The following is a 48,165-nucleotide window of genomic DNA, read 5'->3' as shown; positions in this document are numbered from 1 at the left end:
GACGTTATCGCCATCGTGGGAAACGGTCAGGTTCTTGTTGGTCGGAGTGAAGTCAACGGTGCTGCCCGGAGCCACATTGCTGGCCCCTTTCGAATCACCATTGGTGCTGACGTTCCAGCCCTTGTTGGCGACATTGCTGACATCGGTCAATTGGTTGACGTTAACCGCATCCGTGCCATCGGTACCAGCTGCCACATTGGTGATTTTCTTGCCACCGGCATCCACCCCGTTTGTGGTGACACTCGGGCCACCGGCGATGGTCAGACCATCCCCGTTCACGGTGGTGTTGCCGTTGGTGAAGCCACCATTGTTGATCGTGGTATTGCCCGTGGTGACGCTGCCGTTATCGCCCAGATTGACGTCCTTGTTCAGCTTGACGTTCAGGGTATCGTTGCCATCCGCGACTACACCGATGTTCCCATCGGTCAGGTCATCAGCGTTTTTGGCATTACCTTTCACGTTGACAGTCTGGCCCAGATCACGATGAACATTCGTACCGGCATCACCGGCAAAGTTCAGCCCCTTGTTGGTCAGGTCACTGTTCTGATCATGCAACTGGTTAACGTTGACCGCATCGGTACCATCCGTGCCCGGTGCGACATTGGTGATCTTGTCGCCACCAGCATCCACACCATTGGTAGTAATGCTTGGGCCACCGTTGATGGTGACGCCATCGCCGTTCACCGTGGTGTTACCGTTGGTCAGTCCATCATTGTTGATGGTGGTGCTGCCGGTCGTAATGGAACCGTTATCACCCAGATCCAGATTATCGGCCAGTCCCAGTTTGACGTTATCGCCATCGTGGGAAACGGTCAGGTTCTTGTTGGTCGGAGTGAAGTCAACAGTGCTGCCCGGTGCCACGTTGCTGGCCCCTTTCGAATCACCATTGGTGCTGACGTTCCAGCCCTTGTTGGCGACATTGCTGACATCAGTCAACTGGTTGACGTTGACCGCATCTGTCCCCTTGGTACCAGCGGCCACATTGGTGATCTGCTTGTTACCGGCATCGATACCATTCTGGGTAATGCTTGGACCGTTGTTGATGGTAAGCCCACTATTGTTAACCGTGGTATTGCCTGTGGTTAAGCTACCGTTATCACCCAGATTAACATTCTTGTTCAGCTTGACGTTCAGGGTATCGTTACCATCCGCTACCACACCGATGTTCCCATCGGTCAGGTCACCAGCGTTTTTGGCATTGCCTTTCACGTTGACAGTCTGGCCCAGATCACGATGAACATTCGTGCCGGAGTCACCGGCAAAGTCGAGGCCCTTGTTGGTCAGATCCGTGCTCTGGTTGTTCAACTGGTTAACGTTGACCGCATCGGTACCATCCGTGCCCGGCGCGACATTGGTGATCTTGTCGCCACCAGCATCCACACCATTGGTAGTAATGCTTGGGCCACCGTTGATGGTCACGCCATCACCGTTCACCGTAGTGTTACCGTTGGTCAGGCCATCATTGTTGATGGTGGTATTACCGGTTTTAACCGTACCGTTATCACCCAGATCCAGGTTGTCTGCCAGGCCCAGTTTGACGTTATCGCCATCATGGGAAACGGTCAGGTTCTTGTTGGTCGGAGTGAAGTCAACGGTGCTGCCCGGTGCCACGTTGCTGGCCCCTTTCGAATCACCATTGGTGCTGACGTTCCAGCCCTTGTTGGCGACATTGCTGACATCGGTCAATTGGTTGACGTTAACCGCATCCGTGCCATCGGTACCAGCGGCCACATTGGTGATTTTCTTGCCACCGGCATCCACCCCGTTTGTGGTGACACTCGGGCCACCGGCGATGGTCAGACCATCCCCGTTCACGGTGGTGTTGCCGTTGGTGAAGCCACCATTGTTGATCGTGGTATTGCCCGTGGTGACGCTGCCGTTATCGCCCAGATTGACGTCCTTGTTCAGCTTGACGTTCAGGGTATCGTTGCCATCCGCGACTACACCGATGTTGCCATCAGTCAGGTCGTCGGCATTTTTGGCATTGCCTTTCACGTTGACAGTCTGGCCCAGATCACGATGAACATTCGTGCCGGAGTCACCGGCAAAGTCGAGGCCCTTGTTGGTCAGATCCGTGCTCTGGTTGTTCAACTGGTTAACGTTGACCGCATCGGTACCATCCGTGCCCGGCGCGACATTGGTGATCTTGTCGCCACCAGCATCCACACCATTGGTAGTAATGCTTGGGCCACCGTTGATGGTGACACCATCACCGTTCACCGTAGTGTTACCGTTGGTCAGTCCATCATTGTTGATGGTGGTATTACCGGTTTTAACCGTACCGTTATCACCCAGATCCAGGTTGTCTGCCAGTCCCAGTTTGACGTTATCGCCATCGTGGGAAACGGTCAGGTTCTTGTTGGTCGGAGTGAAGTCAACGGTGCTGCCCGGTGCTACATTACTGGCATTGGATGACTCGCCATTGGTGCTGACGTTCCAGCCACGGTTAGCGTTATTGGCTGTATCGGTAGCATTATCAACTGCCTTGTTGGTGGCATAGAGCTGAGAGCCATTGATGGCATCGGTGCTGCTATCTGAGACACGTCCGGCCGCGACATTGGTGATCTGACGCTCATTACCACTGGAGCCAACACTGACGACACTGCCTGGATTAGTGCCAGCATACTGATAGGTTGTACCACCGACGGTGCCTTCAGAAGTCGGGTTGGCAGCGGCGGTGGAAGAGCCACTACCCAGCGCTACCGAATTGTTCTCAGACGCGGTTGCACCATCACCCAGTGCCGTTGCGCTGGTACCTGTCGCAGACGTGCCGTTTCCTACGGCAGTCGCATGCTCACCAGACGCAGAGGAGGCTACACCGGCCGCGAGTGCATTATTGCCGGTCGCACCATCGTCGTTGTAGTTGGCCTGCTGGTTACCGTTGTCATTGACACTGTAATAGCGGGTCTTGTTCTGTTGAATGGAATTATCAACATAGTTTTTGTTGGTGATGTCATCCCCGTTGGTGATCGGACCGTTATAGGTCGTTTCACCACCGTTGTGGATTTCGAAGTTATCACCCAGTTTGGTGGTACCACCGACGTTCAGGTTATTGGTCGTCACACCGCCATTATTGATGGTGGTGTTGCCGGCAGTCACGGAGCCATTGCCCCCCAGATCAACATCCTTGTTCAGCTTGACGTTCAGGGTATCGTTGCCATCCGCGACTACACCGATGTTGCCATCAGTCAGATCGTCGGCATTTTTGGCATTACCTTTCACGTTGACAGTCTGGCCCAGATCACGATGAACATTCGTGCCGGAGTCACCGGCAAAGTCGAGGCCCTTGTTGGTCAGATCCGTGCTCTGGTTGTTCAACTGGTTAACGTTGACCGCATCGGTACCATCCGTGCCCGGCGCGACATTGGTGATCTTGTCGCCACCAGCATCCACACCATTGGTAGTAATGCTTGGGCCACCGTTGATGGTGACACCATCACCGTTCACCGTAGTGTTACCGTTGGTCAGGCCATCATTGTTGATGGTGGTATTACCGGTTTTAACCGTACCGTTATCACCCAGATCCAGGTTGTCTGCCAGTCCCAGTTTGACGTTGTCGCCATCATGGGAAACGGTCAGGTTCTTGTTGGTCGGAGTGAAGTCAACGGTGCTGCCCGGTGCTACGTTGCTGGCATTGGATGATTCGCCATTGGTACTGACATTCCAACCCTTGTTGGCGGTTGTATTCGCGGTATTGGCGATATTGGTGGCGTTATCCACACCCTGATTAGTGGCATAGAGCTGTGAGCCATTAATGGCATCGGTGCTGCTATCGGAGACACGTCCCGCCGCGACATTGGTGATCTGACGCTCATTACCACTGGAGCCGACACTGACGACGCTGTTTGGATTGGTACCCGCGTAGTGATAGGTCGTACCACCGATGGTGTCTTCGGAAGTCGGGTTGGCAGCGGCGGTGGAAGAGTTGCTGCCTAGCGCTACCGAATTGTTCTCGGACGCGGTTGCACCATCACCCAACGCCGTTGCGCTGGTACCTGTCGCAGACGTGCCATTCCCTACGGCAGTCGCATGCTCACCAGACGCAGAGGAACCTACACCGGCCGCGAGTGCATTATTGCCGGTCGCACCATCGTCGTTGTAGTTGGCCTGCTGGTTACCGTTGTCATTGACACTGTAATAGCGGGTCTTGTTCTGTTGAATGGAATTATCAACATAGTTTTTGTTGGTGACGTCATCCCCGTTGGTGATCGGACCGTTATAGGTCGTTTCACCGCCGTTGTGGATTTCGAAGTTATCACCCAGTTTGGTGGTACCACCGACGTTCAAGTTATTGGTCGTCACACCGCCATTATTGATGGTGGTGTTGCCGGCAGTCACGGAGCCATTGCCCCCCAGATCAACATCCTTGTTCAGCTTGACGTTCAGGGTATCGTTACCATCCGCGACTACACCGATGTTCCCATCGGTCAGGTCATCAGCGTTTTTGGCATTGCCTTTGACGTTGACGGTCTGGCCTAGATCACGATGTACGCTATTACCGGAGTCACCAGCGAAGGTAAGGCCTTTCTGTGTCAGGTCGTTCCCCTGCTGATACAACTGGCTACCGTTAACCGCATCGGTACTATTTTGGCTGATATCCCCTGGAGAAACGTTGGTAATCTTGTGATTACCGGCGTCTACACCATTAGTGGTGATACTGGGTCCATTTGTAATGGACACACCATCGCCGTTCACGGTGGTGTTACCGTTTTTCAGGCCATCATTGTTGATGGTGGTGCTGCCGGTCGTAATGGAACCGTTATCACCCAGATCCAGGTTGTCTGCCAGGCCCAGTTTGACGTTGTCGCCATCATGGGAAACGGTCAGGTTCTTGTTGGTCGGAGTGAAGTCAACAGTGCTGCCCGGTGCCACGTTGCTGGCCCCTTTCGAATCACCATTGGTACTGACGTTCCAGCCCTTATTAGCCGTTGTATTCGCGGTATTGGCGATATTGGTGGCGTTATCCACACCCTGATTAGTGGCATAGAGCTGCGAGCCATTAATGGCATCGGTGCTGCTATCGGAGACACGTCCAGCCGCGACATTGGTGATCTGACGCTCATTGCCCTTGGAGCCAACACTGACGACACTGCCTGGATTAGTGCCAGCATACTGGTAGGTTGTACCACCGACGGTGCCTTCGGAAGTCGGGTTGGCAGCAGCGGTGGATGAGTTGCTGCCTAGCGCTACCGAATCGTTGTTGGACGCGGTGGCACCATCACCCAGCGCTGTCGCGCTGGTACCTGTCGCAGACGTGCCATTCCCTACGGCAGTCGCATGCTCACCGGATGCCGAGGAAGCTACACCGGCGGCAAGCGCATTGTTGCCTGTCGCGCCATCGTCGTTGTAGTTATCCTGCTGGTTACCATTGTCATTGACACTGTAATAACGGGTCTTGTTCTGTTGAATGGAGTTATCAACATAGTTTTTGTTGGTGATGTCATCACCTTCATTAATCGGGCCCGTGTAGGTAGTCGCCCCATTCTGATTAATGGTGGTATTGCCAAGGTTAAGATCCGATGCCAGATCTACATTGACGTTGTTGCCGTCATGGGAAATGGTGAGGTTCTTATCCTTGTTGCTGAAATCAACATTGTCACCCGGCGCTACATTACTGGCACTCGAAGTGTCACCATTGGTACTGACGTTCCAGCCCTTATTAGCCGTTGTATTCGCGGTATTGGCGATATTGGTGGCGTTATCCACACCCTGATTAGTGGCATAGAGCTGCGAGCCATTAATGGCATCGGTGCTGCTATCGGAGACACGCCCGGCCGCGACATTGGTGATCTGACGCTCATTACCACTGGAGCCAACACTGACGACACTGCCTGGATTAGTGCCCGCATACTGATAGGTTGTACCACCGACGGTGCCTTCGGAAGTCGGGTTGGCAGCGGCGGTGGAAGAGCCACTACCCAGCGCTACCGAATTGTTGTCGGACGCGGTGGCACCATCACCCAACGCCGTTGCGCTGGTACCTGTCGCAGACGTGCCATTCCCTACGGCGGTCGCATGCTCACCAGACGCAGAGGAGGCTACACCGGCGGCAAGCGCATTGTTGCCTGTCGCGCCATCGTCGTTGTAGTTATCCTGCTGGTTACCATTGTCATTGACACTGTAATAACGGGTCTTGTTCTGTTGAATGGAGTTATCAACATAGTTTTTGTTGGTGATGTCATCACCTTCATTAATCGGGCCCGTGTAGGTAGTCGCCCCATTCTGATTAATGGTGGTATTGCCAAGGTTAAGATCCGATGCCAGATCTACATTGACGTTGTTGCCGTCATGGGAAATGGTGAGGTTCTTATCCTTGTTGCTGAAATCAACATTGTCACCCGGCGCTACATTACTGGCACTCGAAGTGTCACCATTGGTACTGACGTTCCAGCCCTTATTAGCCGTTGTATTCGCGGTATTGGCGATATTGGTAGCGTTATCCACACCCTGATTAGTGGCATAGAGCTGTGAGCCATTAATGGCATCGGTGCTGCTATCGGAGACACGTCCGGCCGCGACATTGGTAATCTGACGCTCGTTACCACTGGAGCCGACACTGACGACACTGCCTGGATTAGTGCCAGCATACTGATAGGTTGTACCACCGACGGTGCCTTCGGAAGTCGGATTGGCACCGGCGGTGGAAGAGCCACTACCTAATGCAACCGAATTGGCGTTGGATGCATTTGCATTGTTGCCTAATGCAAGTGCTGCTGTATCACTTGCTTTTGAACCCGAACCCAATGCTATTGCACTGCTGCCCCCTGCATTAGCACTGTTCCCTATTGCTGTGGCATTGGCATTGGATGCAGTAGCACCAGATCCTTCTGCTAATGTGTTTATTCCACTTGCATTAGCGGAGGTGCCAATGGCTTGGGCATTATTTGCTGAAGCATTAGCCCCATTACCAATGGCATTACTGCTCGTTCCAGTACTAGAGGAGCGATTACCTAATGCAGTCGCTGACTCCCCAGTTGCCGAAGCATAGTTGCCAATGGCTGTTGTCCAGTTATTTTTGCTCGTATTAGCCTTATAACCTTCAGCAATGCTGTAATCGGCGCCAGCGACTGCTTCTGCACCCAACGCCAATCCCCGTGTGCCTTCAGCCTTAGCACTGTTGCCAAAGGCGGATGAAGAATCGCCTTGTGATTGAGCCCCAAACCCAACCGCAGTGGATGATCCACCTATTGCTTTTGCCTGGTAACCACTAGCAAGTGCATATTCACCCGATGCATCCGTTTGAAAGCCACTAGCCAACGAATATAGACCAGTGGCATTGGTCTCTTCGCCCAGTGCGGTTCCATATTCAGCTGCACTGGCACGTGTACCTACGGCTGTTGCGTCGTTACCTGTAGTCGAAGCATTGTTTCCAAGAACTGTAGAATTGATCCCACCCGTACTTGCCCCACTTCCGATTGCAGAAGCGCCGAGGTAATTGGACTTCGCATTGTAACCGATGGCGGTAGCTTGATCCGCGTGAGTAGCACCGGTTTTTGAACCTGACGTGGAATCATCCTGGGTTTTGACCTCTGCCCCAGACCCAATAGCCGTGCTGCCATTACCATCCACGTAGGTGTTGTTACCTACAGCAGTGGCATTATCATTCTGAGCACTGGCGCCTGTACCCGCTGCAAGCGAATTAGTACCGGTAGCACCATCGTTGTTATAGTTACCTGTTTGGTTGCCGCCATCATTTACGCTGTAGTAATGCGTAAGACCAGCCTTAAGCTGCGAAACGTTTACTGCATCTGAATCGGCAGATCCAGCTGCCACTCCAGTTATTTGACGTTTGCCAACATCGACTCCACCATATTGGTCGCTGGAGCGTGTATCCAATATGCTTTGCCGTTGAGTTGCGGAGGAACCTCCCGGGATATAGCCATCCTGTCCACCTTTTCGATCGGCGTTTGATCCAACACCCAGCGCGACACCACCTACTTGTGAAACTTTGGCCCCGCCGCCCACGGCAACCCCTTTCTCTGCCGTTACGTTTGCACCGCTACCGATAGCGGCACTCCCTGTACCGGTAGCTGTTGAATTCGGGCCAATAGCAGCACCGTCGCTTGTGGAGTGAGCATTATGGCCAATGGCCGATCCTTCGCCTTCGGCAGATGCCCCTTGACCGAATGCAGAACCATTTTGGCCGGTAGCTTGTGCGTTGTTACCAAATGCGGTTGCCCCGTTTTGGTTCGCAAGTGCCCCTGTGCCGAAAGCGGAGCTGTTATTGGCCAGAGCCTGAGCATTCGCACCTACAGCAGTAGTGTTTTGCCCATTGGTATAAGACGTGTTACCGATGGCGATACCGTATAAGGAACCGGCAGAGGTATTTGCACCGGGACCCAAGGCAAGTGAGCGATCACCTTTTGCTGCTGTTGCAGTAGAATTTGGATTACCACCAATAGCAACGGCATTGAAGCCTGAGGCGCTTGAGTTATCACCTAGTGAGATTTGTGCGCCATTTCCGCTTGCATCGGAATTCACACCTATTGCGATTGGTGAGCCGGTAGTTGAGTGGTTGATAGCTTTGGAATTGGCACCGATGGCGATGGATTGTGAGCCGGCTCCAATGTCATTACCTGAATAAGCATTGAACCCCATTGCAATGGAGCCAAACGATGTGCCCCCCAACACATGAGAGCTATCACCAATAGCTATAGAGAAATTAGAATCTCCGCCGTTACTGGTGCTATCAACGAATGCATTATGGCCTAAAGCAATTGAGCCAGTGCCATTAGCCGTTGCGCCAGTACCAATCGCGGTAGCAGCTGGTTTGGAAGCATATGCGTTATCGCCTTCTGCGATACTACCATCACCAACGGCGCCATCTCCGTTGGAGTTACGGTTTTGCTGGCTCGAATCTCGCTTGACAGTACGTGAATTCAGCCTATTTGCGGTGACAGGGTTGGTAACATTATTAACATAAAGTGTATTTTCCAATCCGGAAGAGGCATTTTTTATGCCTATGTCACTATTCGCGGCCAGAGCCGATGGTGCTGCGACGGAGAGCAATACCGGAACGGAACCAAGGACGATAATTTTGGATGAAAGTGTACTTTTGCCGTTGCTTCTGGCTGTTTCAGATGCAACCACTAACCTTCCCAGAGTTTTATTCCAAATCTGGCGATAATTTCTATTCATTCTCGTTCCCTCTACCCCTTGGATTCCAAAAGTAAGCTCCCTTTGGGCTTTTGATTGATAGAACGTTTATCAAAAAAGTGTCCCGGCCAGTTTGTGACTGACATCCCCCCGTGGAGCTTGTTCATCATGTTGGCGACCGTTCGGCACTTCCATCGCCAGTGGCAAGCTTGAATCTGTCTTTAGTGCAAGACTTCTTTTTCCAATGTCGATTTGTATGATTTAAAACAAATCTATTAGAGCGGCATCTGCATTTTTATCGCGAAAACCATAAATCTTGATTTGTACGTTTTATTTAAAGGACTACCTCGTTTAGAAGGTATTGGTTTGGCGGATGAAACATGTACCTGAACGAGCTATCTCACTATCATTTCTTTCAGACTATTTTAATGGACGATGTAAATAGGAGAATAACTACGTATCGATACCCTAGACTTTTGTCCTATGCCTTGGTGTGGCGAAAGGGTACCTGATGTTTGCCATATTAGGCAACCTCTAACATAAGAGTTAAACCATACATAATATTTGTACACTTCGAAAATTTATCATTAATAACTTGCCAAATAGTGCAAAAAAGGGGGGGTTAATAAGTACGTATTTTGAAATAATAAGTTGTGAAATGGCTAAAAACTGGATGATTTTGCCACGAAAGTCACGTATTGAGGTGGGTTGGCGCTTTTGTTGATAGGAAAGCTATTTCGCAAGCGTTGTTTTTTTATTTTATGCGGACAATATTATTTTACTTTTAGGATGTTTTGTGTAAAAAATTTGCGATATTTTATATGGATTGTTGGCGCCTTACTGTGCGGCATGTTGGATTGTTTTTTTTTGTAAATTTATATTAATAATGATATTTTGATACTAGTATTTTTTGTTGAAGTAAGTATTGTGTTTTATAACCTCATGTTTTATATAGATAAAATCGCGATCACGTATACGGGGACAAAATTTTTAGTAAGTAAAGGTGTTTTTTAATACGTGTTTTTACTTATTGTTACAAAAGTAAGCAATGATTTTATTCAAAACTTTACTCAATATTGATGAGCATGCGGAATTTTTGCCGGGTTGGGAACAAACGTATGCACAATTAGAACCAGGGAAGTATTCAGGGACCTTTGTACGGATACAGGGAAGGAATATTGCTTTATATAGAGAATATGCCAATTTAGATGCTGTTCATACATTCGAGTACGACAATAATAGGCGTTATTTCCTTATTCCAATAAAAGGGAATTCTTCTTTTCCACTCTCTCCGGATGGTGTCTATTTATTACCCCGTGGCGATAAAATACACTCGCCTGCACCCGCTCATTACGAAATGATCATTTTATCAGTGGCATTGCAGGATGCCGAATGGCTTAATAAGAGAGATAGAGCGTTCAAGAAGCTTCCCTTGAAGTTGGATGATTATAATCACGTGTATCAAGAGCTGGAAAGCATTACACGATATTTCATGACAGATAAAAACGTGCATCCGACAGACAGCATCAAAGCCGCGGTGAAACGTAAATTGCAGGATATAGCCATGTTTCTAACGAGTCCTGTTAATTTGAATAGTCATCGTTATCAGCCCTTTTATTCAAATAGCCGTTTCATTGTGAATGCGTGTCATGCTTATCTGGAATCTCATCCATCTCAACCTCCAACGTTAATCGAGTTGTGCCGTATGCTTCGGCTTTCTCGTAGAACATTACAATACAGTTTTGAAAAAGAACTGGGAGTGACACCTTCATACTATTTTCGGGCATTAAGACTCAACGCTGTTCGAAGAACATTGATCAGCGATCCGGATATCTCGATAGGACAGGCTGCAGCCATGCAGGGCTTTTTCAATCAGCCCTATTTTACACGTAGCTATCGGCAGTTATTTTTGGAGTCTGCTTCTGAGACAGTGAAGCATGCACGTGTGAAGGCCAGTGGAAAAGGTTCAGCAAAAGAGGCATGAGCTACCGTGCTGGAGTGTATGCTGCAGCACGGTGAAGGTGGGGGAGTAACACTAAGAGAGAATTGGATATACCGACTAATGATACCCATTGGGATTTTGCGATTGCCAGCGCCAGGTGTCTTTCATCATGGCATTGAGATTACGTTTTACTTCCCATCCCAGTTCTCGTTTTGCCTTTGAAGGATCCGCCCAGAATTGAGCCAAATCGCCAGCGCGGCGTGGGGCGATCACATAAGGGATTTTTTGGCCGCTTCCTTCTTCAAAAGCCTTTACCATTTCCAATACCGAATGGCCATGTCCTCCTCCCAGATTCCACACACCGACTTCTTCTGCGGGAAGACCCTCGAGTGCATCAAGTGCGCTAACATGGCCTTCCGCCAAGTCCATGACATGGATGTAATCACGTAGGCAAGTACCATCTTCAGTTGGGTAATCATCGCCAAAAACATTGAGTTTCTCACGTTTACCCACGGCCACTTGGGCAATGTAAGGCAATAGATTATTGGGTTCACCGGAAGGATCTTCTCCGATTTCCCCGCTTTCATGGGCGCCTACAGGGTTGAAGTAACGAAGTAGCGCAATTTTCCATCGAGCATCAGCGGCATGCATTTGCTTGAGCAGATTCTCTACCACAAGTTTTGTATAACCATAGTTGTTGGTAGGTATACCTGTTGGCATGGTCTCAACAAAAACAGGGACGCCTGGATCACCATAAACGGTTGCTGATGAGCTAAAGACAATATTAAAAACGTTGGCACGTTCCATCGCCTGAAAAAGGTGCGTACTTCCGGCAATATTGTTGTCGAAATAGGCCATAGGAATGCGCATACTTTCGCCTACTGCCTTTAAGCCTGCGAAATGTATGACAGCAGTGATGGGGTAAGTGTCAAAGATATTGTCCAGACGTTGACGGTCACGAATATCCCCTTTTTCAAAGTCGACTTTTTTGCCGGTCAGTTTTTCGACACGTCGCAGCGACTCTTCCGAGCTATTACTCAGGTTATCATAGACAACGACGTCATAACCGGCTTGCAACAAGACAAGAACCGTATGCGAGCCGATATAGCCTGCTCCCCCTGTGACAAGAATCATAAATGCCTCAATTTGAACTAAAATAAAGATTGAATACGACTGTAATATATCCGAATAGCAGCAAATGCATGCCTCATTCTCTTTAGTATACAAAATTAGCCCTTTTTATTCAGGCCTCCACAGCGGTGTGACGATGCAGCCGACGTCATGTCATATTAACGTCATTCATGCCGGGTAGTTTATGGCTAGTCTATAACAGGAGCCTTATGATGCCATTTTCAAGCCCGATGTTAACGCTGAGAACCTTGTATTCACTTGCCTTGGTGGGATGTTCCATGCTGGCAAGCGTGAGTCATGCAGATGCCTTGACTGTTGAAGGCAACGTTACAGATCGCCCTAGTGTGATGTATGCCTCTTCGTTTATCAATGATATCACCTCACCCTCGACTTCGGCTCATCACTACGATGTATTGATCAATACTCAGCGTCAGGATGAGATCAGTACGCTCAAGGACATGGCGCCTGCGTTTACGGCAGCTGGTGTCGCTAAGGCTAAGCAGAAGAAACCGTTGGCAGACAAGGCCTGGATCAAGGCGAGTGGATACGATTTTCATTCAAGGGCATTGACGCAACAGGGGATCGATATTCTTAAAGGGTTTTCGTCATTACCGAAAAACATTCTGTTCGACAATATGGCGGGAACCGTCGTTATCAATCATTCTGCCAATGCCACAGCTCAGGAACATGCAGTAGCGGATGCCTTTGATATTCCATATATGCATTATCTGGCTGAAGCATTGGGGCCGCATATGGGCAGTATTTTCCTTAAGGCATACCAAAGCGGAAAACTGGACAAGACCGCTGCTCTGATCAAGGCTTCTGAACTGGGCACGGGGGCTGCCAAGGATTATTTCAACTATACGCGGCCCTTTCTGATCAAGGGGAACAAGGTCAATCTTGTGCCGGACCGCTGGATAGTCAAGGATGGTACTCCTTATTCTGCTAATAAGGGATCGTTCCCAAGTGGTCACACTGTGACGGGACAAACAGATGCTATTCTATTGGCGGAAATGCTACCTGAACGTTTTCCAGAGTTGATTGCACGAGGTGACGGATATGGATATTCACGCCTGATTTTGGGGGTTCATTATCCTCTGGATGTAATCGCCAGCCGTATGCATGTTGAGATGGTGCTATCACATTATCTGAATGACCCTGCTTATATGAAGCTTTTCAATCAGGCGCGAAGCCAGCTGAGAACCGTCTTGCAGCAGGAGTGCGGTGAATCCCTGGCGGAATGTGCTAAACCTGACAGTGCTGCTAATGATCCTTGGGCATCTGCTGCGGCAAGAAGCTTCCATCATTATACCTTGAATTACGGATTTCCTGCGGTAGGTTCCCGTAATCGAGCCATGCAGGTTCCTGCAGGAGCTGAAGCATTGCTTTCTGGTCCCTTCCCGCACATGAGTGCCGAACAGCGTCGTCAGCTTCTTGCTCATACAGCCATCCCCTCAGGTGATCCACTGGATCAACCTGATAATGACTGGCAGCGTATCGATTTGTTGGCCGCTTATGAATTGGGTGAACACACCACTGAATAGCCATAATACGGCTCCTTGAAAAGCTCGCCTCAGGCGGGCTTTTTTGTATTTTTATGGTGTTCTTTCTTGTGGAATATATGCGTATATTGAGGTTTCTTTCTCAATAAAAACAATCATCATGGATGAGGGATTTATCAATGCCTGAGGCTTACAACAAACTCTGTGATACGTTCAAACGTATTCATCGTCTGGAGCATTTGATGGCGATAGGCAGTTGGGATATGTACGTCCTGATTTCCAATAAAGGTAGCCAGGCGCGCTCTGAAGCCTTAAGTGAATTAGGTGTCGAAATTCAGCGCCGTCTGACAGACTCTCGTGTAGGTGAGTGGTTCACTGTTGCTGCGGAAGAATCTTTGACTGATATTGAGCGTGTTAATTTGCGGGAAATGCATCGTACTTACCAACAAGCCGTCGCTGTGCCTGCTGAGTTGAATGAAGCGCTCGTATTGGCTGGAAATCATTGTGAGTTCGAGTGGCGGAGTCAGCGTCCTGCTAATGATTGGAAAGGGTTTTCGAAAAACCTGCGCGAGGTTGTACGTCTTAGTCGGGAGCGAGCAGATATTCTTGCCAATTTAAAAGGCACATCACGCTATGATTCATTATTGGATGAATATGAACCCGGGATGACTTCTGCACGTGTAGATGAAATATTCAGTGATCTGGCGGGCTGGTTGCCTGACTTGATAAAGCAGGCTCAGGCTCGTCAGGCAAGCGAGCCAACTTCGACGTTGTCAGGCCATTACCCCGAGGCAGATCAACATGTATTGGCTTTGGATATCATGAAACTGCTTCAGTTTGATTTTGATGCAGGCCGTCTGGATTGTAGTGCGCACCCATTTTCCGGGGGGGTGCCTACGGATTCACGTATTACGACGCGCTATGATGAAAGTGATTTTCTTCCGTCCCTGATGAGTGTTATTCACGAGACCGGCCATAGCCGTTATGAACAAAATTTGCCTGTCCAATATGCCGGTTTACCACTGGGGCAAGCGCGTTCGATGGGTATTCATGAGTCTCAGAGCCTCTCTTTCGAGATGCAGTTGGCTCGAACGGATGAATTTATTTCGCTGATTACCCCAAGTGTGAATGAACATTTGAAGCTCAATACACCTTTTACCTCCCAGCAATTGGGCCAATTAACCAGAAAAGTGGTTCCCGGAAAAATTCGTGTCGATGCCGATGAGCTCACCTATCCCGCACATATCATGTTGCGATATGAAATTGAGCGGGCTCTCATTGAAGGTGATATGGAGGTAGACGATATTCCTGAAGCGTGGGATACGCGGATGTATAAATATCTGGGCATTGATACACGTGGCGATTATTGCGATGGGTGTATGCAGGATATTCACTGGACTGATGGCAGCTTTGGGTATTTCCCCACCTACTCATTAGGAGCTATTTATGCCGCACAGTTATTTCAGGCAGCTAATAGGGATATCGCCAATTTACATGAGAAAATCCAGCGTGGTGAGCTTACGCCTTTATTTGACTGGTATCGAGAGGCAATCTGGCAGCATGGTCGCCGTTATTCTTCGGAAGAGTTAATTCATCGAGCAACGGGTCGTCCTATATCAACTCAGGCTTATCATCAGCATCTTAAAAGTCGTTACGGTTACCAGGGGAGGATATCCTGTCCGTAATAGTTTTCCGATAATTAGCAGCGGAAACTTAAAAAAGAAAAAGGACATCCTTTAGTGGATTGTCCTTTTCTCGATGAAGAAGCTTGCATGATTTATCAGTTAAGCAGATTTGCTCTAGCGTATACTGCAACGAATCGTACGATGCAAGAAGTAGCCACCTACCAAATCAACTACATACGTTACTTACAATAGATGTAATTTATTCGCTGGGAAGGTGCAGTGTTATCACAGACGGATCGGTAAGTGGCGAGTATATTGATGATTAGTTGTGACCATGAGCAGTATCAATGCCTTGGCTGTTAGTGCCAGTCAGAGAAGATACTTGATCGCTACTGTTAGCACCTTGCACAACAACAGTATTATTGGATTGTGCGCTGGAAGATGGAGAAGCCTGCGCGCTAATCTGAAGACCGAAAGTACCCAGAACAAATATAAAGGCAACTGCAATAACTTTGATGAGTTTCATAATATGCTCCCTCAACGATATGACTTTTGAGGGCGGTGAGGTTCACAGCGTTGTGTGTGTGAGTCTTGCCGTCCAAATTTGGTTATTATCTTAACGCTAATTTCGTGGAGGAAACATAAACAATACGAGAAGGCTCTGGTGCCGATATGGCAACAATGCACTATGAAAGTGCATAAGGGGATAGATAATTGCTCAAGCGTTGATAACAAACTCGATAATGAAAATAAAATATCAATAAAAATGTCTGTTGGGTAGTTTTTTGTTAACTTCTGTTTTAAATATTAGAGAACCCCAATCGTTGAGGCACCGTGTAAAGTGCCCCAACGCGATTGATGTTGGCTTACTTGTCCAGTTTCGGAACGCCATTATTCTCAGGTTTACTTAATAGACCTGTTTTCGTATACAAGGATAGCTTTTCACGTGTATCCGCAATATCGTGATTGCGCATAGTGAGCTGACCAATACGATCACGTGGCGTAAAGCTGGATTCCACTTTCTCCATGGAAAGGCGTTCAGGCTGATACGTCAGGTTAGGGGAACGAGTATCCAGAATCGAATAGTCATTTCCGCGACGTAATTCGATAACCACTTCACCCGTAATGGCGTTGGCTACCCAACGTTGTGTGCTTTCGCGCAACATCAATGCCTGGGAATCAAACCAGCGCCCCTGATACAACAAGCGGCCCAACCGCAAGCCATTAATACGATACTGTTCAATGGTATCTTCATTATGAATGCCCGTCAGGAGTCGCTCATACGCAATAAATAACAGCGCCATTCCCGGGGCTTCATAAATGCCACGGCTCTTGGCTTCAATGATGCGGTTTTCAATCTGGTCAGACATTCCCAAACCATGGCGGCCGCCAATGCGGTTAGCCTCCAGGATCAGTTCCACTGGATCTGTGAATTCAACGCCGTTAAGCGCTACCGGGCGCCCTTCCTCGAAACGAACGGTCACTTCTTCAGGTTTGATCTCTACTTCTTCTTTCCAGAAGGGAACACCCATAATAGGTTGAACGATACGAATGCCGCTGTTGAGGAATTCCAGATCCTTGGCTTCGTGCGTGGCCCCTAGAATGTTAGAGTCCGTCGAATAGGCCTTTTCGCTCGACATACGGTAATCAAAGCCGTTGGCCTGCATGAACTCGGACATTTCCTTGCGGCCGCCCAATTCATCAATGAAATCCTGATCCAGCCAGGGTTTATAGATGCGAAGTTCTGGATTAGTCATCAGGCCATAGCGATAAAAGCGTTCGATATCGTTACCTTTATAGGTACTGCCGTCACCCCAGATGTGAACATCGTCCTCTTTCATGGCAGCCACCAGCATGGTGCCCGTCACAGCACGCCCAATAGGCGTAGTATTAAAGTAGGTGATTCCTGCGGTGGTGACATGGAAGGCACCACATTGCAGCGCAGCAATCCCTTCATTGACCAATTGTGTCCGGCAGTCAATCAAACGGGCCTTCTCTGCGCCATATTCCATGGCCTTTCGTGGAATAGCCTCATAATCATCTTCATCGGGTTGGCCTAGATCTGCCGTGTAGGCATAAGGAAGGGCGCCCTTCTGACGCATCCATAGAAGGGCCGCGCTGGTATCAAGGCCGCCAGAAAAGGCGATGCCGACTTTTTCGCCGTAAGGGAGGTGTTCAAGAATAGTGCTGGTGCTCATGGATTGCCCGATGAATTGTAGATTAATGATTTTTGCGTGTTATACGTGATTATTCACAATGCTAGCATAAAAGGTGGGCTTTAAGGCTAGTTATGGCATCATATATAAAGAGGTGATTGCCTACATAATGTATTCACGAACATTGTTCATTTTATCACCAACGCTTACATAAAAGCACTTGTTTTAGTACCGAGGGTTGAGGCATAAAGCATGATCTTCCCGTTTTGATCATCGGTATATTCTGGCTTTGTTTTAAGGTGTGCGTAAGTAAAATTTGCTCATAATATAAGCAAATGCCAACCAAATTGTTTACACTATGTATTTATTTCAGCAATTTTCAATTGGGGTTGTATCTACCAAGTGCTGATTCTCCCGGTTTTTGAAATGTGACTCGCTTAGGCTTGAGACCCAACATGAAAGCAATTTCGACTTATAGAAAGACAATCAGTGCCAAACATGTACTGCTATTAGTGGCCTCTTCACTCACTCTGGCAACTTTATCCGGATGTGCTCTTAACCCCTCTGCTAATGGGCAATCGGGAAATTCCGGGGTATTCAATGATGCTGTTCCAGCAGGCCCACAGTTATCTCATTTTTTTGACAGAGCAACGGAAGGCAGCGCGGCATCATTTGCAGATAGCCCCATGGGCAAAAATATTACTGTTTCAGTTACGGGAACACCCTATTTTTCTGCAAGTGGGTTCGATTGTTTACACTTTCAGGCTGATCATAATACCGGAAGCAATCCCTCTAACAACGTTGCATGTCGCCGCAATCAGAGTACGCCCGGCGATTGGGTAATTGAGCGCTCCGTTATTTCCATGCAAAAGCCGCAGTACATTAATTCATCCGACTTCAGCCAGTAATCGACCAGGGAAATCGAGGAATGTTTCAACGAAATTTTTTGTTCCGGGCCGGGTGCCTGGTGGCGGTAGCGTGCCTGAGTGTTAGTCAGGCATATGCTCAGGAAGTTGGAAATTATGCTGATTCATCAGCCTTCACGAATTCGGTGAACAGCCAGACTTCCGATAATGATAATAGTAGTGGTGCCAACATGGGAGCGAGTTCTAGTGTGGCTCCCAACAGTACCAGCAATCAGGTCAACGATACGCCGCAAGCCAATTGGAATAGCTCCCATTATGGATCTTTTTCCAATTTGCAGGAAGCTGCCAATGGTATCGTAGGCATCCGTCCTTTCGGCGCTAGCCTATTTGATCATCCTTTGCAGAGTGCCGGCGCCCAAGGGTTAACGCCAGGTTACCGTATAAAGCCTGGTGACCAGATCAATCTACGTGTATGGGGTGGCGTTCAGTTCAACCAGACATTGACAGTGGATTCACAGGGGAATGTCTTCCTGCCGGGTATTGGACCCTTGAATATTCAGGGCACCAGTGCTTCAGGGCTAAATGGTGCCATTACATCCGCGATCAAGCGTGTTTATCCACAAAACGTGGATGTGTATACTAATTTGCAAACGGTCCAGCCTGTTGGTGTATTTGTAACGGGTAATGTGAATAGCCCTGGTCGTTACTCTGGTACACCCGATGACTCCCTGCTTTATTTCCTTGATCAGGCGGGAGGGATCGATCAAACGCTTGGTAGTTTCCGCCATATTGAAGTCAAGCGTAATGGTCGCACCATCGCCCATATTGACCTCTATAACTTCCTCATCAATGGCAACCTTCCCAATATCCAGTTCCGTAATGGCGATACTATCGTAGTGGAAGACCGTGGGCCCACTGTGACGGTGACGGGGGATGTCGGGCGCTCATTCATGTATGAGCTGAGCGGTCACGAACGCCTTGATGGTCGTATGGTTACCCAATTGGCACGTTTGAATCCCGGAGTCACCAATGTTCTTTTGCGTGGTGATCGCTCCAGTGGTCCTATTGCCAGCTACATGAACCTGAATCAATTTGGTAATGCGCGGATTGAGTCCGGGGATGAAGTGCTGTTCAGTCAGGATCAGCGAAGCGATGTTATCGTTGTACAGCTTCGTGGCAGCTATTATGGCCCCACTCGTTATGCCCTTCCCCGTGATGCTCACCTGGGCGAATTGTTGAATGCCATCAGCGTTCCCAAGGACATGACGGATTATCAGGATGTCTCGATTTATCGTAAGAGCGTAGCACGGGAGCAAGAACAAGCCCTTCAGGATAGTTTGAATCGCCTTGAGCAGACCTATATGGGGTATCCTTCTCGTACTCCAGGCGAGGCCCAGATCCAGCTTCAACAGTCGCAACTGATTGAGCGCTTTGTACAACGTGCCCGTCAGGTTAAACCCAGTGGTCGTTTAGTGGTCGCTCGTGAGGGAGACATTGCTGATATACGCCTACAGGATGGGGATGTAGTTGATATTCCTGAAAATAATGATTCGGTATTGTTGAGTGGTGAGATAACAATTCCGCAGGCAATGGTATATACCAAAGGGCTAACTGCCAAAGACTATATTCAAGATGCAGGTGGATACACACCGCGTGCCAACCACAACGCTATACTGGTCGTTCATGCGAACGGTGAGGTTGTAAGCGCAGATCAAACAACCATACGCTCTGGTGATCAAATTATGGTTCTGCCGAAACCGCCTACCAGTAACATTGAGCTGGCGACTTCCATTAGTCAGGTCATGTACCAAATTGCGGTGGCTGTCTTGGCTGTTACGAGTATTTAATCAATTCTTTTTCTTGATTAACAAAAGCGCTACGGTTACCAAGTTGATTGGTAGCCGTAGTAGGTACATTCTTATGTCAGAAGTACAACCGCAGAAAATACGTAGTCCGCTGAAAGTTACAATTAGCGTCTTGAATGCTTTGCTCATGAGGGAGGCCATTTCACGTACTGTTGGTAACAGAATGGCATGGTTTTGGACAATTGCTGAGCCAGCATCTGTTATATGTATGTCCATGGGGATTAGGTACCTAAGAAATGGTGAAATGATTGTCCAAGGTGCCAATTATGTTGTTTGGTCATTTCTTGGCATAGTTCCATTTCAACTAGTGCGCGTATTTGCTCGTATGATGGGAGCAATTGATTCAAGCCAAGGGCTCTTCACATACCGACAAGTAAAGCCATTCGATACCGTTATCGTTAGGGCTATATTCGATTTCCTTTTTATAACTACAATGTTTTGTACTTATATTTTAATCGGAAGTCTAATGGGGTGGCCCATCCTTCCAGCATATCCACTTCAGGCAATATTTGCATGGTGCTCAATATGGGTTTTGGGGATGAGTTTTGGTGTCCTCGCTTCAGCCATAGGTGCATTAGTTCCTGAAGTTAAGACATTGATAAATATTGGGAGTCTACCCCTATTCGTTTTTTCAGGTGTTATTTTTCCCTTGACATATATACCCCCTCATTATGTTCATTATTTGGCATTTAATCCTGTAGTCCCTGCTGTTGAATATTTGAGAGCATCTTTTGTTAGTACATTTGTACCCATTCCCGGTACCAGTATTTTGTATGTATGGGAATGGGCAATGAGCTTTCTTGTATTAGGACTTATTATGCAAGTGCGGTTTAAAAACCGATTTATTGCAAACTAGACACTGCTCGGCATTAAAATGATAGAAATTAATAATATGTACAAGCGGTACCATAACACCCATAAACGGGAGTGGATATTGAAGGATATTAATTTGGTAATACCCTCTAATATCAGTGTTGGTGTTGTTGGTAAGAATGGCGCAGGTAAGTCTACTCTTTTAAGGCTGATTGGCGGGATGGATTCTCCAGATAGAGGAGAAATAATCCGCACAAGCCGAGTGTCATGGCCAATTGGACTTGCGGGTGGATTCCAGGGGTCAATGACTGGCAGGCAAAACGTTAAATTTGTAGCCCGAATGTTTAGTACCCTAAAAAAAATGGATGAATTAATTCGGGAAGTACAGGATTTTGCTGAGATTGGAGATGCATTCGATGATCCAGTAAAAACATATTCGTCTGGTATGAGAGCCAGACTTCAGTTTGGATTATCCTTGGCATTCAACTTTGATGTATTTATATCGGATGAAGCAACTGCTGTAGGTGATAGAGCATTTAAAGCCAAAGCAGAAAAGGCTTTTAAAGATAGAGTCTCCAAGTCAAGCTTGATTATGGTTTCGCATGGTGAAGGTATACTTGAGCAAATGTGCCAGGCTGGAATCTTTATACACAATGGTGAAGCCTTCTGGTTTGACCATATAAAAGATGCGATTAAAGCATATCATAAAGCAGGGTAAGCTCTGAACCATAATAACTTGCTCGTAAATTACCAACTGTTTTATTAAGCGAAGTGGAAAATGAATTTACAAGGGTCTAAAAAGTTTTTTAGGAAATATCCACATTGGGTGATATGTATTGTATTGATCGTCTCCGTATCATTCTATTGGACATTTTGGGCAAGTGATTTATATGTATCTACATCGGATGTCGTAGTTTCAACACCCGGCTCGACGGGCTCTACAATATCTTTTTCCACTCATGAAGGTATTAGGGGTGTGAGCGAGTATTCGATGTTGATGCTCCAGGATTATATGACATCAATCGATATGTTGGAGTACTTGGTAAAACATGGAGATTTCAGAGAAGAGTACTCAAGACATGGTGATTTTTTCGGTAGGTTACGTGATAAAAATACGCCTTTGGATCAACTTTATTCTTATTTCAAAAGACGCGTAACGGCAGCGATCGATCCTACCGCTGGTGTGCTTCGTATCACCGTCCAAGCATATACTCCACAAGAAGCACATAAAGTCGCTGAGCTGATGATTAAGGCCGGAAATGAGCAGTTAAACAGGATGAATCAGCGGTTAGCTTCTGAACAAGCTACATTCATGGAAGCGCAAGTACAAAAACTGGGTAATGAATACGATGCCGCCCAGAGCAAACTTGTTCAATATCAGAATCAACATGGCTTGGCTGCTCCAAGTGAAGCACTTGATTCAGTGAATAGAATCATATCTGGCCTTCAAAAACAATTGGCTAGTGCTGAAGCGCAAAGAAGTTCACTACTGACGTATCAAAGTCCTCAAGCATCACAAATTGTAATGCTTGATGGTCAAATAAGGGCATTGGAAAAAGAAATACAGAACCAGGAAAATAAAGCTGCTCGGGTCTCAGGGGGAGCACTAAACATCGTGACTTCTGACTATCAGACATTGCAGTTGCATGCACAGTTCGCCAGGCAAAGTTATTCGGATGCACTTGCTGCGCTGCAAAATACTCAGATTCAGGCAACAAGACAGCTCAACCTGATTTCTACGATTCAAACACCTACCTTTCCCGATTACCCTCAAGATCCTCGGCGTATATATAATATTACTGTATTTACAGTCATGACGATCTTTGCAGGTTTGATTCTTAATATGCTTATTTTGATAGTCAGAGACCATCGTGATTGAGATGACTCATCCAGACTTGTCCATTATCGTACCTATCAAAGCAAAAAGTATAGACGATATTGAACTCGCAAGAGTCAAGCTCTTGGTCGAAAATATCCCTGACAATATAGAGCTAGTTATCGTTGATGATGGTAGTGCCAAACCTGTTCGAAAGTATATTGATACTGTAATAAGAAGTTTGTGCGATAAAAGTCGCATTACTTTTAAAATAAAATTTATCAAAAGTGGATGGAAAATTTTTTCACTGGCTCGCGCTAGGAACTCAGGGGCTAGAATTGCAACATCAGAAGTTCTTCTCTTTCAGGATGTGGATTTTTTTGCCCCTCCAAGGACATACAAGCGCATAGCTAGATATGTGAAAGAGAAGAATATAGCTCAAAACAAGCATGAATTTTTTTGTATACCCGTAATATTTGCCAAGCAGGAAGCGAGTGAGAAAATAGAAAAGCAATTGCATTCCATCAGGAGCAATAATGCAATAGGTGATTCGTGGCTACCCGTTGGGAGTGATATTCATATTTATTCTGAGGGTAGTTCGTGTTTAGTAGTCAATCGTAAGGAATTCCTCTCTATGGGGGGCTACGATACTCGATTTTATGGGCATGGTGCTGAAGATTACGAAATACTTCATCGACTTACACATAAGTATCCCAGATACAAAAAACCGCCAGAATATGCAACAAATTTTGGAAGTCGTAAAAAAGTAGGTTATCGAGGCTTTAGAGCATTTTTTTCCCTTTATGGAAAAGAACCAGCCCAATATGGTCTTGTTTTTGTTCATTTATGGCATCCACCACGTACTACAAAAAAATATTATAGAGATAAGAAAAATTTTAAGAAACTAACAAAAGTTATGAGTAATAGTAACACTGTTGTGGGCTGGAGACGTTTTTTTAGTTAGCTAAAGTTAATTGAGAATATTATTTTTTTAAATATTTAGTATACAAAAATTTGGATTTTTTATGGCTAAAATGAGATTTTCAGCACGCAATAGAAAAAGAGTTATGCTTATAGGGGGGGCAGGTTGGCCTAATTATGGGGATGAATTAATCCTGGATGCATGGAAACGTTATCTCCTTGATAATGATATAGCCAGTCATGTTTACTTTTTTGAAGGCATGGCTTCTATTGCTAGAGAACTTCACAACGAGAATGCTCCAAAAACAAAACTATATTTTAATGGCGATCTTGAAAAAATATCGGCCTCCAATGATAGTGATGACTTTTGGGAAAATGTGCTCTTGGGTTATCGATTTTTTTCAGATGATAATAAAGCCCAGAGTAAAAATTATAATTTTTCGTTCTTAAAAAAATGTGATGTGATTCATCTTCATGGGGGGGGATATCTAACCAGATTTTGGCCAAGAAAAGCCTTTGTACTGGGATTTGCTGCAGCTGCAAGTAAAAAATATGGAATAAAACTGGTTGCTACTGGCATTGGTTTTGGTCCTGCCCCAGATGTGCCTGATGATATATCAGATACTCTATCCGAAGTATTTGAACAGTTTGAGTTTTTTGAACTTCGAGATAAAGATGGTTTTGCATTTTTAAAGCATTATTTTGAAAAAGCCAATTTTATAAAAGGAATTGATGACTCATTCCTGCGCCCTATTGAAACCATGTATATTTCTGATAATGGTGGCAGTAAACGCCTATATCTATCATTTCTTAAAAATAGCGTGAGGCAGGTGCCTGATCATGTCTGGAGGCAGCTGAAACAGTACGTCGAAGAAGATGGTATAGACGAAGTATGTCTGCTTGAAAGTTCTCCTGAGCAAGATGTTCGTGTTTTAGAGCTTATAGAAGATAGGCTCAAGCTCCCCATTAAAATGATTAGTGTATATTCTTTACTAAAAGGGGATGTCACTATTTCAAATGATGATAAAGTCATCTGTTGTCGTTACCATGCTCATCTTTTATTTGCTAGAGCTAACTGTGCGGGATTTTATAGTACAATTGGTCAAAATCCGGGTTATTATGATGTAAAACATAACTCTGTAGTTGATATGGGGTCAGGCCTTTCATTGTCAGAATTAAAATCTTTTCCCAATGAAATTAAAGAAAATAGTAAGACAATTTCACAAATAGTAAGAAAAGAAAGTGTTAATCATGAATTTAAAGTTGGATTGGCGAACAAGATATATCTATAAATATTCTGTGCATGGGATACATAAGGGTTGTAGTTGGAGGCAACAATGAGTCGTAAAAATTTTATCAAGAATAGTATTGATAATGCATGGAAAAATCATAAAAGTAATAAAAGATATGCTGCAGCAAAGAGGATATATTTCAAGAGTGTTTCTAATAGTAAAGAGATAAAGTTTTCAAGTGCATTATCCTTAATCTCTATTGTTTATAATAATTTTACTATAGAAAAGTTTTTGGCATTTGTTTCTTATTACAACAAAATTGGAATAAATGAATTTTTATTTTTGACTAACCATGATGTTTCTATCGATGATTCGATAGTCAATGCTCTGTCAGATTGTAATGTTACCTTTCTTGCTCTTGATGAGGGTGCCAGCCAAATAGACTGTATTAACTATTTGCTTTCCACATATAGAGATCAACGCTGGACTCTACTTGTAAAAGATCTGGGCATATTTATATATCCTTTTAGTAATACCAGAACATTATTAGACTTGACTTCCTATCTAAAATCGATACGCGAATGCGCTATGTCTAGTGTTGCCATTTTTTCTGATGAGTTAGAAGAAAATCATCAAAATAATGGATGTAGTAAAGAGATTAATATTTTAAGAAAAACAATATGTAGAAGTTTTAATGAAGAATATAGAAACAATCACGTATTCAACCTTTACGAAGAGTTAAATAGTCCTAAAGTATCGTCCCGTAATCAAGTCAATTTGGTTCTATGGGATAAGCAATATTATTATAAAGAGCTTTTCTCGAGGACATGGCCTCGCCGACTGGAAAATGGTCTTTCCGATAAAAAAGTTATCGGGTCTGTAATAGATGCAGATGTTTTTGACAGTGATATTAATGTTTCTATGTTATGGCAATCCCTATTGGCGAGATCTGTCATTCATTCTGGAGAATGGTCGAAATGAGTGATTTGGTGGTGAAAGAGGATAAGTTGGCTTTTATTCTTCTTGCGCACGAAAGCCCTGCAAGACTGAAAGATCTTATACTTAGCATTATAGGATCTGGATCTGACATATTTATACATCATGATTTAAATTCACCACATGATTTGCCTAAGGCCATCGCGGGCTGGAAACTGGAAAATTATCCCGGCAATGTGTATTTTGCTCCTAGAGTCCACGTAGCATGGGGTGAGTGGTCCATCTGTGAGGCAACGTTAAACTGTTTGAGAAAAGCCCAAGAAATAGGTTTGCATAATTATTCAAACTATATGCTTGCTTCGGGTTCTTGTATGCCAACAAAGCCTATGTCAATGGTGAAAAAGGGTATACAAGAAGCTAATAAGGATTTTATCGAGGCTGTAGATGCTGCTCGATTTACCTGGGTTGCTGGTGGTATTCAGAACGAACGCTGGGAATATAGGCATTATTTTAATTATCGCGATCAGCGCACACTATTCTATTGGTCTCTAAGATTACAGAAAAAATTATTAAAAAAACGGAAGCTTCCAAATAACTTCCATCCTTATATCGGCTCACAATGGTGGTGTCTTAGAAGATCAACTATTGAATCTATATTGAATGTATTAGATGCCAATCCTCGTATTGAGCATTTTTACAAAACTGTTTGTGTTCCTGATGAATGTTTTTTCCAAACGCTGGTTGCAAATTTGGTACCTCATCATGAAATAGACTCTAATTTGCTCACTCAATACAAATTTAATTCATGGGGGGTTCCAAGAGTCTATTTTCATGATGATTTGGAAGAGTTGATTGAACAACCCGTATTTTTTGCCAGGAAAATCGACCACGGTTCATTGGAATTAAAACGTTATCTTCGTTTAGTTGCATTAATGTCTGTAGAAGATTTTAATAATCTCGTTAAGAATGAGATACAAAGTAGTACGGGGTCTCAGAGTAAATATAAAGCTCAAATCCGCAATAATCTGTTAAAATGGAATTCTTGTGTACCTGACGATACCAACTTTGTTGATTATCTTAAACGTGTTCCTAGTCTCATCTATGTATGCTTCGAATCAGACCGGGAGCGCGTAAAAGATTTTATCGGGGATGAGAATATTGAAGAATTTTCTCTGGCTTTTCTCGAAGATTATAAAAATGGTCGTTCTTTAAATGTCGCCTCTCGTGCTATCGGTGCTTTAGTAGAAAGTACTTTGCATGCAGAGGGCTTTAAAGATGTTTTGTTGGTATTATCTCCTAAGCAGGCATTTATTTTACGTTTGTTGAAATGGAATGTGCGTTCTTGCTTCTTATATAGTGATTTGAATAAAATATCTTCACATATAGATGAGAAAAACTCTGATACTGTTTATAGCGTAATCTTTGATCCTGATTTCTTTATAAGCACATATCAGATAGATGATCATTCGAGAAATATTCCTTCATTTCAGTTGAGGGATGTGGAAAAACAAAAAAATCCCACTTTGCATCTGATCATTTGTAATGATCGCGGAGATGGTGAAAATTATATCGATTCCCTTCTGCAGGATGGGGGGACTTATATTGGCCCTGCTTCAAATATATCGACGCAGTCTCTAATTGATGTGTGTACATATTACAATCAGCATGGTGTAGTTTATAGTTATTCAAATCCTTACCAAATGGCCGCATTACTCGATAAAAAAGGTATAAGGTTTATTGTTCATTATCATCCATCGTGCAGACATGTTCTGTATACAGGATTGTTCTATGAAAATTATAAATGGGGCCAGTGGGAAATTGACGGAAGGAATTGTTTTATACCGCATATGCATTGGCCAAGTGTTGTACCACAACAATTTGAAAGATTGTTTCTGAAAGATTAATTTATAGGTGATTAACGAATCTTATGGAAACTTTAACAGTTAATGATGAGTTGATAGATACTCTAAAAGAAACCTGTATATATCAAGAGAGAAGCGGTTTTCATGGCAAGCCTGAAGCATATCAACAAAGAGTAAAAAATGGGCTAAACCTTATTATAGCCAAGAATACTTGTATTGAAGCTTATTCAACAATTGCCGATGGGCTTTCTCTCTTCAGCCTTGGATCTTTTTCTTCAATAGCATCCACTTTACATGAGAGCTCTAAAGTTGGGCGGTATTCACAGATAGCTGAAGATGTGAAGAGTTTGGGGTTTCGTCATCCTATAGAAGCTGTAAGTATGAGTTCTGCCTTTTTCAATTTTGGTAGAGAATTTACTTATAGTTATTTTTTGCATTACCAGCAAGCAGAAAGAAAGGATATCGAGCTTAAAAAGGTTCCCACACCTCAACCCCACGTCACAGGGACGAGGATAGGCTCTGATGTATGGATAGGTTCTGATGTTTACCTCAAAGGTGGTATAACTATTGGTGATGGAGCAGTGATTGCTCAAGGCAGCGTAGTAGTCAAGGACGTTCCTGCATATTCCATCGTTGGCGGAAACCCTGCGAAAGTTATCAAGAAAAGATTTCCTGATGAGATTATTTCCGGGCTGAAAGAATCACAGTGGTGGAACTACGAACTTGGTGATATGTTTTCGGAAAAATTGGACTTTTCTGATCCTGAAAAGTTTTTGTCAAAATTTGCTAATGTAAAAAGAGAGTTATCATTATATAAACCCAAGTTGTTTTTGCCATATATGTTTAAAACGCAAGGTAAAGGCGTTGTTGAGTATGGGAAATATTTGTTGTCCAATCACGGTCATATTATGGTATTTGATTCTAATGATAAAAGAATTAAATTTATACGTTGGGAGAATAGAATACCCGAAATGACGAGTGTCTATTATGATGATGCAGGCAAGCTCTGGACAACATCCGGTATTGAAATACATTCAATCTCCGTGGATGGAAGTATAAATTCCGGAATGTCGTCAGCTGAGTCTATTATTAAGACAAACTTTCATAATGGGCAGATATCTATACAAGTTGGTGATGAATATCTTAGTGATAACGGGGATTCTATAAAATTCTCAGAGTCAGCCCAGGACTGGGAATTATTTAGCGTTATTAATTAAACAATAATTCAGTGTATTAAAAGTGTGTGATAAATAAATTTACTCTCAAATTGGGCTTTGTTATAATCTCACATTATTTATCCACTGTGTAATATCTTCATAGTGTAGGAGTATCAAAATGTTAGCTTCAGGAATCGTGGGTATTTGCCGATTTTCCTTCCTTGGCCTTTGTGACTGGTCTGCCTACGGTGAAAGTCGTGAGACAGGCGTTATCTCTGAAGAATTACTCGCAGAAGTAGCAGCCAAACTCTATGACTCTAAGCGTCTAGAGGCCCGTTTCAAAATTTTTGAAACACTGCTTATTCCTTCAATTAAGGCTCAGACTGATCAAAATTTCAGATTTTTGGTCATAACCTCTCCACAAATGCCAGAGAAATATCTGTCAAGACTGGAGGGTATTTTGGCACGTGTACCCAATGCACAATTGATTGTTGAAAATGCTCGCAGCACTTGGGACGCTATAGTGCCTGAATTGGAAAATATCAAACAAAGTTGGGGTGGTACTCCATTGCAGTTCCGCATCGATGATGACGACTGTTTGTCTGTTCATTTTATTGATGAATTGCGTAAAGCAATGCACTCGATGGCGCGATATGATCGTTATGCGGTGAGTATGCCACGTAATCTTCTAATGACCTCCTATGGCGATGATGGCCAGCATTTTGCCGAAGATATGGCGTTGTTCCATAGTGCAGGTTGTGCATATCTTGATGATTACGATATCAATACCACTGTATATAACTTCGCCCATCATTTGATGTGGAAAGAAGTACCCAGCATCATTTTGCCTCACATCACGAGTTGCATGATGACTAAAACCGATGGGCATGATGCTCAGGGCAATGATCAGAATCGCTATGTTGATATCACGAAAAATCATGCCATTTCCAAAGAGCGGCTCCTGGAATTGTATAAATATGATTTTCCTTTCCTGAACTATGATGAAGATGGAAAGATCATCTTTAAGGATTGATAACGATATGAGCCTACTCAAATGAGTAGGCTTTTTGAGTCTTATCATGTAATTGGATATTAAAAGATCGGGTATAAGTAATGATCCGTAAAGCTGTACTCCCCGTCGCTGGCTTTGGCACTCGTTGTTTACCAGCCTCCAAGGCTATCCCTAAAGAAATGATCACTATTGTGGATAAGCCCGTTATTCAGTATGTGGTACAGGAAGCTGTTGCTGCTGGCATCAAGGAAATCGTGCTTGTCACTCACTCTGCCAAAATTGCGATTGAGAACCACTTTGACAAACATTTTGAATTAGAGCACCAACTTGAAGAGAAGGGTAAGTTGGAGCTTCTTGAAGAACTGCGTAATATTATTCCTGATGATGTGACGATTGTTTCAGTGCGTCAGGAGGAGGCCTTGGGCTTGGGACATGCAATCTTGTGTGCACGCCCGGTTATCGGTGATAACGAACCTTTTGTCGTAATGTTGCCCGATGTGTTGGTGGATACCAATGGCGGAAAGGTAAATGACCTTGCGGGCATGATTCAGGCATTTGATGAAACGGGTAATGCCCAGATCATGGTTGAGAATGTCCCTCAGGATGTTGCCTATAAATATGGGATCGTCGCTATTGATGGGGATTCACCAAAAGCTGGAGAGCATGTCAAAATCACAGGTATGGTTGAAAAGCCCAAGAGTGGGGAAGAGCCATCCACTCTTGCTGTTATTGGTCGTTATCTCCTGCCCGGTAATATCTTCCCTTTACTTGCAGATACGAAGCCCGGAGCGGGTGGTGAAATCCAATTGACGGATGCTATTGATGAGCTTCGGACTCATTCGGATGTCGATGCTTACCGTATGGAAGGCGATACTTACGACTGTGGATTTGCATTAGGCTATCTTGAAGCAACTCTCTCTTATGGTAAACGTCATCCAAAGTTGGGTGATGACTTCCAAGCGCTTCTTAAAAAGTATGCTGGTGAATAAAATCATACGATTTTATCAAGGTTAGCTGGCTTTTGACTCAATACCCCGCTGTTAATAGTTTGAATATTAGCAGTGGGGTATTGACGTTTCTGGACTTCTTGCACATTATGAAAATGATAATCACTATCATTTGATGCCTGCATTTTCTCGTATTTCGCAGCCATCGTTCCTCTTTTGCAAGGAGTCATCATGCGTAAGTCATGCATCGCATTGGGTATTGGGCTATGTTTAATCAGCCAATTTGCTGACGCGAAGGAGTATCCCATTGGTGGGCCGATAAAAACTCACCATCTGGAAATTGCGTCTTCCTATTTGCTGCATATTGAAACTTCTCCCTCCCCACAATCAATGGTCATGGGAAATGATATCATCCACCTTGAAACTGATGTACATGCATTGGCTGGTAACCCCTGGGGGTATGAGGAAGGCAGCTGGATCCCTTATCTAAGTGTGGACTATGTTGTGCGCAAGGAAGGGGACAGTAATTACATTCAGTTTGGGCAACTGCTACCCATGTCAGCCTCGGATGGACCGCATTATGCTCATTCTGTACCCATGGCAGGAAAGGGGCGTTATACCGTCATGCTGAAGTATACGGCGCCAGATGAGGTCGGATATGAGCGCCACATCGACCAGGCTACAGGTATAGGCCCTTGGTTCAAGCCATTTGTAGAAACCTTTACGTTTGATTATCCTCAGCATTAGGAATTATCCACATATTTTCAAACTTCGTGCGATCTGTATAGATATAGACGCACGCGGTAATACTCTGAACCGTACGGGCCCATCATATTTAGCGATATGATGGGTTTGTTGCTTTATGCAATTAAGGGATTCGTATCCTTAGGATATGTATATGGTTCACGCCATGTATTGAGCGGTATCGAAACCATATCTTCTTACCTATTGGTCTTATACCTATCTACGCTGCCCCCAATCAATGTTTTAATTTAAAATAATATTTGAGCGTGTGGCTCATTATTATGAATAAAACAACGGGAGAGAAACATGTCAGAGGCAACGGTTACCGAGCTTTGGCTCATGCGTCATGGGCAGACTGAATGGAGCAAAACGGGGCAACATACAGGGCGCACGGATATCCCGCTGCTGGACGAAGGTATTGAGCAGGCGAAAACACTTCAGCCTCAGGTAGAAGGAGTAGCGTTCGATCATGTTTACTCTAGCCCTCTGGTACGCGCAAAAGATACTGCCAAATTGGCAGGACTGGGCGATCAAATGGAGATCGAACCTGAGCTTCTGGAATGGAATTATGGTATCTATGAAGGGCGTAAAACCTCGGATATTCGTAAGGAAGTTCCCGGTTGGGATGTCTTCACTGCGGATATCCCTGAGGGTGAAAACGCGGAAGATATTCAAAAACGAGTTTCTGACTTTGTTGACCGTCTCGATAAAACAGGCGGACGTATCGCTCTATTTGCTCACGCGCATATTCTAAGAGCAATTGCGGGGTACTGGGCGGCAGGGGATATCCGCTTCGGCGCGCATCTGGCATTGTCACCTGCTTCCTTGAGCGTTCTCACTTATCATCGTGAAGATCGTGTTATCAAGAAATGGAACGTGACGCACCACTAAGTCCGCGTTTCTGTCTTTGGGAGATGGTGTTCTCCTCAAGGTAGAGTTGTCAGTGAGCTCTATCTTCAAACCGCGAATATTCGCTAATAACGCCTACATATGCTCTGATGCAGGGGCAGGTGTAGGCGCATCTTTATAGTGGCTGTGAATTGCTGCTTTTCGATTCTACTGTTCTTCTCTTCTCAGAGTAATATTGGTCACGGCTTCCTGATGGCAGATGCAGCTGTCTGGCAACGGGAGTTGATGAAATAGTTCGGGAGAATCACCATGAAAGGTTATCAACTGACATTTTTTACCCACGAAAACGCGCGCTATCATCACGAATTGGTGAGTGACTGGCTATTGGCGCTCTGTAGGAAAGAAGGCGCTGTGGGGGGAACAATAATTTCCGGCTCGTTGGGTTTTGACAAGGCGGGTGTATTCCATTCGGCGGGCTTCTTTGAGCTGAGTGATGAACCGGTGGCTATTACAGTATCGGCGGATGAAACAACGGCGGAAAGCATTTTGCAATTGATCGATCAGGAAGCTGTCTCCCTGAGCTATACCCGAGTGCCCATCGAATATGGGCAAGTAGGGAAGGGGGAATGAGGGTATTGGGTTTGCCGCTCTCTGTCTAAAGTGACGGCATTCAAGGAGTGCTACACACGTTATTTGCGTGCCCTGCAACCCTTGTTGTTGCAGGGGCGTAATACCGTTGCAGGGGGCGTAATATCTGTTATGCGGTGTTTAAGGGAGGCTCAGGTTTGAGCGTGTACCCTGTTTAGCATTACCACTTTTCCTTTAACACCTTCAAGGTTTTATCTATCTGTTCTTGTGTATGCTCCGTATTCAGGAAAAATCGCAGTCGAGCACTCTTTTCCGGTACGGCTGGGTAGAGAATAGGCTGCACATTGATATTTTGTTTAAGTAGGTCATCCGAGAGTTTAACCGCCTGTACTGAGCTACCCGTAATAATGGGAACAACCGCCATTCCGATACTTTCCCCCGTATTGAAGCCCATGGCGCTGGCCTGATCCCGGAAGTAGCTTGAAATATGGTGAAGATTTGTCAGGCGTTCGGGCTCTCTCTGAAGAATGCGCAAAGCGGTCAGAGAGGCCGCAGCATTTTGTGCCGGTATACCGACACTGTAGAGAAATCCTGGGGCAAGATAACGCAGGTTTTCGACCAGCGCTTTACATCCAGCAATATAACCACCACAACTGGAAAGGGTTTTACTCAGCGTGCCCATCCATATATCGACATCCTTCGAGGGGATATTGGCATGCTCACGAATGCCAAGGCCCTTGTCTCCCAGAACGCCGAAAGAGTGAGCCTCATCCACCATTAACCAGGCTTGATAGCGCTTTTTAACTCGTACGAACTGCGCCAGATCAGGGATGTCTCCATCCATGCTGTAGAGCCCTTCGATAACAATCAATACCCTTTCGAATTGTTCGCGATGACGCGCCAACAGTTTTTCCAGTGTTGCGAAGTCATTATGAGGAAAGCTCATGCGTCTTGCGCCTGACAGTTGGGCGCCCACCAATAGGCTGTTATGACTGTATTCGTCGTGAAGGATAAGATCCTTCTGGCCCATTAAATGGCCCACGGTGGAGACATTACAGGCATGACCACTGACGAAGACAAGGGCATCTTCCACGTCATATTGCTCTGCAAGTGCGCGTTCAAATTCTTCATGAATGGGGCGCTCACCTGAGACGGCACGACTCGCGGAGACAGAGCTGCCATAACGTTGCAAGGCTTCAGTCGCTGCTTCGATTACCTCTGGGTGATGTGCCAGGCTGAGGTAGTTATAGCTGGCAAAGTTGATACAGGTTTGGCCGTTGATGATTGTGGTGGCGCCTGCCGTTCCCTCATGAAGCTTGAAAAAAGGGTCCGGTACATGGAAGCGTTCCCCGGTCGATTTCAACATTTCCACTTGCTGGTAACCGGGTTGCAGGTCAAAACGTGTGAAGTATTCATTCACTTTCACAACGGAGTCTTCGGATGCCTGTGGTGCGCCTTTGGGCTGTTGGCGACGCTTTAGTGCCTGATCAATCAGACGCTGCTTGAGCCCTTGTTTCGTTGTATTCAAGTCAGACCCGGCCATGCTTTACCTTTCTGAAATCGTATCGAGAATTTCTTGGCGCTGTTCGTTGTTTCACATAGCACAAAAATGCAGTGAAGTGATGAAACAAGTATACCAGTGTCGGCGGGAAGGCGTTAAAGAAGGTAGGGTGATATGAGAAGGTTATGGGATGGGCTGAGTTGAGAGGCCGGTGTGGCTCTTCCGATGTTGGTGCCATACCGACCTACAAATGAGTAGTTAATATCAGCGCATCATTGTTCAGGCTGGATAGTTGAATCTGTTTTCGTGGGTAAATAGCGTGCGGTCACATAGGCAGAGTAGTCGTTTTTAACCTGTGGAATACTTTTCTGCTGATAAAGAAATTCCGCTGTAGATTTTAGAGCATGGGCAACGCCCCCTCCCAGCAACGATGGGGAAGCCTGTTCGGCCAGGTCGGGATAATGACCGGCTTTTAGCTGTTGTGGAATATCATTGGGCGAGGCACCGGTTAACTTCGCAATATCGGTAATTTGGGGTGATTGCGGGGTCCATTCATTTTGGTGTTGGTAGTAGTTCGAGAAGGACTGCAATGTGGCGGCTGTAAATGCTTTGAGCACTTTAGGATGCGCGTTTGCATAGCTCTGAAGAGTTGTCCATACGTCAAGTGTTGGCGCGCCCCATTTACCCACTTGTCCGGCCGAGGTAATAACATGCCCCGATTGTTTGATTTCGCTCAATGCCGGGTCCCAGGTGAAAGCGGCGTCAATATCTCCGCGCTTCCATACGGCGGCAATATTGGCAGGATCAAGATTGACCAATTTAACCTTCGAGTTTGCAATTCCCCAGTGATGAAGTGCATTCAATAAGCTGTAATGGCTGGTTGATACGAAGGTCGTTGCAATCGTTTTCCCTACCAGTGACTGGGGCGATGTAATGCCACTGCTGTTGCGTGCCACCAGTTCTTCGTTGGTGTTGTTAAGCGTATTAACCAGAAAAACAGAAAGAGGCAATCCCTGAGAAATGGCCGAGGCTACCGGTGTAGACCCGACGTAGGCAATATCAATGGATTTGGATGCCAGTGCTGCGAGAATCGCCGGCCCGGAATTGAATCGTTTCCAGACCACTTTTTCACCTATCGCTTTTTCGTAATCCCCATTGGCGATCGCGACCTTGGTTGGATCGGCCCCTGTTTGATAGCCCACAACAACATCGGCATTTGCGCTTTGCATTGTTAGTGTAAGTGTGAGTAGTAGACCTGTTGTACCAGCTACAAGTAGTGCTTTTTTTGCCATGATTATAATTCCCGCGGATAAAAAACAGCAATGTGTAATGACTTTGTAATGAAAGGAGACTACATGGCAGGTAATCATTTACACCAATATTGAAAAGGAATATCAAGAGGTGAAAAAGGGATATGAATCAATCCTCTGGGCCTGAAGGGTGCTGTGCCGAATATTTGGTTGTATGGCTTATCGTCAGGTCTGGATTTGAAATTGCATGTAGGGACATTGCGTGTTTTGAAACCGAAGGTTTCACGTGAAACATACCGAGTGACTACTTCAGCATTATTGTGGGCCTTGGGTGTGGGGAAAGGGATATCGGGGGCTGGTTCAGGGAAAAATGGGATGTCATGCAATACCCGACGAGAAAGAGCCGATAACCACTGTTACCGGCTCTTTCCTGAAGCAGGCTATCTGCACTGTTATGTCAGACTGATGCCATGACGTGCTTCAAGTTCTGCCTGTGCGGCAGATTGCTGTTCGGCTTGCTTTTCCGATGAAGTGTCATCCAGTGGTGCCTTTGAATCGCCATTGTCATGATCTGCTTCTCTGATGCGTTCAATCAAATAGTCAGATAACTTATTGATGGTGACGCTGTCATTCAGAATCATGACGGGGACCTGTATGCCGATACGCGCTTCCAGCGCGGTGACCAATTCGACAGCCATCAAAGAGTCAAAGCCCATGTCATTGACAGGACGTTCTACATCCATATTGGCTTCGTCACTGAGTAGAATGGTGGCCAGTTCTCTCTTCAGCAGAACAACCAGTGCTTCCTTGAGCTGTTTTGACGACATCTGAGCCAGATGATCCTTCAGGAAGCTATCTTCTTCCTCACCATGCTCCTGATCATTACCATGCTCCAATAATGAGTAACGTGGTGATGTTGAGGTAGGAAGAAAGCGTGCCATGGCAGTCCAATCCAATGGCATGACAGCTTCATTGGTTGCTTTATGGTCAATGAGCTGAGCCAATTGATTCAGAGCATCCGTGGCTTTTAGCGAGCTGCCACCCAAACGTTGAGTCAAGGCATCTCTTGTTTGTGTATTGCGGGCAAGGAAGCCTACATCCTCAATGGCGCCCCATTCGATGCAGAGAGCAGGTAACCCAGCAGCCCTACGTTGAAAAGCCAGGCTTTCAAGCCAGGAATTGGCCGCAATATAGCTGGATTGTCCCGGGTTACCAAACAGGGTGGTAGCCGATGAGTAAAGGATAAAGAATTCCAGTGAATCTTCACGTGTTAGTTCATCTAGCCAGCGTGCCCCATTCACTTTAGCATTCATTGAATGCTGTATGCGTTCAGGTGTTAGATCGCGTACCAGCGCATCGTCGATGATAGTGGCTGCATGGATAACACCTTTTAGGGGTGCGTGTGCTCTAGCTCTTTGCAGAACCTTATCAAGTGCATGTTTGTCTGTTATGTCGCAAGCTTCAGCGTGAACAATTACGCCTCTTTCACGTAATAATGCAATACCGCTTTGCGCTTCTTCGGTAGTGTCTCCTCGGCGGCTAATCAGGGTGAGATGCTGCGCACCACACTCAACCAGCCATGCTGCTGTCGCTAACCCGAAGCCACTCAGTCCTCCGGTGACCAAATAGTGGCCATCTACGTCGAGCTTTATGGGAGTAGCCTTTTTAGCAGGCATTTCAGCGATAGGAGGTGTGTCATAGGTAATGACAACCTTGCCGATCTGCTTGGCCTGCTGCATATAGCGGAAGGCATCAATTACTCGGCTGGCGGTGAAATCCGTATAGGGCAGCGGTGATAATACCCCTTCTTCAAATAGCCCCATCATTTCTGTAAACAGCCGTTCGGTTAACGCCGGACGCAGGTTCATGAGCTGGTCGGAATCAACACCGAAATAGCTGAGATTATTCCTGAAGGGACGTAAACCTACCTTGGTGTTTTCGTAGAAATCACGTTTACCCAGCTCGATAAAACGACCGAAGGGATTCAACACCCTTAGATTTTGATTGATGGCTTCTCCGGCTAGGGAGTTAAGTACTACATCCATGCCCTTGCCATCTTTGGTATCCGCTAAAATGGCTTCAGCGAAGGTGGTGGAACGAGAATCGTAAATATGCTCAACGCCCAGCCAACGTAAGGTATCACGTTTCTCTTCGCTCCCCGCGGTAGCATATATCTCGGCACCCAGCCATTGACCAATCTGTATGGCAGCCAACCCAACTCCGCCTGCAGCGCCATGCACAAGTAATCGTTCACCCTTTTCCAATCGGGCCTGATGCTTCAAGGAATAATAGACGGTGAAGAACGTTGTCGGTAGGGTGGCAGCCGCCGCAAAATCCATGCTGGCCGGAATTTTGGCAATGCTTTGCTGTTTGGCAGTGAGACGGGTGGAAAAACTGTAAGGACCAAAACCTACAATGGGATCACCCACTGCAAAACGTTCGACCGCGCTACCCACACGGATAATTCGTCCTGAAAACTCGAGCCCGAGACTTGCTCCTGCAAATCCTTCTTCGACGGCCTCGTCCGATAGTAGTCCCAGTGCATACATGACATCCCGGAAATTCAGGCCGGTGGCCTTGACCTCGATTTCTACTTCATCTTCGGCCAAATCAGGAAGGGTTCTGGGCTTCCATCGTAGTTGTCGAAGTTGGCCTGGGATATCGAAACCGAGGGTGAGTGCTGTGTGCTCTCCGGTATCCTGATGGGGCAGATTTTCGATAATGCGGGGGGTCAGACGTTGCCCAGAAGAGGTAAAGGCCACTTCAAGTTCTTCGTCTGGTGCAAGAAGATGTGCTGCCATAGCCGCTATGAGAGGCTGACCATTATTTACTTCGTCGGTTGAAGTGAAGGTGGAAGCAAATGATTCTGCTTGCACATCATAAGGCAGGTCCACCATGCGTATCGGACGTTGCCCGGACTCATTTTGCAAGGTGCGCCCGAAGCCCCATACCGCTGCATCTTCAGCGATTTTCTGGCCCATCTCTACGGTGGTAGAGGAGCACCATTTGGTCGTTGCTCCGCACGCGATGATCCATAATGTAGTCGTTTCAGACTGCTGATCGATCCATTGCCACCAATCGGCGATAATGGCACAGCGCGCTTCCGGGCTTTCTCCTAGGTATCGCAGGTCGATGATGTGCTGGGCATTGGAATCCCTGTGTGGAAGCCATTCCACAAGTGATTCTTCTTCCACAATTATTTCAACCACCTGCTGGTGTGCTTTTAGCTGAGCACCTATCACTTCAGCGAGGGAGCGGCGGGATTCGTCACTCACCAATAACCATGATTCTCTCTCAGGATCGGGATATTCACGTGTTATTGCGCCACGTGTTGCCCAGATAGCTGTCAGCCCCCCTGTATTATCCGATTCATTGACTTCAGGCCCTGAAATATCAAAATCGAAAAGAGAGGCTGTGTGAGTCAAATCCTGAACAGACGCTGGTTGTTGTTCAGCAGGGAGCGTACTGATGGAGGCAACCAGTCCCTGCCAACTGGAATAGGACGGTACCACCATTAACAGTTGTACTGGGCCCAACAGACTCTGGGAAAGGCACTCCAGTACGTGTTTGAACTGTTGTCGGCTTATTCCTGCATCGATAATAACCAGCGAAGGGGTCAATGTTTCGAAAGGTACCGAGCCAGCGTGATCAATATCTGATGGCCTTCCAGAGGTCAGGTTTTCCAGCATCTCTACCTGCAAGTCTGGGCGTTGTTCCTGCAATAGTTGAGCATCAGTATGAGCACGCTCATCCAGAGTGAATACGTACTCTTTATAACCAGAGGCGGGCTGCTTGGGTGTAATTCCAGGCAAGTATTCCAGCTTGCCGACGGCAACTTCAATCAGATTGAACGCTTCAACCTGCGGGGTCTGAAGCATCTTTGCGACATGCTCTTCAACGAGTTTGCCCACTGTATTTAGTGTTGGATTGCCCAAGGCTGCCTGCCAAAGTACCGGAAGATCAACAGGCGGCTGATGTTCATCACGCAGGTGCTGGGCCACTCGGCCTAGTGGAAGTATTAAATGAGCAAAGTCGGGGTAGTCCTGTAGGGCAATTTTCCAGATGTCCCTGGCCTTCGCTGGTACTTCTTCCATTTGACCATTTTCATCCAGCATACCAAGGTGTTCTGCCAGCTGGGTAAGCCGATTCAACAGGGAAGGGGCTTTTATGGATGAAATGGCCTCATGCAAGGCAGCCTGAACCAATGCCTCAAGCAGGGGTGACAGCTCATATTGCAGACGCTGACTGGCATCCTCTATTTTCGATCTCAGCGTTACCAAATCCACTGGCGGTAGAGATGTTTCACGTGAAACATGTGTCAGAGACTGAGCTTGTGGCGAGAGTGGGCCGGGGACCAGAATCTGTGACAAATGGCGAATTTCGTCATGCGCCTGGGCATGCAGTCTGACCGACTTGAATCGTGCTCCCTGAAGGGTGGCAATAGCGTTCCCTGCCTGATCGAACAGTGCGATATCTGCGCATAGTGAGTTGGGAGAGCGTTGTGTCAGTGTCAGTTGGGCCAGGTGAACGGGCTGATTACCTATATTGAATTGCACGCGCTCCAAACGCACAGGGACAAATGCCATGCCCTGAGCAGACGTAAATTGGCTTGTCAGTAGTGGAATGAATAACTGGAATGCGCTATCCAGCATGCCAGGGGGCAGTAATGTATCGGACTGGCTCTCGGAAATCGCCGGTGTTTCCTGTAGTACACCGATAACGCGATCCTTTTCGATCCAGCCTTCCTTTATTCCCTGAAAAGCTTTGCCATACTTCAGCCCAAGCGAATGCGCCGCGACAATATGTTGCGCTCGATCAAAATCGGGTTTTCGAGTAGGCAATGCGGGGGCCCTGGCTTTTAATGAAAGCCCCAGGGATTGCGGTACGATACGAGCGCGTGAATGCAGATGCCAAGGGTCAGTGCTGGCGGTCTCCTTGGCTGAGATGCTTAGGCTACCATCGTGCTCATTAATCACAGTGCGTACGAGTTTGCTGGGTGCATCAGCCAGAAGTAAGGGGGAAACAATTTCGACAGCTTCCAACTCGATCAAAGATTGTTCATGCCACGCGGCTGCCGCTGCAAGCGCAATTTCTGTAAAACCAGCAGCCGGGAAGACAACACTATCTCCAACATCGTGGCCACCCAACCAGGGTAGACGTTGAGTATCCAGGTCGCTTTGCCATGTCAGCGAATGCCCAGCCAATCGATAGCCCAGTAATGGGTGTTCATAATGGCGAAGTACGACGCCGGTGGTGTCACCTGTACTTTGATACCAGTGTTTGGTCCGTTGCCAGACATAGTGAGGTAGATCCACGCGTGGTGCTGCACGAGACAACCATGTCTCGGCAGGAACAGGAAGGCCACTTAACCAAAGCTGTGCAATCGCTTTGTTTATGTGCTGTGAATCTCTGGCGATCTGGCCGGTTTTGGGACGAACTAATGTATCGATCACCAGGCCTTGATGATCAAGCTCCTTGAGCGTGTCGGTAAGATAACGGTGCAGGACAGGGTGAGCGCCCACTTCTGTGAAGACGTTGGCGCCCTGTTGAATCAGCTCACTGATAGCCGGATGAAAGTTCACGGGTTGGCGAATATTATCCCACCAGTACTCGGCGGTCAGCTCTGTTCCTGCAATCTCATCTCCTGTCACACTTGAATACATGGGAATGCGCGTATCTTGAGGCGACAACTCTCGCAAATCGTTCAGCAGACCTTCTTCGATGCTATCCATGGCTGCGCTATGAAATGCATAATCCAGAGGCAATACCCTGGCGAAGTGTTTGTGCTCTGAAAGGGCATGCTGAAGCGCCTGAATCTGATCGTTGGGGCCGGCAAGCGTAACGCCGGTTTCACTATTGCGCCCAGCCAATTCGACGCGATCAAAGCGCTCGTCCTGCAGCCATTGTTTGAGTTCACTCAATGTCAATGAAGCTGCCATCATGGCACCCAATCCACGTGTCATGCCCTGATGGTAGCTGCGTAGATAGATAACGTTGACGGCCTGTTCAAGCGTGAGTGCGCCACTGGCCCAGGCGGCGGCCACTTCACCGACGCTGTGGCCGATGACCGCTGAAGGTCTGATGCCATGGCTGTTAAGTAGGTGAGTCAGCCCAACCTGCAAAGCAAACAAAGTCGGCTGTGCCACTTCAGTGAGTTCGAGTCGGTCACCGTTGAGCCCTTCCAGTTCCTCGCGCAGTGAAAAACCACCGATGGGTTTGAAGAGTGTATCAAGATGATCAATAGTGCTACGGAATTCAGCTGATGATTCCAGTAACACTTTACCCATGGTAAACCACTGACATCCGTTGCCTGAATAGGCAAATACAGGGCCGTTGGGGGTAGACGTCGTTAGCCGTTCACCGGTTGGGGCAGTGCGAGAGGTTTTCTCATCCAGAAAATGAGTGAGCCCGTCAATGGCCTCATCCATACTTTGCGGCCACAATAATAGGCCATGTTTCAGGGGGTCGCGTCGGAACCACAGTTCCGCGGCAATCTTTGGCAAGTTGTCGGAGACAGTTTTCTCATCCTGATTCAATGAGTGCAGCATAAAATCACGAAGCTGGCGCACTTGGTCCTGTAGTGCGTCAGGCGTACGTGCAGTAACCCGCAATGGAACGCCTGCCGTCGGTTTTTCTAACGAATGCCGCTCAGCTGTGCGTGCCTCATTGGGGGCATCTGTCTCGACGGTTACTTCGGGACTTTCGAGAATAACATGTGCATTCGAGCCGCCAAAACCAAAAGAGTTAACAGCGACGACGATCCTGCCTGTCGGAGCTAATGTGCGTGCCTCCGTGATGACCTCGATATTACGCTCTTCGCTTTCGAGTCTTGGGTTGAGTGTACGAATACCGATCGTGGCAGGAATTTCGCGTTCAGTAATGACGTGTAACGCCTTGGCAAGGCCCGCGACACCCGATGCCGTTTCCATATGCCCAAGATTGCTTTTCACCGAGCCTATGGGAAGTGGGGATTGCCGGTGTTGCCCCAGGGCTTCACCAATTGCTCGAGCCTCAATGGGGTCACCTACTGAGGTACCCGTGCCATGCGCTTCCAGATAAGTAATATCATCCGGGACCAGCCCAGCTGACTCCAGTGTGTGAGCCATCAAACGGCTCTGTGCCGCGTGATTAGGCACTGTAAGCCCTTGTTTGCTCCCATCGGTATTCATTCCGCTACCATCTACGATAGCGAGGATCCGATCACCATCTGCAATAGCCTGATCATGGTCCTTGAGCAGGAACATTCCTGCACCCTCGGAGCGTACATAGCCATCGCCATCTGCATCGAAGGAACGGCAGCGTCCATTTGCCGACAACATGCTGGCCTTGGAAAAAATGATAAAGCCATACGGATGAAGGTGCAGGCTAACCCCCCCCGTCAGAGCCATATTGGTTTCGCCGCTGCGTATTGCTTGGCAGGCCTGATGAAAGGCCACCATCGCTGATGAGCATGCGGTATCAATCGAAAGGCTGGGCCCATGCAAATCGAAGAAGTAGGATAGGCGGTTGGCTACGATACTGGAGGCATTGCTGGTAGCGGTAGTGGTGCTAATGACCGAGAGGTCTTCTACCATTCTCCACGAGTAATCCAATCCGGCCACACCCAGATAAACGCCGCAGTCACTGCCACGTATTTCGGATGCAGGCAGACCAGCGTTCTCAAGCGTTTCCCATGTCAGTTCCAGCATGAGTCGTTGCTGGGGATCCAACTGCGCTGCTTCTCGCGGGGAAATTCCAAAAAAATCCGCATCGAAACCACTGACATCGCCCAAACTACCTGCCGCCATACTTACAGTGGTTCCCGGATGGTTACGATCAGGATGCTGAAAAACGTCAGCATCCCAACGGTCACTGGCAACCTGAGTCACGAGGTCCTTTTGTGAGCGAAGAGCAGCATCAAACTCTTCGGCGGTAGCAGCCCCCGGAAAGCGATAGGCCGCTCCAATAATGGCGACTCTCTTTGTCATGAATAATTCTCGGTATCTGAGCGTTCTGCCGTGTCGGCGTCTTTAATATTTCGGGAGATATGGGAGGAAACACTATCAAGAAGCATGATACCTAGATCTTCAATCGAGGCTACAGTCTGAGTTTTGTGTCCCTTACCCTGTGTTGACCAAATAAAATATTCGGTCAAACCATCTGGATACCCCAATGCCTTATAGGTACTGGCCATGATGGGTACATGGTCTCCGTAAAAGCACAGTATACCTTCTCTTTGAGTATGGGTTGAGGGGGGGAGATCACCATCATCGGTATCAAGACTTCTCTTACCCTGAGTGCCCTCTTTTTTGCTACAGGCGCCCAGCCTTTGTGTCAGGCGCTCTACCAGTAATCCGCTATTATGTAAATGGCGTAAATATACGGCAAGATCGTCACAATCTGCGCCGGGAGATTCGCTGTACCAGTGATCCGGATTGGTGGGAGCATGCTCAAGATGTAAAGGCCCATGATTTTCCATGGTGATCAACATGATCAGTAGCGGTTGCTCGGCCTTTTCCAACAATTTATCTACCGTATCCGCCAATGCCAGATCGCTGGTGTATTGACCATCTTTTTGATCATCGGAAAATTCACTCAGATCAATAAATTCATCAAAACCCAGATTGGGAAAGACTTTGTTCCTTAAGTAAAAGCTGGCCGGATAAGGGTGAATCGCAATAGTGCGATAGCCACTTGCTTTTAAGGGCGTTATTAATGAAGGCACTTTTTGGTGGGACAGAACGTGATAAGGGTTAAATCGATGGCCCCCTAAATCGCCACCGCTCAGTCCTGTTAAAAAAGCACATTCCGAGCGTACCGTATTGGCACCCCATACAGGAACCTTCAATTGCCCTCGCACTTCCGCCTGCGCAGCTACCTTATCCCATTCGGCAAGTACATCTTTTCGGATACCGTGATACCAACGCCGGGGATCGAAAAAGGACTCGCTTTGTACAATGACCAGATGCGGGAGCCCTTGTTCTGGTCTTTCTTCGCTATTTCGTATCGAAATAGCATCCTGCCGTGATGTTTGATGGGTACTGGAAGAGGGCAAAATCTCCTCCTGATACTCTTTGCGCGCAGTAGACGGGGATAGCGGTATAAAAAGCTCTTTCCCCTGACGCCAGAGAAGAGTGCTCATGCCATATCGGATTAGCTCATCGTTGGGATCGAGTGGATATCGACCTTCCTTTTGCTCTTGTTCAACATCAGATTGGCTCCCCTTGAGCCCTCTGCTTAATATGATAGCCCCAGCAATAATGATGCCCAGTACCGAAGTAAGTGCTCCCCAACCATGGGTAGTAAAAAGAGAGGGTTCCAACCAGAAACCGGCAATGATTACCGCTAAACCTGCCAGACTACACACGATGGTTAGCCCAATACCAAAGAAAGGAAGGTACATCCTGGGGTGCTTGACCATGTCGACAAAGTATTCAAAGTCCTGACACAGGAAGGGCTCCCGAAGCGTATTCGCTTTAGTATTGCTGACTTGGACAATCACCATGTGCAGGACGCCCAGAATTATTGTGGCGAACCAGCCACGTTCCAGTAGCAACGTAAAACCACCGTACAGACACGCCCAAGTCCCCACATCAATGGCAGTGGCATACCGTGGGCGTTTCATCCATGAGTGCGGGCGAGGGATAAGCAGTTGCTCAAAAGTACACCAGAGCACAAGGCTCACTACTAGAGGCATCCAAAGTGAAAAAAGCAACATCAATGGGTATCCTCATAACCCATGAGTCCTAAAATCCACTGTGAGAGCGATGCGGGAAGAACGGCTAGCCACCAGGTACCGAAATTCAAGGGGAATGGGAAGCTGATGCGCGCCTTGTTCTTGACTAAACGTTTTCGAATGTATTCGGAAGCGCGTTCGGGTGACCATAAAAAAGGCTTCGGTCCAGGCATTTCATCACACATTTTGGACTTCACATAACCGGGCATAATGACGTTGACCTTTACTCCATGCGGGGCCAGCCAACCACGAAGACCTTCGCCATAGGCCTTAATACCTGCTTTACTGGCGCTATATGCCGAAGTGATGGGAAGCCCGTAGTAGCCAGCCAATGAGCTCATAAGCACCAATTGCCCATGTCCACGTTTCTGCATGCGTGGTGATAGTCGGTTACAAAGCGCAATGGGGGCGACCAGGTTGATATCCAGCAAAGGTTTGATGTTTTCCCAGCTTTCACCATATTCATCCACGGGGTGAGTGTTTACACCGGCTGCAGCGACTGCCAAATCAAGGGGGGTAGTATTGTCCAGGTGATCAATCCATGGAAAGAGTGCTTTCTCATCAGTGAGATCAACACTATGTAACTCAACACTCGCACCTTTATCCCGACAGATTTGCCCCAAAGTCTTCAATGCCGTTTTATTACGACCATGTAAATGAAGTGTAATACCTGGAGCAGCCCAATCCCGCGCAAGCGCTCCCCCTATGGCACCGGTTGCTCCGGTAATCAGGATAGTGCGCACAGCGACTCGGGAATCTGACATAACAATTGCTCCAGCGGAGACTGTTCCGCTTCTAAAAGTGAAACTGAATTACGGACGGCCAGTTCTATACCATCTGGTGTGTAAAATCCACCGTTGACCTGAACAGTATGAGTAAGTACTCGCCTGAAAGCATCGACAATCTTGGGGTCGGGGGCCTGTGGAGTATACCAAAAGCTCTCCAATGACCCCTGATGAGTAAGTCCCGGCATGCTATAAATCGCATTGGCCAATGCAATCGTAGGTTTTTTAGCCGCTAAAGAGACATGTCCACAAGTGCTATTCAGGGTAATCATACCCTCGCTGTGATGTATGAGCTGGTTTAAATTACCTGTCTCAAGATAGAGGATTCTATCCTGTAAATTATAATGTTTTATTATCTTTTCAACATCTTGCGCATGCGGTGTGATTCCCATATCCAAGGGATGGTTTTTGAATACCAGAATGGCGTCTTTGGGGGCATGCAAAGCGAATGTTTCTGACACGTAGGTCATGAGTTCATTCATGTCACTGAACGCAGAATGTTGACGAACCTGAAAATCCCCATTCAATTGAAGAGGTATAAAAAAATACCGCCTACCACTTTCCAATAGTTTTTTGATCTTCTCTTCATCGCGTCTTTTGCAATTTCTGAGTCGAGCAAAACGCCATAAATAGCCCAAATATTCCTGAGGTGCTGTCAGTGCCGCATGGGTCTTGTAATGTGGGAAGAGCACAGGGTTGAGTGCGCCTCCCAAATGATAGGCCACATCGTGGAGTGCTCTGGTATTGAATGCAGAAGCAATTTTGTGCTTTGGGCTGCTACTCCTCGGTACGTACTCGGCCGCCCGTAAATACCAATCGGAATTACGGGGTAACATGGAATTGGCATTTACGCCTTCCTGCTCAAGCGTAATCCAATAGGGTCTCAAGTAACCTTCTTCAAAGACATGATTGCGAATACCGCTCGCGCGAGCTTTTTGAATAATTCCCTTGTGGACAGGACGACAATCACCAAAAAGAATTTGATCAGTAATACCGTGTTGTTTCCATATATTGGTAACAAAATCCGGGAGATCCTCCAATTTTCCACGCCAATTGTATGAAGGCGCTTTAGTTCTCCAGTAGAGCTGGTCACCCACATTGAAATTTATCTTGACTACCTGATGCCCACAAGAAATCAGATGGTCTGCCAGCACGCTGAAGAAAGGGCTGCAAACGCCCTGAAGTAATAAATAAGAGCGCTGGCTATTCATCGTATCGTATTCCTGTCAAAAATACGTCGATAAAGCCGCCAAAAACGCACTCGGGGCGAAGGGGTTGAACGGCCAGTTGCATGCCGGGAAATCAATTCAATAATTGTTTCAGGGTTGCATAAATCGCCCGAGTTGGGTTCTACATAATTTGGATAAAGGAGCAGAGTCCCCGCGACCAGCTCATTCAGGGAAAGAGGACGTGTACGGCGTTTTGCAGCCGATTCATTAAGCGGTAATTCTTCGGTTGTTAATCCCCAGCCCGCATAAAAAGGGCTTCCCCATGTGTGTACGGGGATATGACGCAATAAGGCTTCAAAGCCAGTCAGTGAACTCATTGTGTGAACGCAATCTACAGTATCGAGCAATTCAATAATATCAATACCCGTTGCATCCATATCGTAAAGTTCATGCTCTTCTGCTGATAGTGCCCCCAGACGGCCGCCAGATGTAACATCCGGGTGTTCTTTATAAACAATAAACGCGCCAGGGTTACGTTTACGCACCTGTTCCAACAGTGCAGCATTGGTACAGACCTGCTGAGTGCCGTGCCGGATAGACGCATCACTTTCAACTTGCCCAGGGACAAGGATGATTTTTTTATCTCTTGGCAATGTGAATGAAGCCGAATTACCCACATTGTATT

At 46.7% G+C, this 48,165-nt stretch carries 29 protein-coding genes, 1 pseudogene and 1 riboswitch (1 of these 31 only partly in view); of the genes and pseudogenes, 18 read left to right on the top strand and 12 right to left on the bottom strand.

Annotated features, from left to right (window positions below):
* On the bottom strand, nucleotides 1-9,138 hold a 9,138-nt coding region (locus LMG33818_RS08095; RefSeq protein WP_442322853.1), incomplete at its 3' end, for an ESPR-type extended signal peptide-containing protein.
* Between the two features lie 1,006 nt (nucleotides 9,139-10,144).
* Here LMG33818_RS08095 and LMG33818_RS08090 point away from each other — a divergent pair.
* Complete coding sequence (locus tag LMG33818_RS08090; protein WP_442322852.1) at nucleotides 10,145-11,080, top strand: helix-turn-helix domain-containing protein; 936 nt, start codon at nucleotides 10,145-10,147, stop codon at nucleotides 11,078-11,080.
* 75 nt (nucleotides 11,081-11,155) lie between these two features.
* Here the strand turns inward: LMG33818_RS08090 and galE are convergent, their stop codons facing one another.
* A complete protein-coding gene (gene galE / locus LMG33818_RS08085) occupies nucleotides 11,156-12,172 on the bottom strand; it encodes a UDP-glucose 4-epimerase GalE (RefSeq protein ID WP_442322851.1) in 1,017 nt (338 codons plus the stop codon).
* A gap of 209 nt (nucleotides 12,173-12,381) precedes the next feature.
* Between galE and LMG33818_RS08080 the strand changes: the two genes are divergently transcribed.
* Together LMG33818_RS08080 and LMG33818_RS08075 are read left to right on the top strand one after the other, a co-directional pair.
* Complete coding sequence (locus LMG33818_RS08080) at nucleotides 12,382-13,713, top strand: acid phosphatase (RefSeq protein WP_442322850.1); 1,332 nt, start codon at nucleotides 12,382-12,384, stop codon at nucleotides 13,711-13,713.
* 137 nt (nucleotides 13,714-13,850) lie between these two features.
* Nucleotides 13,851-15,356, top strand: coding sequence for a carboxypeptidase M32 (locus LMG33818_RS08075; protein ID WP_442322849.1), 1,506 nt, complete (start codon nucleotides 13,851-13,853; stop codon nucleotides 15,354-15,356).
* A gap of 262 nt (nucleotides 15,357-15,618) precedes the next feature.
* Here LMG33818_RS08075 and LMG33818_RS08070 read toward each other — a convergent pair whose 3' ends face one another.
* Entirely contained in the window at nucleotides 15,619-15,822 is a 204-nt protein-coding gene (locus LMG33818_RS08070; protein WP_442322848.1) for a hypothetical protein, read from the bottom strand.
* 340 nt (nucleotides 15,823-16,162) lie between these two features.
* Nucleotides 16,163-17,494, bottom strand: a complete 1,332-nt coding sequence (argG, locus tag LMG33818_RS08065; RefSeq protein WP_442322847.1) for an argininosuccinate synthase — start codon at nucleotides 17,492-17,494, stop codon at nucleotides 16,163-16,165.
* A 413-nt stretch (nucleotides 17,495-17,907) separates the two neighbouring features.
* On the opposite strand from argG, the gene LMG33818_RS08060 reads away from it, so the two are divergent.
* From LMG33818_RS08060 to galU, 12 genes and pseudogenes are all read left to right on the top strand, one after another.
* A complete protein-coding gene (locus tag LMG33818_RS08060) occupies nucleotides 17,908-18,360 on the top strand; it encodes an RT0821/Lpp0805 family surface protein (protein ID WP_442322846.1) in 453 nt (150 codons plus the stop codon).
* A 20-nt stretch (nucleotides 18,361-18,380) separates the two neighbouring features.
* A complete protein-coding gene (locus LMG33818_RS08055) occupies nucleotides 18,381-20,165 on the top strand; it encodes a polysaccharide biosynthesis/export family protein (RefSeq protein WP_442322845.1) in 1,785 nt (594 codons plus the stop codon).
* Between the two features lie 73 nt (nucleotides 20,166-20,238).
* Entirely contained in the window at nucleotides 20,239-21,039 is an 801-nt protein-coding gene (locus LMG33818_RS08050) for an ABC transporter permease (protein ID WP_442322844.1), read from the top strand.
* A 78-nt stretch (nucleotides 21,040-21,117) separates the two neighbouring features.
* Entirely contained in the window at nucleotides 21,118-21,714 is a 597-nt protein-coding gene (locus LMG33818_RS08045; protein WP_442322843.1) for an ABC transporter ATP-binding protein, read from the top strand.
* Nucleotides 21,715-21,972: 258 nt separating this feature from the next.
* Nucleotides 21,973-22,875: a KpsE/RkpR family capsule polysaccharide export protein gene (locus LMG33818_RS08040; RefSeq protein ID WP_442322842.1), complete on the top strand. Its 903-nt coding sequence runs from the start codon at nucleotides 21,973-21,975 to the stop codon at nucleotides 22,873-22,875.
* A gap of 1 nt (nucleotide 22,876) precedes the next feature.
* Entirely contained in the window at nucleotides 22,877-23,776 is a 900-nt protein-coding gene (locus LMG33818_RS08035) for a glycosyltransferase (protein WP_442322865.1), read from the top strand.
* A 61-nt stretch (nucleotides 23,777-23,837) separates the two neighbouring features.
* Nucleotides 23,838-25,025, top strand: coding sequence for a polysaccharide pyruvyl transferase family protein (locus LMG33818_RS08030; RefSeq protein WP_442322841.1), 1,188 nt, complete (start codon nucleotides 23,838-23,840; stop codon nucleotides 25,023-25,025).
* A gap of 45 nt (nucleotides 25,026-25,070) precedes the next feature.
* A complete protein-coding gene (locus tag LMG33818_RS08025; protein ID WP_442322840.1) occupies nucleotides 25,071-25,946 on the top strand; it encodes a hypothetical protein in 876 nt (291 codons plus the stop codon).
* On the top strand, nucleotides 25,943-27,805 hold the full coding sequence (locus tag LMG33818_RS08020) for a beta-1,6-N-acetylglucosaminyltransferase (protein ID WP_442322839.1): 1,863 nt from the start codon (nucleotides 25,943-25,945) through the stop codon (nucleotides 27,803-27,805). The genes LMG33818_RS08025 and LMG33818_RS08020 overlap by 4 nt, the downstream gene beginning before the upstream one ends.
* Nucleotides 27,806-28,269: 464 nt before the next feature.
* Nucleotides 28,270-28,488, top strand: a pseudogene (locus LMG33818_RS08015) (CatB-related O-acetyltransferase); the annotation flags it as partial.
* Nucleotides 28,489-29,098: 610 nt separating this feature from the next.
* Nucleotides 29,099-29,953: a glycosyltransferase gene (locus tag LMG33818_RS08010; protein WP_442322838.1), complete on the top strand. Its 855-nt coding sequence runs from the start codon at nucleotides 29,099-29,101 to the stop codon at nucleotides 29,951-29,953.
* Nucleotides 29,954-30,033: 80 nt separating this feature from the next.
* The gene (gene galU, locus LMG33818_RS08005; protein ID WP_442322837.1) at nucleotides 30,034-30,921 is read left to right on the top strand and encodes a UTP--glucose-1-phosphate uridylyltransferase GalU; all 888 of its coding nucleotides are present in this window, start codon (nucleotides 30,034-30,036) and stop codon (nucleotides 30,919-30,921) included.
* Nucleotides 30,922-30,923: 2 nt separating this feature from the next.
* Here the strand turns inward: galU and LMG33818_RS08000 are convergent, their stop codons facing one another.
* Nucleotides 30,924-31,085 (bottom strand): hypothetical protein, encoded by a 162-nt coding sequence (locus tag LMG33818_RS08000; protein WP_442322836.1) that lies wholly within the window; start codon nucleotides 31,083-31,085, stop codon nucleotides 30,924-30,926.
* 25 nt (nucleotides 31,086-31,110) lie between these two features.
* Between LMG33818_RS08000 and LMG33818_RS07995 the strand changes: the two genes are divergently transcribed.
* From LMG33818_RS07995 to LMG33818_RS07985, 3 genes are all read left to right on the top strand, one after another.
* Nucleotides 31,111-31,626 (top strand): iron transporter, encoded by a 516-nt coding sequence (locus tag LMG33818_RS07995; protein WP_442322835.1) that lies wholly within the window; start codon nucleotides 31,111-31,113, stop codon nucleotides 31,624-31,626.
* A 303-nt stretch (nucleotides 31,627-31,929) separates the two neighbouring features.
* Complete coding sequence (locus LMG33818_RS07990) at nucleotides 31,930-32,514, top strand: histidine phosphatase family protein (RefSeq protein ID WP_442322834.1); 585 nt, start codon at nucleotides 31,930-31,932, stop codon at nucleotides 32,512-32,514.
* Between the two features lie 10 nt (nucleotides 32,515-32,524).
* Nucleotides 32,525-32,617: riboswitch (Fluoride riboswitch) on the top strand.
* Between the two features lie 164 nt (nucleotides 32,618-32,781).
* On the top strand, nucleotides 32,782-33,102 hold the full coding sequence (locus LMG33818_RS07985) for a DUF190 domain-containing protein (protein WP_442322833.1): 321 nt from the start codon (nucleotides 32,782-32,784) through the stop codon (nucleotides 33,100-33,102).
* Between the two features lie 178 nt (nucleotides 33,103-33,280).
* On the opposite strand, the gene LMG33818_RS07980 is transcribed toward LMG33818_RS07985, so the two are convergent.
* The 7 genes from LMG33818_RS07980 to LMG33818_RS07950 form a co-directional block, all read right to left on the bottom strand.
* Complete coding sequence (locus LMG33818_RS07980) at nucleotides 33,281-34,603, bottom strand: aminotransferase class I/II-fold pyridoxal phosphate-dependent enzyme (RefSeq protein WP_442322832.1); 1,323 nt, start codon at nucleotides 34,601-34,603, stop codon at nucleotides 33,281-33,283.
* A 230-nt stretch (nucleotides 34,604-34,833) separates the two neighbouring features.
* The gene (gene tauA, locus LMG33818_RS07975; RefSeq protein WP_442322831.1) at nucleotides 34,834-35,853 is read right to left on the bottom strand and encodes a taurine ABC transporter substrate-binding protein; all 1,020 of its coding nucleotides are present in this window, start codon (nucleotides 35,851-35,853) and stop codon (nucleotides 34,834-34,836) included.
* Between the two features lie 410 nt (nucleotides 35,854-36,263).
* Nucleotides 36,264-43,778, bottom strand: coding sequence for a type I polyketide synthase (locus LMG33818_RS07970; protein ID WP_442322830.1), 7,515 nt, complete (start codon nucleotides 43,776-43,778; stop codon nucleotides 36,264-36,266).
* The gene (locus LMG33818_RS07965; RefSeq protein ID WP_442322829.1) at nucleotides 43,775-45,508 is read right to left on the bottom strand and encodes an LTA synthase family protein; all 1,734 of its coding nucleotides are present in this window, start codon (nucleotides 45,506-45,508) and stop codon (nucleotides 43,775-43,777) included. The genes LMG33818_RS07970 and LMG33818_RS07965 overlap by 4 nt, the downstream gene beginning before the upstream one ends.
* Nucleotides 45,508-46,290, bottom strand: coding sequence for an SDR family NAD(P)-dependent oxidoreductase (locus LMG33818_RS07960; protein ID WP_442322828.1), 783 nt, complete (start codon nucleotides 46,288-46,290; stop codon nucleotides 45,508-45,510). The genes LMG33818_RS07965 and LMG33818_RS07960 overlap by 1 nt, the downstream gene beginning before the upstream one ends.
* Complete coding sequence (locus LMG33818_RS07955) at nucleotides 46,254-47,522, bottom strand: capsule polysaccharide biogenesis protein (protein WP_442322827.1); 1,269 nt, start codon at nucleotides 47,520-47,522, stop codon at nucleotides 46,254-46,256. Before LMG33818_RS07955 ends, LMG33818_RS07960 begins: the two co-directional genes overlap by 37 nt.
* On the bottom strand, nucleotides 47,519-48,165 hold the 3' portion of the coding sequence (locus tag LMG33818_RS07950) for a capsule polysaccharide biogenesis protein (protein WP_442322826.1). The gene runs 1,435 nt beyond the window's last position; the window shows 647 of its 2,082 coding nt (coding positions 1,436-2,082); its start codon lies beyond the right edge, outside the window — the gene reads right to left on this strand; the stop codon is at nucleotides 47,519-47,521. The genes LMG33818_RS07955 and LMG33818_RS07950 overlap by 4 nt, the downstream gene beginning before the upstream one ends.

Source organism: Cernens ardua, from assembly GCF_051251085.1.
In the GTDB taxonomy this organism is placed as follows: Bacteria; Pseudomonadota; Gammaproteobacteria; order Pseudomonadales; family Halomonadaceae; genus Cernens; species Cernens ardua.
The sequence above is the reverse complement of the archived record's forward strand: the minus strand, read 5'-3'. Positions and strand labels throughout refer to the sequence as shown.

What these genes read in the sequence shown, in the direction of transcription:
- LMG33818_RS07980 (WP_442322832.1), bottom strand. Translation starts at nt 34,603, where the DNA reads ATGGCCGGGTCTGACTTGAATACAACGAAACAAGGGCTCAAGCAGCGT.
- LMG33818_RS08000 (WP_442322836.1), bottom strand. Translation starts at nt 31,085, where the DNA reads ATGGCTGCGAAATACGAGAAAATGCAGGCATCAAATGATAGTGATTAT.
- LMG33818_RS07960 (WP_442322828.1), bottom strand. Translation starts at nt 46,290, where the DNA reads ATGTCAGATTCCCGAGTCGCTGTGCGCACTATCCTGATTACCGGAGCA.
- tauA (WP_442322831.1), bottom strand. Translation starts at nt 35,853, where the DNA reads ATGGCAAAAAAAGCACTACTTGTAGCTGGTACAACAGGTCTACTACTC.
- galE (WP_442322851.1), bottom strand. Translation starts at nt 12,172, where the DNA reads ATGATTCTTGTCACAGGGGGAGCAGGCTATATCGGCTCGCATACGGTT.
- LMG33818_RS08020 (WP_442322839.1), top strand. Translation starts at nt 25,943, where the DNA reads ATGAGTGATTTGGTGGTGAAAGAGGATAAGTTGGCTTTTATTCTTCTT.
- LMG33818_RS07970 (WP_442322830.1), bottom strand. Translation starts at nt 43,778, where the DNA reads ATGACAAAGAGAGTCGCCATTATTGGAGCGGCCTATCGCTTTCCGGGG.
- LMG33818_RS08070 (WP_442322848.1), bottom strand. Translation starts at nt 15,822, where the DNA reads ATGAAACTCATCAAAGTTATTGCAGTTGCCTTTATATTTGTTCTGGGT.
- LMG33818_RS07990 (WP_442322834.1), top strand. Translation starts at nt 31,930, where the DNA reads ATGTCAGAGGCAACGGTTACCGAGCTTTGGCTCATGCGTCATGGGCAG.
- LMG33818_RS07995 (WP_442322835.1), top strand. Translation starts at nt 31,111, where the DNA reads ATGCGTAAGTCATGCATCGCATTGGGTATTGGGCTATGTTTAATCAGC.
- LMG33818_RS07965 (WP_442322829.1), bottom strand. Translation starts at nt 45,508, where the DNA reads ATGTTGCTTTTTTCACTTTGGATGCCTCTAGTAGTGAGCCTTGTGCTC.
- LMG33818_RS08060 (WP_442322846.1), top strand. Translation starts at nt 17,908, where the DNA reads ATGAAAGCAATTTCGACTTATAGAAAGACAATCAGTGCCAAACATGTA.
- argG (WP_442322847.1), bottom strand. Translation starts at nt 17,494, where the DNA reads ATGAGCACCAGCACTATTCTTGAACACCTCCCTTACGGCGAAAAAGTC.
- LMG33818_RS08050 (WP_442322844.1), top strand. Translation starts at nt 20,239, where the DNA reads ATGTCAGAAGTACAACCGCAGAAAATACGTAGTCCGCTGAAAGTTACA.
- LMG33818_RS08080 (WP_442322850.1), top strand. Translation starts at nt 12,382, where the DNA reads ATGCCATTTTCAAGCCCGATGTTAACGCTGAGAACCTTGTATTCACTT.
- galU (WP_442322837.1), top strand. Translation starts at nt 30,034, where the DNA reads ATGATCCGTAAAGCTGTACTCCCCGTCGCTGGCTTTGGCACTCGTTGT.
- LMG33818_RS08030 (WP_442322841.1), top strand. Translation starts at nt 23,838, where the DNA reads ATGGCTAAAATGAGATTTTCAGCACGCAATAGAAAAAGAGTTATGCTT.
- LMG33818_RS08055 (WP_442322845.1), top strand. Translation starts at nt 18,381, where the DNA reads ATGTTTCAACGAAATTTTTTGTTCCGGGCCGGGTGCCTGGTGGCGGTA.
- LMG33818_RS08010 (WP_442322838.1), top strand. Translation starts at nt 29,099, where the DNA reads ATGTTAGCTTCAGGAATCGTGGGTATTTGCCGATTTTCCTTCCTTGGC.
- LMG33818_RS08075 (WP_442322849.1), top strand. Translation starts at nt 13,851, where the DNA reads ATGCCTGAGGCTTACAACAAACTCTGTGATACGTTCAAACGTATTCAT.
- LMG33818_RS08090 (WP_442322852.1), top strand. Translation starts at nt 10,145, where the DNA reads ATGATTTTATTCAAAACTTTACTCAATATTGATGAGCATGCGGAATTT.
- LMG33818_RS08025 (WP_442322840.1), top strand. Translation starts at nt 25,071, where the DNA reads ATGAGTCGTAAAAATTTTATCAAGAATAGTATTGATAATGCATGGAAA.
- LMG33818_RS08035 (WP_442322865.1), top strand. Translation starts at nt 22,877, where the DNA reads ATGACTCATCCAGACTTGTCCATTATCGTACCTATCAAAGCAAAAAGT.
- LMG33818_RS07985 (WP_442322833.1), top strand. Translation starts at nt 32,782, where the DNA reads ATGAAAGGTTATCAACTGACATTTTTTACCCACGAAAACGCGCGCTAT.
- LMG33818_RS07955 (WP_442322827.1), bottom strand. Translation starts at nt 47,522, where the DNA reads ATGAATAGCCAGCGCTCTTATTTATTACTTCAGGGCGTTTGCAGCCCT.